This window comes from Brevibacillus sp. MS2.2, from assembly GCF_013284345.1.
Taxonomy (GTDB): domain Bacteria; phylum Bacillota; class Bacilli; order Brevibacillales; family Brevibacillaceae; genus Brevibacillus; species Brevibacillus brevis_C.
In genome coordinates, this window is record NZ_JABSUZ010000001.1 from 1 (window position 1) to 57671 (window position 57671).

At 41.7% G+C, this 57671-nt stretch carries 42 protein-coding genes (1 of these 42 running past the window's edge); 1 reads left to right on the forward strand and 41 read right to left on the reverse strand.

What is annotated here, in order from left to right:
- Window positions 1-183: 183 nt before the first annotated feature.
- The 23 genes from HP568_RS00005 to HP568_RS00115 form a co-directional block, all read right to left on the reverse strand.
- Window positions 184-1131 carry an accessory Sec system S-layer assembly protein gene (locus HP568_RS00005; RefSeq protein WP_056486985.1) on the reverse strand — a complete coding sequence of 316 codons (948 nt, stop codon included), beginning with the start codon at window positions 1129-1131 and terminating at the stop codon, window positions 184-186.
- Between the two features lie 448 nt (window positions 1132-1579).
- Entirely contained in the window at window positions 1580-2521 is a 942-nt protein-coding gene (locus HP568_RS00010; protein WP_254550984.1) for an SDR family oxidoreductase, read from the reverse strand.
- Window positions 2522-2541: 20 nt separating this feature from the next.
- Complete coding sequence (locus tag HP568_RS00015) at window positions 2542-3903, reverse strand: sugar transferase (protein WP_173628126.1); 1362 nt, start codon at window positions 3901-3903, stop codon at window positions 2542-2544.
- Between the two features lie 91 nt (window positions 3904-3994).
- A complete protein-coding gene (locus HP568_RS00020; protein ID WP_254550985.1) occupies window positions 3995-4768 on the reverse strand; it encodes an acyltransferase in 774 nt (257 codons plus the stop codon).
- A complete protein-coding gene (locus HP568_RS00025) occupies window positions 4758-6002 on the reverse strand; it encodes a glycosyltransferase family 4 protein (RefSeq protein ID WP_217366313.1) in 1245 nt (414 codons plus the stop codon). Before HP568_RS00025 ends, HP568_RS00020 begins: the two co-directional genes overlap by 11 nt.
- Complete coding sequence (locus HP568_RS00030; protein WP_173627976.1) at window positions 5980-7167, reverse strand: glycosyltransferase; 1188 nt, start codon at window positions 7165-7167, stop codon at window positions 5980-5982. Before HP568_RS00030 ends, HP568_RS00025 begins: the two co-directional genes overlap by 23 nt.
- The gene (gene asnB / locus HP568_RS00035; protein ID WP_173627977.1) at window positions 7164-9173 is read right to left on the reverse strand and encodes an asparagine synthase (glutamine-hydrolyzing); all 2010 of its coding nucleotides are present in this window, start codon (window positions 9171-9173) and stop codon (window positions 7164-7166) included. Before asnB (HP568_RS00035) ends, HP568_RS00030 begins: the two co-directional genes overlap by 4 nt.
- Window positions 9170-10282 (reverse strand): transglutaminase-like domain-containing protein, encoded by a 1113-nt coding sequence (locus tag HP568_RS00040; protein WP_173627978.1) that lies wholly within the window; start codon window positions 10280-10282, stop codon window positions 9170-9172. Before HP568_RS00040 ends, asnB (HP568_RS00035) begins: the two co-directional genes overlap by 4 nt.
- A gap of 149 nt (window positions 10283-10431) precedes the next feature.
- Window positions 10432-13647 carry a D-glucuronyl C5-epimerase family protein gene (locus tag HP568_RS00045; RefSeq protein WP_173627979.1) on the reverse strand — a complete coding sequence of 1072 codons (3216 nt, stop codon included), beginning with the start codon at window positions 13645-13647 and terminating at the stop codon, window positions 10432-10434.
- A gap of 57 nt (window positions 13648-13704) precedes the next feature.
- A complete protein-coding gene (asnB, locus tag HP568_RS00050) occupies window positions 13705-15591 on the reverse strand; it encodes an asparagine synthase (glutamine-hydrolyzing) (RefSeq protein ID WP_173627980.1) in 1887 nt (628 codons plus the stop codon).
- A gap of 14 nt (window positions 15592-15605) precedes the next feature.
- On the reverse strand, window positions 15606-17063 hold the full coding sequence (locus tag HP568_RS00055) for a glycosyltransferase (RefSeq protein ID WP_173627981.1): 1458 nt from the start codon (window positions 17061-17063) through the stop codon (window positions 15606-15608).
- A 34-nt stretch (window positions 17064-17097) separates the two neighbouring features.
- Entirely contained in the window at window positions 17098-19236 is a 2139-nt protein-coding gene (locus HP568_RS00060) for a class I SAM-dependent methyltransferase (protein WP_173627982.1), read from the reverse strand.
- Entirely contained in the window at window positions 19236-21047 is a 1812-nt protein-coding gene (locus tag HP568_RS00065; RefSeq protein WP_173627983.1) for an ABC transporter ATP-binding protein, read from the reverse strand. The genes HP568_RS00060 and HP568_RS00065 overlap by 1 nt, the downstream gene beginning before the upstream one ends.
- Entirely contained in the window at window positions 21040-21828 is a 789-nt protein-coding gene (locus HP568_RS00070) for an ABC transporter permease (protein ID WP_173627984.1), read from the reverse strand. The genes HP568_RS00065 and HP568_RS00070 overlap by 8 nt, the downstream gene beginning before the upstream one ends.
- 2 nt (window positions 21829-21830) lie before the next feature.
- Entirely contained in the window at window positions 21831-22940 is a 1110-nt protein-coding gene (gene wecB, locus HP568_RS00075; RefSeq protein WP_173627985.1) for a non-hydrolyzing UDP-N-acetylglucosamine 2-epimerase, read from the reverse strand.
- A 14-nt stretch (window positions 22941-22954) separates the two neighbouring features.
- Window positions 22955-24298 (reverse strand): nucleotide sugar dehydrogenase, encoded by a 1344-nt coding sequence (locus HP568_RS00080; RefSeq protein ID WP_173627986.1) that lies wholly within the window; start codon window positions 24296-24298, stop codon window positions 22955-22957.
- The gene (locus HP568_RS00085; RefSeq protein WP_173627987.1) at window positions 24295-25428 is read right to left on the reverse strand and encodes a DegT/DnrJ/EryC1/StrS family aminotransferase; all 1134 of its coding nucleotides are present in this window, start codon (window positions 25426-25428) and stop codon (window positions 24295-24297) included. Before HP568_RS00085 ends, HP568_RS00080 begins: the two co-directional genes overlap by 4 nt.
- Window positions 25409-26473 (reverse strand): Gfo/Idh/MocA family protein, encoded by a 1065-nt coding sequence (locus HP568_RS00090; protein ID WP_173627988.1) that lies wholly within the window; start codon window positions 26471-26473, stop codon window positions 25409-25411. The genes HP568_RS00085 and HP568_RS00090 overlap by 20 nt, the downstream gene beginning before the upstream one ends.
- Before the next feature lie 187 nt (window positions 26474-26660).
- Window positions 26661-28937: an O-antigen ligase family protein gene (locus HP568_RS00095; protein ID WP_173627989.1), complete on the reverse strand. Its 2277-nt coding sequence runs from the start codon at window positions 28935-28937 to the stop codon at window positions 26661-26663.
- A 25-nt stretch (window positions 28938-28962) separates the two neighbouring features.
- Window positions 28963-29646 carry a tetratricopeptide repeat protein gene (locus tag HP568_RS00100; RefSeq protein WP_173627990.1) on the reverse strand — a complete coding sequence of 228 codons (684 nt, stop codon included), beginning with the start codon at window positions 29644-29646 and terminating at the stop codon, window positions 28963-28965.
- A 127-nt stretch (window positions 29647-29773) separates the two neighbouring features.
- Entirely contained in the window at window positions 29774-32026 is a 2253-nt protein-coding gene (locus HP568_RS30120; protein ID WP_173627991.1) for a SwmB domain-containing protein, read from the reverse strand.
- Between the two features lie 120 nt (window positions 32027-32146).
- The gene (locus HP568_RS00110) at window positions 32147-35299 is read right to left on the reverse strand and encodes an S-layer homology domain-containing protein (protein ID WP_048035058.1); all 3153 of its coding nucleotides are present in this window, start codon (window positions 35297-35299) and stop codon (window positions 32147-32149) included.
- 447 nt (window positions 35300-35746) lie between these two features.
- Window positions 35747-36955 (reverse strand): TolC family protein, encoded by a 1209-nt coding sequence (locus HP568_RS00115; protein WP_048035059.1) that lies wholly within the window; start codon window positions 36953-36955, stop codon window positions 35747-35749.
- Between the two features lie 272 nt (window positions 36956-37227).
- Here HP568_RS00115 and HP568_RS00120 point away from each other — a divergent pair, with 272 nt between their 5' ends.
- Window positions 37228-37887, forward strand: coding sequence for a YigZ family protein (locus tag HP568_RS00120; protein ID WP_173627992.1), 660 nt, complete (start codon window positions 37228-37230; stop codon window positions 37885-37887).
- Between the two features lie 76 nt (window positions 37888-37963).
- Here the strand turns inward: HP568_RS00120 and HP568_RS00125 are convergent, their stop codons facing one another.
- The 18 genes from HP568_RS00125 to nuoL all read right to left on the reverse strand — a co-directional run.
- Window positions 37964-42484, reverse strand: coding sequence for an S-layer homology domain-containing protein (locus tag HP568_RS00125; RefSeq protein WP_173627993.1), 4521 nt, complete (start codon window positions 42482-42484; stop codon window positions 37964-37966).
- A gap of 177 nt (window positions 42485-42661) precedes the next feature.
- Window positions 42662-43762 carry a glycosyltransferase family 4 protein gene (locus HP568_RS00130; protein ID WP_048035062.1) on the reverse strand — a complete coding sequence of 367 codons (1101 nt, stop codon included), beginning with the start codon at window positions 43760-43762 and terminating at the stop codon, window positions 42662-42664.
- 27 nt (window positions 43763-43789) lie between these two features.
- Window positions 43790-44527, reverse strand: a complete 738-nt coding sequence (locus HP568_RS00135; protein ID WP_173627994.1) for a WecB/TagA/CpsF family glycosyltransferase — start codon at window positions 44525-44527, stop codon at window positions 43790-43792.
- A 125-nt stretch (window positions 44528-44652) separates the two neighbouring features.
- Complete coding sequence (fabZ, locus tag HP568_RS00140) at window positions 44653-45111, reverse strand: 3-hydroxyacyl-ACP dehydratase FabZ (RefSeq protein ID WP_173605649.1); 459 nt, start codon at window positions 45109-45111, stop codon at window positions 44653-44655.
- Between the two features lie 164 nt (window positions 45112-45275).
- Complete coding sequence (locus HP568_RS00145) at window positions 45276-45797, reverse strand: CDP-alcohol phosphatidyltransferase family protein (protein ID WP_048035064.1); 522 nt, start codon at window positions 45795-45797, stop codon at window positions 45276-45278.
- 130 nt (window positions 45798-45927) lie between these two features.
- On the reverse strand, window positions 45928-46182 hold the full coding sequence (locus HP568_RS00150; RefSeq protein WP_048035065.1) for a DNA-directed RNA polymerase subunit beta: 255 nt from the start codon (window positions 46180-46182) through the stop codon (window positions 45928-45930).
- 34 nt (window positions 46183-46216) lie between these two features.
- Complete coding sequence (locus tag HP568_RS00155) at window positions 46217-47050, reverse strand: flagellar hook-basal body protein (protein ID WP_173627995.1); 834 nt, start codon at window positions 47048-47050, stop codon at window positions 46217-46219.
- Between the two features lie 15 nt (window positions 47051-47065).
- Window positions 47066-48034 (reverse strand): flagellar hook-basal body protein, encoded by a 969-nt coding sequence (locus HP568_RS00160; RefSeq protein ID WP_048035067.1) that lies wholly within the window; start codon window positions 48032-48034, stop codon window positions 47066-47068.
- Between the two features lie 7 nt (window positions 48035-48041).
- Entirely contained in the window at window positions 48042-49058 is a 1017-nt protein-coding gene (gene mreB / locus HP568_RS00165) for a rod shape-determining protein (protein ID WP_015893600.1), read from the reverse strand.
- An 81-nt stretch (window positions 49059-49139) separates the two neighbouring features.
- Entirely contained in the window at window positions 49140-49424 is a 285-nt protein-coding gene (spoIIID, locus tag HP568_RS00170; RefSeq protein WP_003388385.1) for a sporulation transcriptional regulator SpoIIID, read from the reverse strand.
- A 180-nt stretch (window positions 49425-49604) separates the two neighbouring features.
- On the reverse strand, window positions 49605-50339 hold the full coding sequence (locus tag HP568_RS00175) for a M23 family metallopeptidase (protein ID WP_173627997.1): 735 nt from the start codon (window positions 50337-50339) through the stop codon (window positions 49605-49607).
- An 87-nt stretch (window positions 50340-50426) separates the two neighbouring features.
- Window positions 50427-51443, reverse strand: coding sequence for a stage II sporulation protein D (gene spoIID / locus HP568_RS00180; protein WP_173627998.1), 1017 nt, complete (start codon window positions 51441-51443; stop codon window positions 50427-50429).
- A 173-nt stretch (window positions 51444-51616) separates the two neighbouring features.
- Entirely contained in the window at window positions 51617-52942 is a 1326-nt protein-coding gene (gene murA / locus HP568_RS00185; protein ID WP_016740202.1) for a UDP-N-acetylglucosamine 1-carboxyvinyltransferase, read from the reverse strand.
- A gap of 18 nt (window positions 52943-52960) precedes the next feature.
- Window positions 52961-53704, reverse strand: a complete 744-nt coding sequence (locus tag HP568_RS00190) for a YwmB family TATA-box binding protein (protein WP_173627999.1) — start codon at window positions 53702-53704, stop codon at window positions 52961-52963.
- Window positions 53705-53801: 97 nt separating this feature from the next.
- A complete protein-coding gene (locus tag HP568_RS00195; protein ID WP_048035071.1) occupies window positions 53802-54032 on the reverse strand; it encodes a DUF1146 family protein in 231 nt (76 codons plus the stop codon).
- Between the two features lie 104 nt (window positions 54033-54136).
- Window positions 54137-55669 carry an NADH-quinone oxidoreductase subunit NuoN gene (gene nuoN, locus HP568_RS00200; protein WP_173628000.1) on the reverse strand — a complete coding sequence of 511 codons (1533 nt, stop codon included), beginning with the start codon at window positions 55667-55669 and terminating at the stop codon, window positions 54137-54139.
- A 3-nt stretch (window positions 55670-55672) separates the two neighbouring features.
- Entirely contained in the window at window positions 55673-57205 is a 1533-nt protein-coding gene (locus HP568_RS00205; RefSeq protein WP_048035073.1) for a complex I subunit 4 family protein, read from the reverse strand.
- Window positions 57198-57671: the 3' end of an NADH-quinone oxidoreductase subunit L gene (nuoL, locus tag HP568_RS00210; protein WP_173628001.1), read on the reverse strand. The gene runs 1440 nt beyond the window's last position; only the last 474 of its 1914 coding nucleotides appear in the window; its start codon lies off the right edge, out of view; its stop codon occupies window positions 57198-57200. Before nuoL ends, HP568_RS00205 begins: the two co-directional genes overlap by 8 nt.

Sequence of the window (57671 nt, forward strand, 5' to 3'; positions counted from 1 at the left end):
TGTCGACTCTTCTTGAATCTCTTTTTTCAGATCCTCGAGGGAGCGCTTCTGTTGATCTTTACCTAACAAATTCTTCATAAAGGAAAACATATGATACCTCCTCACACGTCCGGGCACGAACGAAGCTTCTCTTATCATCATAAACGTTTTAGACTAGCCCATGCAAATTCGCCTCTCGAAAAATCAAGCTCCTTGGGGTACACTCACTTTCCAACGAGACAAATCTGGCGCTTCCTTTTGGAAGCTTGCCGGCGGAAAAATAAACACCCACGGCTTACTGGTATTTGCGTGTACAATCAGGCCATCCAGTTCAAATAAGCCTTCCGCCACTTTATCTCCACTTGCATCAAACAGCGCCAACGGCAATTTTTCCAGGGACAGGGACTGCCCAGAGCCGTTGCGTATCAGAAGCATGACATGAAGATCGCCTTCTGACGAACGACCAAGCTGTACACTCTGGATATTGACCTCTCCCTCTTTTAATGCAGGAAGATTCTTGGCTAACTGAATCAAGTAAGTTTTCTGTTCTTCAGATAGCGCCTTAATCCAGGATTCCTCTAGCTCCAACTGATGTGGCAGAACCATTTTCTTTTCCGCCAATTCAAAAGCAATTTTCCAATTTGCCAAAAGAACATCCACTTTCAGGAAGTGTTCTCTATCAAATACAAACGACCACGGTCTAGCGGAACGTGGTGGAATTTCCCCGATCTCGCTCATATCGAACGTCTGGCGGGTAAACAACTCCTGATCACCGAACAGTACCACCAGTGTCGTCTCATTCAGCTGCACAGGTTCATCAGAACTGTTCCGGATGAACGCTGTCACTTCAATCCCTTCATCATGCGGAACAAGAGCAGTCCCTGCCAGAGAGATATTCCCCGCCTGCAATGGTGTCAGTTCTTGAGCCATAAAGGAGAGCGAATACTTCTCCTGTGGACTAAGCTTATCTTCCCATGATTTATGCAGGGAGAGCGTTGTGATGACGCCAGAAGATGCATCCTGTACCTGGTTTTCTTCTTGATGTGACTGTGCGGTATCAGAAGCGGACAAGATTGATTCCTCCTGAACCTGCTCTTGAACCTCTTTCGCCGTTGGTTTATTCCCCATTAAATTCTTCAAGAAGGATAACATATCGTCGCTCCCAACTTTTCTCTACATCTATATACAGTTTGCATTCGTCATCCACTATAGCATAGTGACATCCTTTTGCAACATAGAAAACTTGGCATTACAAACAGCAAATAAACGGTTATTGCAACCATAGAACAGAGCCATTCGTAATAGTAGTTATGTTAGGATACCCGTATGGAGCAGATGATGTCAAGGAATGGAAAGATATCCTTACTCCAAAAATTGACACCTATTAGATGTTAAAGTTTACAATATTATTCAATATTGCTAGAATATAAGTGTCTAAACAAATAACTTGGGGAAGCACCATTTGCCAACTGACCAGTTCAGTTGGTCTTTTTTCTATCATGGAGATAAATAACATAAGTACAAAAAATAAAGGACCTGCCTTTTACTGGCTGGACCTTCAGATTTAATTACCACTTTTACTAGTTACTTAAATAGAGGATTACATAATCGCTAATTGTAGTTTCCAATCCAATGTCTCTCGAATCCCATCTGTTAAACTTGTTTTAGGTACCCACCCTAATTTATCCATAATGTGAGAATTAGATAATACAGAATGATTAATGTCACCTAATCTTGAATCTACATAAACAGGTGCTCCCTGTCCATTTAATAAACGGTTAAACAGGTTGTACAGCTCATTTAAACTTGTGGAAATTCCTGTGGAAACATTAAAGATTTCTCCATCTCCTGCTTGCAGTGCAAGTACATTTGCTCTAGCGATATCCTTTACAAACACAAAGTCACGTGTAGTGCTCCCATCTCCATAAATAATTGGTGATTCTCCTCTACTGAATGAATCAGTGAAAATAGAGACTACACCGCTTTCTCCATTTGAAGACTGCCTTGGGCCATACACATTGGCATATCGTAAAATAGTAAAATCGATACCATACAGATCATGATACATCCTCAAATATTCTTCTGATGTCTTTTTAGTTAAACCATACGGAGAAACTGGCTTCAGCCGATGACTCTCTCTAATAGGCAATTCGATGGGCATTCCATATACAGCAGCTGTGGAAGCAAATATTACTTTTCTTACTTGATGCTTCCGAGCTGCTTCTAAAAGATTGAGTAGCCCTGTTAAATTAACCTGAAGATCCGTGATCGGGTCTCTTAAAGAATTTGGTACGCTAACTTGCCCAGCCTGATGTATGACAATGTCAAACTTTTCTCTAGAAAAGAGCGCATGCAAATCATCTCTAATATCTTGTTCAATAATCTGGACGTTCTTAGTGAGATTCCTTTTTTTTCCAACGGATAAATTATCCAACACGACAACATGATGTCCACTCTCAATTAATTCATCTACAATATGGGAACCTATAAAACCTGCCCCTCCAGTTACGAGTACTTTCATTAAAGTCTCCTCTTCACGCATTTGTGACGGCTTCTATCTTCTCAATAATTAACAGGAAACTTCCTGTCGCCTTTTTTCACCTTTGCAGGCTTTTCTCGTCCTTCTGCTTTGGTTTTATCAAGCAAGACAATGATCGTACGTAACATAATGATTATATCTAGCAGAAGAGAATAGTTTCTAATATAGTGCAAGTCATATCGCAGCTTATCCTCAACATCCGTCGTGTACTTCCCCATAACTTGGGCATATCCCGTAATTCCTGGTTTTACAACATGTCGGTATTCGTATGATTCGAACTGTTGGACAAACTGCTTTGTAAAATATTCTCTCTCTGGTCTTGGACCTACAATTGACATATCACCTATGAGTACATTGAACAATTGAGGCAGTTCATCTATTCTGGTTAGTCTCAAAAACCGTCCGATCCGCGTAATACGAGAATCGTTTTGCTTAGCGATGATTGGTCCCGTATGTACCTCTGCATCTTCTATCATTGAGCGGAATTTATAAATTTGAAACTCATTTCCATGTTGTCCGATTCTTTTTTGCTTGAAAATGATCCTTCCTTTTGGCTCCTCAAACTTGATCAGAAGACTCACGAAAAGAAAAATGGGAGATAAGAGCACCAAAAAAAGAAAAGAGAAAATCATATCAAAAACCCGCTTGATCAATCGCTGGTCAGCGGGAAGACCAAATGGCTTAACTGCTAGGACCATCGTGTCATCAAGTGATGTGATAATCGATTTAGAAAGCAGCAAATCATACAAGGATGGAACAACGTATACAATCTTATTCTGTTTCATAGCTTGGTAAATGATCTGGGCTTTTTTTTCTTCCAATAATTCTGGGGTTATTATGACGGAATCTACCTTATTCATTTGTGCAATGATTTCTTCTATGCTTTGATCAGGCTGAACATGTTTCCACTTTAAGTGACCAAGGAATGACATTCCGATCTTTGCAAATTCAATCTGTGAACCAATTAGTAATGTTGTACCTGATTTATAATCACGTTTACATTTCGAATAAATAAATTTCCATCCTGACAGTAATCCAATCATAAGAAAATACGAAATTAGCATGACAGATCTTGGAAGTGCGAATTCACGAAAAATAAAAGAAGCAGCCATTGTTAAGAATGTAATGAAAGTAGTCGCTACAAAAATACTTCTCACAACATCCCATATGCTTTTTCTATTCAATGTATAGAGCTCATAGACTGTTAGAAAAAACAAGCTAATCAAGAGAATCCAAGGTGCAAGCGCCAGAAACGACTCCCAGTTTCTAACTGTTATATTTTCATATCTCAAGAAAAAGGCCAGAACATATGTAAAGAAAATGATGAACAAGTCGACCGTTAACAAAATAAACTTGTCAATGCGTCTATCCAATATATTAAACATAAAAAAACCCCTAACAATATCAATTGCTAGAGGTATTTTAACATACTTACTGTTTTCCAAACATCACACATTCATATGTCTATGTCGATTCTTAGGATTTTTTAGGCTGATTTTTTAAGAGTTGGTCTTCTTCCACATCTCTAAACGGTTTTGCTGGATTACCGACAACAATCTTTCCGGAGACTACCTGTTTAGTTGCCACGCTTCCTGCCCCAACAACCCCATCTTCCTCCACAATCAATCCAGGTAACAGAGTGGCATTTGCTCCTACCCTGCCGCCTTTTCGAATTGTACACCCTTTAAAAGCAGAAAATCTTTTTTCCGTACGCCCAATATAGTTATCATTACTTGTTACAACACCAGGTGCAACAAACACATAGTCTTCAATAGTAGAAAAAGCAGTAATGTATGCATTTGTCTCAATCTTGCAATATGCCCCTACGCTGCATTCGTTTTCTACAGCCACTCCCCGACCGATAATCGTTTGGGTGCCTATTGTTACCTTTTCACGAATGGTAGCAAGATCAGCAACGAATACTTCATCTGCCAGTTGGGCATTCACGTAAACAATCGCACTGGTTCCAAGTGTACAACGATTTCCGATCACAGTTGGTGGATGATCTGTTTGTTCCTTTAAGATCGATCTTGCGGCACGCATAGGTTTTTTTCCAATTACAACATTGTCATGTATTTGGCATCCTTCGCCGATTTTCGTGCCTTTATAAATGATAACGTTATGACCGATAGATACGTTGTCACCAATCTCTACATCTTCTTCAATGATGCAGTTATTGCCGAATGTAACATGATTCCCTAATTTCGCTTGCGAGTTGATAAATGCACTCATTTGTTGGTCACCTTCCATTTTTGATTAACTCCTCCATCATCACTGCCAAGGTCTCTGCCTGATTCTCGCGCGAAAATTGTTTCGAGACGATATCTTTTCCTGAAATGTTAGACACCGGAAATCCCCCGTACGCAAGCTTACGTATTACCTCAGGTAGATAGTGCTCACCAGTTTCCTTGATATTCCCATATACACCTAGATTGAAACGTTCCAAAAAGTTAAGAAGTTCTCCTCGTACTGTAGTAATAATCAATTTTTCATGTAACAGATAGTCAAACAATTTGTTTGGAAGTGCCCCTTCAAATAATGGAACATCCTTTAAACAAATAAGAAAAGCGTCCGCACAATTTAAATACTTGTGAACGTTTGATTTTGAAACAGCTGAGAGGAATAGTACACTTTCTCCTAGTCCCTTTTCTTTCGTTATCTGTTGGAGTTTCGGCTTCTCAATTCCTTCACCCATTAGTACAATTTTGATCCTGTGTTCTTTTTTAAGCATTTCCATGGCATATATGATTTGAACCAAATCATTAGCGGGTCCATGCGCACCTGCATACATACAGACAAAATCCTCATTTGAGATCCCCAGCGACTCTCGTATTTTTTGTCTATCATAGGAGGGATCAGATGATAGCGTAACAGTTTCAATATCAATTCCGTTAGCCAGAAAAAAGAGTTTATCCCGCGATAGTCCCTTTTGTTGTATTCGATCACCAATACCTTCTGTAAGTACTATAATTTTATCCGCTTCCTTGTACAATACGTGTTCCATCCAGCGCAACAGTCTGATTAACAGTTTGTGTCTTCCTCCTGCGATATCAATCAATGAATCCGGCCATAAGTCCCTGACCTCCAAAATAAATACAGCTTTCTTAACCTTTGCTAACAACATGGCGGAGAAGGCAGTAAACAATGGAGGCGATGATCCTATCAAGACGTCGGGTCTTTCACGCTGGAACACTCCTGCGACAAAGAAACAAATAGCAAACAGAAACATGTTTATAAATCGAAGTACTCCGTTATCCTTATAAGATATCGCTCCTATCCATAGAAAACGAAAACCTTCTAGCACTTCATTTTTTATCAACGTCCATTTGGAAAAACGATACGTTTTGTTGTGATGAATAAAGTTACTTCCCCATAAAGTAACCGTATGTCGCTTTGCTAAGTATTTGGCTAATTCGTAATGACGTGTACTAGCTGGATATTCGGGTGTAACACTATACTGGTTAACGATCCAGACTTTTTTCATATCGTTCACCTAATAGATTGGTATAGAGAAAGATCAACTTTTCACTTTCTTCCTCCCAATTCCCTTCCATATCTGCCCATGTTTTTGCATTTTTCCTGCATTGACGCAAATATTCTTTTTTAGAAGACAATCGGATTATTGCCTCTGCAATACTCTTTGGATCATTAGGGTCAAACAGCTCCCCAAAATGCACCCTGTCATTCAATTTCCTGATTTCTGGGAGATTACTGGCACAGACCGCTAGACCAGCCATCATATACTCAGACAGTTTATTTGGAAGACTGAATAGGTTATTTAAACAAGTCGGTTTATATGGGATGATTCCGATATCAGCTTCGCTTGCTTCCTTAACCAAATTCATCATAGCTACTGGCTCACAAAATTCAATTTGACCGCTGACTATATATGGCGCAGCAAGAGTTCGGAGTTCTTCTTCCATAGGTCCCATCCCTCTTAAGCGGATCACAATATAAGAAGGGAGAGACTTCACAGACTTTATTAACTCTTCCAATCCTCTATCTTTCAGATACCCCCCGTGATACAGTACCACTATTTTTGAGTGATTATCATGAGTCTGAAGGTTTTTTTCATTTTGGATCATCGTAAAGTTGTGTAGAATGACAGGCAAGGAGATTAACCGGTAACGCTTTTGAAGTTCCCGAGCAATTGATTCATTGACCGTTATCGTTTTATTAGCCCGTCGGATAACATACCCTTCTATCAACATTACCATTTTTTTAAACCATTGGGGAAAATCAGCCCTCTGCTCGGCCCACAGTTCATGTGAGTCATACACAAGCAGCGCCCCTCTTAATTTGGCAACCACATAGGCAAATGGCAACATATCAAAATCATGAGCATGATAGACGTCTGCTTTTTGTGAAAATGCAATCTTACTCATCTCCAAAAAAGCAAATAACTTATTCATTGCCATCTTTAAAATCCCCAGCGTCGTCGTGCTCTTTTTTAAACGGTTATTTGTTAACCCATTTGCACGAAACACGGTGTAGTTTCCAATTTTCTCATGCTTTGGAACACTTGATGTTTTGCGTATCCCTACAATACTTACCCGGCAGATATTACTTAGTGAACTCGCTTCCTTCGTCACTCTAGGATCTGAGGTTACCTCGTTGCTTACAAGCATGCAAATGTGTTTCTTTTTCATGCGAGTTCAACCCTTTTTTGTATATATCCATTTGAATCTACAAATCGGGGATCTTCATCAATAAATATTTTAAACCAAAGCTCAACATTCAATAAGGACCATAGCTGCCAACTGAAATCAACGTTTGCTGATAGCATATTTGAAATCCCCGCTACATTAAATAAATCCCTTTGTCTTGCTGAATCATCTAGTAAGATTTTATTCACAAATTGGGGATCCTTTTTAAACCAAACGTTGATTGGCGTTGGAAACCCTTTTTTGTCTTTTCGGTTTAGGACTTCATCGGGTATCATTCCCTTTATAGCCTGCTTAAAAATGTATTTTGGTTCTAATCCCTTTACCTTTACAGAAGACGGAATTGTAGCAGCAAATTCCACAATCCGATAATCAAGCAGCGGTACTCTTGATTCTAACGATACCGCCATACTCGTGCGATCTTCGACTTGAAGCAGTCCTGGGAGATATGCTTTGATATCATGATATAGCATTAGGTCGAAAGGATCTTCACTCACATCTTTGCGGAGATACCTATTGAATGTATTATCCATATCGTAATTTGAAATGGTATCCTGCATCTTCAATCCAAATAAATTGGGGTTAAGTACCATCGATGTAGAATATTTTCGCCATATCTCCTCAAATGTTCCCGGTTGCGTTGGTGTTTCCTGTATTCGTTGTCCTATCTTTTTAATTGTTGTTTTGATTCCATGTTGCTTGGCATACCCGTAAATGAGCAGAGCCTTTCTTTTCAAGCTGTTTGAAAATGACTTCTGCATTGATACTACTGGGGATGACGGTTGCCCATTCAAAGGAAGGTCTTCATATGCAAGGAAATAACGTGTGTACCCCCCGAATATCTCATCCCCTCCCTGACCACCTAAAACTACTTTGACATTATCAGCCGCTAACTGACAAACAGAAAATTGCGGAATAATACCTGGTCCGACTGCTGGTTCATCCATATGCCATATTAGTTTAGCTAATGAATCTTGAAAAAAATTCATATCCGGAGCGATCTCGAGATATTCGGTGCCTGATGCTTTCGCAACTATTTTTGCATATTTTGTTTCATCATAAAAATCGCTTTCATTAAACTTTCCAGAAAACGTTTTTATTCGCTGCTGTAGATGTTTAGCCGATAAAGAGCTAACCGTACTTGAGTCAAGCCCACCACTTAAGTGACAACCCACTGGAACATCACTTCGTAGGTGTAATTTTACGGAGTCATTTATTAAAAACCTAAGCTCTTCAATCGTTTGAGATTCTGTTCTAGAAGCAGCTTCAAATGTAAGATCCCAGTACTCTTCAATGACCAAATCTTCTTTTTCGGACACTGTTGCACAATGACCTGGTAGCAATTTTTTAATGTTATTAAAAAACGTCTTATCATCTGGCACGTACATGAATGATAGATAGTCTACAATAGCTTGGTAATTGGGTTCCCTTTTAATTGTGCGATCGGCAATAATCGCTTTAATTTCTGAACCAAATACAAACCGTTCTCCATCAAAGTAATAGTAGAACGGTTTTATTCCTATTCGGTCTCGTGCTACAAATAACTCACGCTTTTGTTTATCCCACACAGCACAGGCAAACATTCCATTTATTTGTGATAAACCTTTTTTCCCTTCTTGGGCCAACAACTGTAGTAGAACCTCCGTGTCGGACTCAGTACGGAAGATCACCCCTCTTTGGACTAACAGCTTGCGTAATTCTAAATAATTATAAATCTCCCCATTAAACACAATGGTGTAGCGGCCATCAACCGTTGTCATTGGTTGATGGCCCGCTTCTAGATCAATAATACTGAGTCGACGAAAACCTAATCCGAGATTGTTGTCTAGGAATATCCCCTCACTATCAGGACCTCGGTGAGCGATAATATCACGCATCTTAACTAGCTTATCAGGGTTTACCGGTTTTTGCTCAAGATTAAAAACTCCTACGAAACCACACATACACCCTCCAAAATCAACTTGTTTATTCAAAGTAAAATATTCGATCAAGAAATGTTTTTAATACGAATTTCTTTTAGAAATATATATTTTAACTCTGGTCCAAAGTAAGGATGCTTAATAAGAATATTAACTACACTATCATCTGCCTTAAACCTAATGGTCCAAGGATTTAATTCTTTACTGGAAAACGTTTTATTTGCCTGACCAAGGAGCCGTCCTCCTGCTTTCATTTCAGCTGTTAGCTGAAAATCCGTCTCATTGTTTAGAAAATCTCCTCCAATCCAATCCGGAACAATCTCAAGTTCATATTCTTTGCCAGGTATTAATGAGGTCAACTTCCAATTATGATAGTTATTTATTCCTGCCGCTCCAATATACTGGGCGCCTTGATTTTTCGGACCGAAGTCATTATTTCGGATTTCAAATTTTTGATTGACATCTAACCACAATGGGTATATAAATGGATTTTCTGGACCAATCGGCCCAGCGGGATTTGCCTTTTCATAAATATCAGTTCCAACATAGTCTTTTGCTAGTAATGGAGATTTATTAAATCTTTGTTTCCCATTAAGAATTAGTGCAACATCTTTCCTATTTCCATCTCCTTTTCTGAGTTCCTCAAAAGATAAGACATTGGGATTCGTTGAATTATTTAAAGTATCAGTATAATAAGAAGCATAGGTTGGATCGTATACACTCCACTTGCCGTTAATCCATAGCTCTGCAACAGCATGTCCATCATCTGTTGGATAGTTACCTAAACTAATAATTCTACCATTAATTCCTTGAGTAGCAGCTAACGCTAATAGTAAATTTGTAAAAGTTCCACATGCACCTATCCGTTCATTAACTGTGGCTTCAGGACTAGAGTTACTAGCGATTCCTACCTCAAAATCAGCAATAAAATCCATGAATGCAACAACTTTTTGATGAGGAGATAGATTCCCCTTTTCAGCTAAAATACCGTTCGCAACATTTACAATTTCGTTGGTAATTGGCTGTTTAAATGGTCGTAACGGGTTATTTGGATCATCACCCCTAAGAAAAAAGTTTTCATTATTATTTACATTATTATTTGCAATAGAATGGGATGGAAAAAATAAACTATAAGAAGAAACAATCACAGCTAGTGTAAGTTTAGCAAATTTATATTTCATAGCTGTTACCTCCAGTGAATTAGAAATTCGATTCTTCCGTCTCTGTGTTTATCGTTAATCTTAGTACTAAAATCTTTGACATCTTTATGATTTGTGTCCTCCTTAAAAATAGGGCCAGATAGACTGGCCCTAAAATTATACCATGCAAATTATTTTTTTTCTTCAAGAGCCAACATTTTGATCCCTCGAATTAATATTCGAGGTTGCCCTACAGTTTTCCTCACCGTAACCTTTACTGAACTTGCTTTTACTCCGCCTACATTAATTTGCTGTACTTTTCCCTGTTGTTTTGTCCTGGTTATTTGCTTGAAACTTTTCCCTGTCCTGTCTAAGAAATCAATAATATACTCTTCTCCATAGTTTTTATCGCTTTCCCATGTCAGCTCAATGCTTTGAATAGGGACCTCTTTCTCTAATTGTAAAGTAAAAAATTGAGGTAACTCACCTTCAATGAATGCACCATAATCATCATTTGGATCATTATCTAGAGCATTTTCAACACCATGCTTTGGATAGGTTTTTGATGACGATGATACTTTTACATTTCCAGTAATGTCCACGAGTTGACTTTGCGAGTTTTCTTCTATTATTGAGCTCTTCCCGTTAAGCGTGTTATTAAGATAATACGACCATTTTTCAGCATATTGAATAAAGAACCAATCGTTTGTTTTCTTACCTAATTCCTGTAATTGTTGTACGTGAAACTTTTGATAATCAGCCCCCATAAACCAACCTAAATCTTGGGGGCGAATAGTTAGAACCGCTTCTTTCCACTTACCATCTCCAGTAGTCCTAATTATTCCATTTTGAATTGGTGTAAACTCAAGGTAATTCCCTTCATTAATGGATTGAATTTTTACAGCAAATTGACCTTTTGATTCATCTTTATACTTAATAATTATACGATGAACAGGAAGATCAAAGTAATTCTCAATAGGCTTCTCCGGAAGGGCACCTACAATAAAGACATTATGTCGATGTCCATTTTTAATCGCTTTTTTATTATAGAGATATCCATTGTTAAAGTAGCGAACTGTCTTCCCATCTACTTTCACAGCCTCAGACCAATCGGTGCCAGATATTCGAGGATGAGAGTTGAAATCATTATTACTTCCAACATTAATATGTGTTACTGCTTTTGTTTCAACGTTTTCGATATAAATTTCATCAATTGCTGGACTTTTATTTCCATCCACCCAATCAAGTTGCAATAGAAACTCTTTTTTCGGATTTTGATCATATTTTGACCAATAACCGTTATCAAAAAGCCACAATGTGTCTTTTAATGCCTTTATCCCTTTCTCAGATAAATCACCGCTACTATCTAACAATGTTACAGTAGAAAATAAATGTGCATTCAAAACATGCGTGCTATTTGGGACTTCCTCAAAAAACAGTGCGTCTTGACCAATTTGCGTTGAGAGGCCTCCATTTTTTACAGGTACATTGTAGGCATTTACAGCTTGTTGAAGTAACTCTTGATAATTTACTTCTGAATTAGGCTTGCCCTCCTTTACAGCTTTTTGTAGAGCCTCAATAATATAATTTTGTCCAAATGCCGATTGCCATGGATTTTTTGAGACCACATCATTATATGCGTTATCAAAACCGAATTCCCATATTTTCGCGTCTTTAGCAACTATTTTACCGTTGGTTTCTATCCATTTGTATGCCGCCTCAGAACTTACTAATTCAGGGTTCACTCCATAGGTTTTAATGATTTCTTCTTTAGTCCCTCTACTGTAGTCACTAAAAAACATATTCCCTTTGATAGCTTGTGTTGCAATAATAAATGGACTGTATACTGCTGGCCCTGGTCTCCCCTTTCCGTCCCAGCCTGTCGGAGTAAATTTATTCTCTTTACTTGCTTGATGCTGTCTTAAAACCCCATCCTGATCAAAAGAAAAAAGGGATAGCATTGGAGTTTGTTGTGGTAAAACTTGTGGTTCAGCCTTTACAACTTTCACTTCATTTTCATTAAACTGTTTTATTGAATTAACATATCCCCTATTTTTTCTTTCCCATTTTTCTAATGATGGAGAAAAGTTAGCTAGCTGAGATAAATAATCAGTATGCTTTTCAGCATATGAAATACCTGTCCACCAACCTAAATCCGTAGTTCTTACAGGTATTTTCCATTCTACCCATTTATTAGAGCCAGTTAGCAACAAATCACCGTCATGCAAATTACGGAAAGATGTCCCTGGGGAAATGGATCTTAATTGTGTCGATACATTCCCTGCTTTTTCATCTTTGTATACAATACTCAATTCAAACCAATCTTTTCGCAGATTATCCGTCCATTTCGAAGGTAACGTAAGGTAAAAATAAGTGCCTGGAGCATTCATTTGACCATCCGCATCTTCTTGGCTTGTAGCAGGATTAACTGGTTTTAGTCTTCTTATCGTTCGATTATCTAGAAATTCTGTTTGCCCCCAGTCGTTACCAGCAATACGTACATGTCCCTCAGCATCACCTTGGCTCCCGATGTCAATAGAGACTTCCTCACCGTTTTTAGGATCTCTGAGTGTAATCTTATCAATAGCTAAATTCAATAATTGATACCCATATGGGTTGTTAAAACGAAACAACAACTCATCTTTTTTCGGATTAAGATCATATCTTAACCAGTACCCATTATCGTACATAGGTAGCCATTTTTCCAAAGTTGCGATTCCTCTGTCGAACCAATCCTTATACTTTTGTTCTCCAGATGCATCAGCGAGTTGTTTTATTGCAATAAGAGTTCTCATATGCCCATTTAAAATATGCGAAGGATTTTCTACAGGAACTGCTACTTCCTCAAACCAAATGTCTTGACCTTTTTCAAAAAGCAGTCCCTTATTATTCAGAGGGATAAAAAGTATTTGCGCTGCTTTCTCTGCCAAATTGAGATATTTGGGGTCGTTAGTTTCATTATATGCCGATACAAATGCTTCAATACCGAGTGCTTGTCCAAAGGCACTATACCAAGGGGACTTGATTTGGAGATCATTATAGGTATTATCAAAATCATAGTACCAAATATAATTATTGTTATACTCGATTAAATTTTCTTCTAACCAATTTATACAAGCCCAATATTTTTTCATATCACCTTTATTTAAATACTCAAGCGCGTAAACACCTACTCCTGCTGGATTTATCTTCTTACCAACACCATCTATTTCAAGATAAGGTACACCATTCTGATCAAATAATTGTTTTGCTCTATCCACATCAGTCTGTTGTACATCATTCAAATCAATAATTCCTCCTTGGTTCATATTCATAGATTCTTCGTTTCCGCTTGCAAAGTATATTGAAGTAACCAAAGCAAAAATAAATAACCCGCAGGCAACTATCCACTTCGTTAGTCTTATCACAAAAGTATCCTCCCATGTTGATAATTATGTCCCCTGGGTTTATATTTCATTAGCGCCTTAATCAATGAATTCCCTAAACCACAGTTCCAAGCAAAGGAGTCCCCACATCACACGACTAAATTTTGTTTGCTTGCTCAAGATTTTTTCGATCTCAGTAACGTTGTAATATCCCCTATTAGCAGTACGAGGATCAAGAAGGATTTCCTTTATGAATCCATTCAGATCTTTTTGATACCATTCATTTAATGGTACGGGGAAGCCCATTTTGTCCTTCCGATTAATGATCTCGTCTGGTACGTGATTTTTAACAGCTTGTTTCAAAATATTTTTTGATTTACCGCTTTGGAATTTTATTACTGGTGGAATCGTAGCAACTAACTCCATTAGCCGGTAATCAAGTAGTGGTAATCTCGATTCCAAACCTACTGCCATACTGGTTCGATCCTCAACATGCAGTAATGCTGGCAATGATGCCTTTACGTCAAAATATAACATTTTGTCAAGATAAGAAGTTGCGTTTGAACGATTAAATATCTTTTGATAATCATCAAATACAGAATAGCTGCTGCTCTCCGTAAACAAATCGGAGTCTAATACATCTTTCATTCCTTCACTTCTATCAATTAAACGGAAATATCTCTGATCTTGTGGACCGAAAAGCCCCTCTTTAAAGAAATGCTGAAGCATTGGTTTATAGTTGCTCAATAGGTTAAGATTTGGGATGATGGAACTTAATGTGGTTACAAATTCTCCACGATTCGCCGTATCTTCAATTGCACCTTTCAAGCTTTCTTCTAGGTAAGCAACCATGTATCGTGCATATCCCGCAAATATCTCGTCGCCACCTTGTCCACCTAGAACTACCTTTACATGCTGACTGGCAAGCTTCGAAACCATGTATTGTGGAAATACACCTGGGCCTGCTCCTGGTTCATCCAAATAATATATGATATCTTGGATACTATCTGCAAAATCACTAGCAGTTGGAAAAATCTCATAGTAATCTGCCTTTGAATGCTTTGCAACTAATTTCGCGTAGTATGTTTCGTCATACTCTTTACTGTCTGAAAAGCCTCCAGTAAACGTCTTTATATTCATTCCCTCGAGAAGAGAAGCTGCAAATGAAACAACTGAGCTTGAATCCAATCCGCCACTAAGATGCGCCCCTACCGGAACATCACTTCTTAAGCGGATTTTCACAGCATCTTCCAACAAAAACCTCACTTTGTCGACGAAGTAATCCTCTGTATGATACAAGTCATAATTAAAATTAAAATCCCAATACTGCTCGATATTTGCTCGGAAACCATCGCTTATTTTTATAGTTAAATGGTATCCTGGCTCCAGCTTTTTAACCCCTTCAAAAAGTGTTTTATCTGCTAATGTATACTGAAAAACATAATAATCTTTTAAACCCTTCATATTTACTTTACGCAGTGCTGGATTATGGGAAAGGAGCGCTTTAATCTCAGACGCAAAAATAAATTCACCATCTTGCATGGAATAGTAAAATGGTTTAACCCCGAATCGATCTCTAGCAGCAAATATCTCTTGCTTGTTTTGGTCCCATATCACAAATGAAAACATACCATTGAAACGACTTACACAGTCTTTTCCATATTCCTCATAGGCATGAATGATGATCTCTGTATCACAATAGGTTTTAATATTGTGCCCTTTTTGTACTAATTCTTGCCGTAACTCTAAGTAGTTATATACTGCCCCATTAAAGACAATCCAGACTGTTCCGTCCTCATTTGTCATTGGTTGTTTCCCGTTTGTTACGTCAATGATACTTAAACGCTTATGGCCCAAACCAATATTGTCATGCAAAAAAATTCCTTCATCATCACGGCCGCGGTGCTTGAGTTTTTCTCCCATGATTCTTAATTCATTTTCATATACTCGCTTCTCTGAACGAACAATTCCATATATGCCACACACGACGCAAGTCCTCCTTAAACAAATACCTTCTCAAGTACTTTTTCAGTTTTACTCATCGTTAAATACTCACTAGTTAACTTTTGTTCCTCTACTTCCCAATTGATTCTTCTCGCTGCATCATTTAACTTTTCTTTAAAATGCTGCAACTTACTCTCATCCTCAAAGAACAAATCTATTGCATTTGCAATGAATTTGGGATTAGAAAAATCTTGAACAATACCAATCTGTTCTCCAATGATTACTTTTCGTAAAAAAGGTAAATCGTTGGCTAAAATCGGTAAACGCGCTTGTATAAATTCATATAATTTGTTTGGGGAACAGTAGTATGTGTTTTTATCTACTGCTGGGTACGGGATAATCCCTACATCCGCCGAACAAGTGTACTTCAGTAGTTCATCTTGAGATACAGCTTCCATAAAATAGACTTTACTCTCGACATTTAACTTTCTTGCAATGTTTTTTAGAACTTCGACATAAGTCCCGAACCCGAGCATAACTAAAACAACATTCTCATTTTTTACGTATTTCATTGCCTTCACAAGGTTTTCAAGGTTTCTCTTACCTAAAAAGCCACCTTGAAACAATAAAATCTTCTTCTCCCGCCCAATTCCCAACTTTTCTCTAAATAAATCAGAATGCTGGTAGTTAAGATACTCTTCCCAATGTTTCACAGCATTTTGAATAACCAATGGTTCTTTTACTGTCACATTATACTTCTGCTGGCACTTCTCTATAATTTGTTCACCTAGTAATTCATTTGGCACTATCCAGAAATCAACTTCAGGTAAGATTTGCGCTTCTATTTCTTCCAATAACAAAGCATATTTTTTTGGAAGCGTGCATTGTTCCGTATAATTTTCATGTGCATCATAAATTAAAGGGACGTTTCTTTCTTTTGCAAGCATGTATCCTGCCTTTAATGCTGGTAAGTCGTTAGCCACAACTAGATCAAACTGTTCTTGAATACCCGCATTATAGAAGGCCTTATCAAATAACGGAAAAAAGTTAATGTTAAATGTACGAAAAAACTTTAAAACCACGTTATAAAAAACATTTACCATTTTTTGTACCAGTGCTATACATTTCGTCGTTATCCAATTTAACAACTTAGTATTAATAGAAACCATCTTATTTTTAGATTTTCGAACAAGTTTATAGGAAGTGTTCTTTTCAATGGCTACCATGTTTTTATTTGCATATTGGTTAATAAAATCGTTTCTTTTATAAGCAAAACTCATAATTTTTTTATGAATACCCCTGTAAAATTTTACGATTTTTGAGTGGTATTCAATGTTTTGAAGATCAATTCTTTTAATCGCAATATTAGGGTCAATCGTGCCCGATAAGAAATTGTCACCAGAGAAAGGCACACCTATAATGGTTACTTTAAACCCATGTTTCAACAGGGAGTTCGCTTGCAATGTAATTCTTCGATCAATATCTGTATCAGGAGTTAAAACTAATATATTCAAGATGACCCCTCCGAAACGGTACTGTAGCGTAATGTTATTTTTTTCTTAAAAAGAATTGCACAACATTCATCTTCTCTAATTTTTCCAATTTTGTGCTTAGGTCTTGCAACGCCTCTATTTTATTGTCAACTTCACGCAAGAGCTGTCTATTTTCTCCTAAAATACCCTCGTATTTCTCATTTAGCTGTTCTAGTTCCCTTACGTATCGATGTTTCTCTATTTCAAGCTCAGCCACTCGACTCTGAAACCTTGCGATTTTTTCGTAGTCAATTGTTAGGTTCTCATATTTTTCGGTTAAATCCTTGTAGTCATTTTGAAAGCCCTCATTTAGAAGTTCAAGTTCGGCTGTCCGGTTCTGAAACCAAACGATTTGTCTTTCATTCTCGATTTTAATATTTCTATGTATTTCCAGCTCTGCTTCTACATTTTGAAGATTTACTAGCAATCTGTCATGCTTTTCATGTAGATTTTTCATCTCACATTGAAGTGCATTCAATTCGGAATGTATTTGTTCAGAGGAAATTTCTTTCTCCTTTTGTTCAGTCATTACTTCCAACAGATCATTAATTGGAATTTCTGTCGTACTCACTGAAGTCTTCTCGAATAGATTTATCAATTCAGATGGTACTTCAATAACATAAGAACCATTCATCAGGGCAGATCTCAAATCAATCCGTGTAGCCCCTACTTGAAGAGACGCCTTAAACTGCTCTGATCTATTGCTATCTGCATCACAGATAAAGTAACAGTTTGATTCAATCAATGTCTCTATCCATTCACTGAGGTCTATGGATACATTTAGCTCTTTAGGAATTATGGAATAGATTGGGTTATTTCGAGAATCATCGTTAACATAAATGTATTTAATCGGATGTAATTCTTCTATCTTGTCACTCGACGTCATTTCGAATATGAAACCTTCTGCTGGACAATTGATTCCAGATGGTACGATAATTCTTTGTTTCTTCCATTCCCCATCTGCTTTATTTTCTAACTGACCAATTGGTATATAAGAGCGTTCTCGGTCAAATACATTCACGAATAGAGGCTCATTGGTGATATCCTGATATTCAATGAATAAGCAAAACTCTTCATCTGTAAATTTCGGAATGATAAAAATCGCATGATTGGAACCATTTTCCTTTGGCCCAACTAATCGATAGCTGTGTGAGTCCTCCGTTATGATGTTCGAAATATTTAAGCTATCGCCTACTACTATATATGGCTTGTAACCGAAATATACGGTATGAGATCTTTGAAAGAAAGGATTCGTAAAATCTAAGTTCCATTTATCATCACTAATAAGCTTCACACTTTTCAATCGAACGTCACTTTCGATTAATAATGTTTTGTTTGTTGATTCGGTACTGGAACCAGAATCTTTTTCTAACAGGAAGAGCGCTTCGTTATGAAGAAACTCCTCTAAGCGTAACTGATCCATCACTTTATGTACGGAGTCTGCAATTGCATCGTAAAACTTAGGATTAGTGATTATCTTTCGATTGGAACCACTAGGGTTATTTTGTTTTACACCACACTGCGGACATACGGCATTATCCCAATTATTGGAGTAGTGATATAAGCTCTTTAATTGCTTTGCATATAATGGAATATGACTCCATTCATCTCCGCCAAAACTCATTTGCTTTATGATAAATTTCGCTCCAAATCCATGCACAATCGTTTCTTTGTTAATAGAATGAATATGCAGATTCACATGAAATTGGCACAAGCAACTATTGCAGGTCATCATTCCAAACTCTAGCTTTTCTTGAAACGGAGTGACTATTAAAATATATCTTTTAGTAACCCTTTGTAATTCTTGAATACCTTTTTCGAAGACTTCTGTTGGCAAATGTTCAAGCACATCAGAAATTAGTATGAGATCAAATTCCTCATCCTTGAATGGCAGCTTATCTATTGACCCTACTATTTTTTCTGTTTGCACATATTTAAGTGCTTCTTCACTTATATCCACTGCGCAAACTCTGTCATATTTCTTTGCCAGACGATTTGTAACAATTCCGTTGCCACAACCTATGTCCAAAATTGACTTCACACCATTTGGAATTTTTGACAGGATTAGCTCAGTGATCTCAACTTGGTGTTGAGTTGGATCTTGTTCCCAAATATCCGGGGAATTGTAATATTTCATAATGTTACTGTTTTCCATTAAATAGCCCCCTTCTCATTCCCTCCCCATCTGACAGGGTGATTAATTAATCCTAAAGACACATTAACCCCAAAAGGCTGCTCCACTTTAATTTCATACATCTTATCGTGAAGATCGTAAGCAGGCGGTTCAACATTATCTAACAAATTTAATTCTTTAAAGATTGCTACCGATACGAGATAAGTACCTTTCCCTAAAAGTAAAGGATTAAAGAATACATTTACAAAACCTTCGCCAAATGCCTCTTTTACTTCATATCCATCTTTATTCGATAATACTTGCATAGCACAAGTTCCATCCAACAAGTAATAAGCAAGCACAAAAATTGGGTTTCTCACTTTTTCTTTCGCAAAATAATTGATTCTTACTTTTTTATACCCGAGGTTTTGGAAGACATGCGATACTTCATTATTATCATTTAAAAAATCTACAGAAGTAATAACCATTTCACCTGAACCATATATTCGACTATTACTTTCCCTTTGTTCGAGTAGTTCCTGATAATTTATCGTTTTAACTGTCTCATTATCCATACTTTCATCACGAATAACCTCTTTCAGACTATATATACTTGATTTCCACTCGGAATCATCATTTGCCTCAAGATGACCAATCGCAACATAGTTTTCGCCATCAAAAAACTCTATTTTCACTTTCTCAGTCGATATATCCTGATAAACGATTTCTAGTTCATAGTTTCTCAATTCAGCTAAATTTTGTACTTTAAATACAAATAAAGCGTGCTGGTATTCTCCACCTACGTCTTCAAATGCTCGATATCTTTTTCCATTTTGCTCAACAGGCGAAGACCAGTTAATTGTTTCTTTATCCGCAATTAAAAACAAATCACTCCCATTATTTGTATCACCGGCGTCGCCAATCTGCAGAGACTCAATAACCTTATTTTTACAATAAAACTTCACCTCTGATATAGGATGCTTTTCCAATGGCGCCCCATTCTCTGTGATGAAGTGAAAGTAAACAAGTGAATCTTCAATGCCCTCCTCTAAGGTTTTAAAATTATTATGTTTTAATCGTACATTTCTAGCCTTTAGTCTTCTCTCTTCCTGTTTCCGAATTGATGCTAGGTATTCTGCAGTAACATCTAAAATATTTCCTTCCATCACTACTTTTCCCTTATCAATCCATACAGCCTCATTGCACATTTTTTGAACAGAGGATATGTCATGTGATACAAAGAGAACCGTTGTACCACCCTCCGTTAATTTTTTCATTCGCTCGATCGATTTATTGATGAAGTATGCGTCTCCAGCCCCTAGTATTTCATCTACAATAAGGATCTCAGGAATGACAACAGTTGATGTAGCAAAAGCTAGCCGTGCATACATACCAGCTGAGTAAGTCTTAACAGGTTTATCAATAAACTCTTCTAATTCTGAGAAGTCCACGATTTCTTCAAATTTCTCTTTTGCTTCTTTACCAACGATACCGGAATAAGACAATGAGGCGAAAATGTTCTCACGCCCAGAAAACTCTGGATGAAAGCCTGTACCCAGCTCCATTAGCGCAGAGACCTTCCCATTTATTTTTATGTCTCCATCAGTTGGTCTCAAACTACCGGCAATTATTTTGAGCAAAGTACTTTTTCCAGCACCATTCCTACCGACTAAAGCTATCTTACTGCCTTTTTTAATGTTAAGATTTATATCTTTTAACGCCCAAAATTCTTCGTATCTATTTTTTGTAAGAAAGCCAAATCCAAGGACGTCAAGTATACGATCTCTTGGATGCTTGTAAGATTTAAATAATTTATTTACGTTATTAATTTGAACAGCGTATTCATCATACATAATCTGCAAACACCACTTTCAATCGGGTAAATACGTAATGTCCTAAAAAAAACAGTCCTAAGGACAATGCGACAAAAATCACAGTTATATCCCAACTTGGTAAGGAGTTGTAGATTATAATCTCTCTATACAAACTAATCATATAGTACATCGGATTGAATTGCATGAAATACACCAGTTCGCTGGTCAACATATCAGTTGTATAGGCAATTGGTGAAACCATCATAAGTAAGATCAAAATCACTGTTATGATCTGTGATAAATCGCGAAAGAAAACATTGATACTTGCCAGAATCCACACTAAACCCGTTGTAAATAATATTTGCAATATCAATACAAAAGGAAGAAGTAGAACATAGAATCCTAGTTGCCCGTTGAATCCTACTACAATTAGCAACATGATTAAACCAATCAACTGTGAAACCATACTAGCCAAAACTACTTTTACAGGAATCAGTTCAATGGGGAAGATCGTATTTTTGATCAATGAACTATTGCTTGTCACCGTATTAACACCTAGTCCGATCGACTCAGAAAACCCAAACCACGGTATTAGACCTGAAAAAATAATCAAGACGTAGTCAAAAGTAGAAATACCAGTTAGTTTGATTTTAAAAATGGTTATGTATACCAAAAAATATGCTGAAAGAAAGAGGAGTGGATTTAATAAAATCCACGTCCCTCCCATGATTGAACCCGCATATTTTTTCTTAATATCGTCTACCGTTATATTAAAGAGAATCTTTCTATAGCTGATTAGTTGAGAGAAAGGGTTATTCATAATTAACTCCTTTCGGAATGATTAAAAGCACATAAGAGATTAACAATTTTATTGGAAGCAGTTCCGTCTCCATAAATTCCCTCTCTGACAGTCCTGTCCATCCCTGAATGTATATCATTAAAAGATGCGAGAATTTTTTCCTTAGACTGCCCAGCTAACACATTCATTCCTACTTCAATTGTTTCGACCCATTCTGTTTCATTACGTAACGTAATGCACGGTTTACCAACAAAGTACGCTTCTTTTTGAACCCCACCACTGTCTGTCAAAATGGTTTTAGCGTTTACTTCTAAAGTTACCATTTGTAAATACGATAGGGGATCTAAAAGTGATACTTTATCACTAACTTCAATACCATATTGGTGTAGATACTTTTTTGTTCGTGGATGTAATGCAACCAAAACCGGAATTTCATCTGCAATTTCATTAAAGGAACCAAAGATTTCACTTAGATATTGAGGGTTATCCGTATTTTCTGCACGATGCACAGTCGCCAATGCATACTGTCCTGGCTTAACATTGAAACCATCCAACACGACTGTATCGTTACCTACCTTGTTCATGTAATAAAGCATGCAATCATACATAACGTCCCCAACTGAGTATACTCGGTTGGCAATTCCTTCTTTTTCCAGATTATTGACAGAGTGGTTGGTTGGACAAAACAGAATAGAAGACAAATGATCAGTCACTACTCGGTTGATTTCCTCTGGCATTGCTCGATTATAACTTCTAAGTCCTGCCTCGACGTGGGCAATGGGAATATGGAGTTTTGATGCCGCCAAAGCCCCTGCTAATGTTGAGTTTGTATCACCGTATACCAACATGCAGTCTGGCTTCTCCTTTAATAATACTGCCTCAATCGCAGTTAACATTTCCCCGGTTTGTTGACCATGATTAGAAGAGCCGATTCCTAAGTGATACTGAGGATGAGGAATGTCAAGTTCTTCAAAGAAAATATCGCTCATATTCCGATCATAGTGTTGACCAGTATGGACGATAACCTCATTCACCAAATGGTTACTCGTCCGATTATATTCCCGGATGGCTCTGGAAACCGCTGCCGCTTTAATAAACTGTGGACGGGCACCAATTACTGTTATTATTTTCATAATTTACTCCGTTCTTACAGTCTGAAATATTTCCCTTTAACATTTGTTTTCTTTTTTATTCCGTCTCTGGTATCAAAAATAACGCGAGCAGAGGAACAGATCAGGTCGTAATCGAATTGTGAATGATTGGTTGTCAATAAAACCAAGTCTGCTTTTTCTAAAGCTTCAGCAGTCAATGGGATTGTCTCGACCATATTCCCATTAAACTTAAAGGTAGGAATGTGGGGATCAACTACCTGATACTCAGCCCCTTCTTTATCGAGGATAGAGAGTATTTCAAGAACAGGAGATTCCCGGTAATCATCAATGTCATTCTTGTAAGCTACACCTAATACGAGTATTTTTGAACCATTTAACGACTTTCTATCCTGATTTAAAATCTGCATCATTCTAGTAACTACAAAATCAGGCATACTGCTATTGATCTCACCTGCTAATTCTATTAAGCGAGTATGATAGTTAAATTCTCTTGCTTTCCATGTAAGGTAGAAGGGATCGATTGGGATGCAATGCCCTCCTAGACCCGGGCCAGGATAGAACGCCATGAAGCCATACGGTTTTGTCTTTGCCGCGTCAATCATTTCCCACACATCTATACCCATCTTGTTGCAAAGAACCGCCATTTCATTTGCAAGTGCGATGTTAATATGGCGAAATGTATTTTCATATATTTTTTCCAATTCCGCGACTGCTGGACTTGATACTACATGTATTTCACCCTCGAGCACAGCTTGATACATAGTCGCAGCTACCCTTGTACAATCGGGAGTAATACCCCCAACGACTTTTGGGGTATTTTTTGTATTGAAATGCTTGTTCCCCGGATCTACCCGTTCTGGTGAATAGGCTAAAAAGAAATCAACCCCACATTTTAAACCGGATTCCTCCAAAATCGGCTTAACCAGTTCCTCTGTTGTCCCAGGATATGTAGTACTTTCTAGTACCACGAGCATTCCTGGTTTTAGATGATTAGCGATTTCTCGTGCCGAAGAGCTCACATAGCTCGTGTCGGGCTGATGATACTTATCCAAAGGAGTAGGGACACAAATCGCTACTGCATCTACATCGTTGATAAAAGAATAATCAGCAGTAGCCTTCAATTTATTCGCTTTCACAGTAGACTGAAGATCTTCATTCAATACATCGCCAATATAATTGATCCCTTGGTTTACCATCTCTACTTTGTCAGATTGCACGTCAAATCCAATTACCTGAAACCCTGCTTTCGCTTTCTCTACTGCTAAAGGCAACCCAACATAACCTAATCCTACTACACCAATGACAGCAGTTCTTTCTTCAAGTTTCCGAATCAATTTTTCGGCTAAAAGAGGTATTTCCTGTTCTAGCAAGTTACTCATGAAGTTGCTCCTCTCATCTCGAAAAATTCTCTCACAACAGAAATTACATACTGTTGCTCTTCCTCAGTCATTTCTGGATAAAGCGGCAAAGCCATAGTACCCTTCGCGGCTTTTTCAGACTCAATCAGGCTTTCTCTATCGTAGCCCAAATCTTTATATACTTCTTGCAAATGCAGTGGGACAGGATAGTAAACACCAGAAGAAATGCCTTTCTCTTGCAAGAAGGTCATTAGTTCATCACGAAGGTCTGTTTGAATAATGTACAAATGATAAACTGCATAGCGGTCCTCTTTTTCGAAAGGGACTTGTATCGGCAAATCTTTCAGTGCCTCGTTATAAACAGCTGCTTTTTGTCTACGAGCTGCATTCCACTGATCAATATAAGCAAGCTTTACGTTCAGCATTGCAGCTTGCAGACTATCCAATCGACTGTTGTAACCAATCATGGAGTGATAGTATTTGGGATTGCTACCATGTGCGCGTAAAATTTTTATTTTTTTGGCAAGTTCTTCATCATTTGTTACGATCATACCGCCGTCTCCATATCCCCCCAGATTTTTCGTTGGAAAGAATGAAAAACAACCGGCGACACCTAATGAACCAATTTTTTGCTCCTTGTATTTTGACCCAATTGCTTGACACGCATCTTCGACAACGTATAAATTGTATTTTTTAGCCAGTGCCAATACTTCGTCCATATCTACAGGTTGTCCAAAAATATGTACCGGAATGATTGCCTTTGTATTTGGCGTTATTGCTGCCTCCAGCTTGCTAACATCAAAATTATATGTTTTGGGATCAATATCAATAAATACCGGTTTAGCACCTAGTTGAGAAACCACTTCCGCAGATGCAAAGAAAGTGAATGGTGTAGTAATAACCTCGTCACCTGGCCCTATTCCAAGTGCATCAAGTACGAGAAGCAATGCATCTGTACCATTTGCAACTCCGATAGCGCACTTTACGTTACAGTAATCTGCCATCTTTTGCTCAAAGTCAGCAACATGCTTACCCATAATATAATTACCACTCGATAATACATCATCAACAGCTGCTTTTATCTCAGCTTCGATGTTTTTGTATTGCTTTACCAAATCAAGCAATGGTACCTTATGAGTGGTTGTATTCATATTGACGATTCTCCTCTTCTACTATTTCATTTAATTTAACTGGCTTTCCTAATTCTGCTGATTTATAGATTGCTAATACAAGCTTTAAAGCTTCTAGCCCATCAACTCCACTTACAACCGGGTCCCGGTCACTTCGTATTGCATCAACCATGTCTCTAATGATTTCTTCCTGCCCAGGGGTACCGTATGGATCTTTTTCAACCTCTTGAATGAGCGCTTCTGCATGTTGCTGTGGAAGAGACTCAAATTCCCAATGTTTGATCCAGTTAGCTGTAGTTCCAGATACAACAGCTGTTCCGCTCTCACCAAAAATACTAAGGGACTCTTCGAAGTTCTTGGGAAATATGGTAGCAGCAGCCTCGATGATCCCTAATGCCCCATTCTGGAATCGAACTGTTGCGGCTGCAACATCTTCAGCTTCTATATTTCTAAGACGTGTTGCAGAGTATCCTTGTACTTCTTCCACCGGCCCCATTAACCACAATAGTAAATCTAAATTATGTATAGCTTGGTTCATTAAAACTCCGCCGTCCATTTCCTTCGTTCCACGCCACGCTGCTTGATCGTAATAGGCTTGATTACGATTCCACCGTAACGTTGCATTAGCGTGACTTATCTTTCCAAATTGGCCAGTTGTCATTGCTTTCTTAAGAGCCATAATGGCAGGTCTAAATCGATTTGGGTGCACGACAGATAGTTTTACGCCGTTGTCCTTACATGCTTGTACAATCGCCTCCGCAGCCTGAACAGTCAATGCGATTGGTTTCTCTACGATCAGATGCTTTCTAGCATTAGCCGCTTGAATTGCCAATTTTGCATGCAGCCCACTTGGTACACAGATGCATACAACATCTATTTCTGGCTGATTATCCAGCATTTCATCTAAATCTTTGTACCCATCAACTTGATATTTTTCACAAGTCTCCTGCAATCTCTCAACCGACGTATCACAAACTGCGACAAGTTTCGCGTTTTCGACATTTTCGATCGCCTCAATGTGTTTCTTCGAAATGTGGCCGCAGCCTACTATGGCGAAATGTATCATGATTCTATCTCCATTCTTTTCTTCTTGTATTACTATACCATGAATGAAACAAAAATATATTTGTAGAATAACATCATATTACAGCAAATATAAGTTTCATTATTATACAGAAGTCGACAATAACATAGTTTCCATTACGCTAAAAAGGATGTTGATATGATTTCAACATCCTTTTATCCTTGCCCATCTATTTTATTAACATTGCCCGATACTCATCCAAAACCTGCTTATAATTCGGGGACTGTGCTTGTAATTTCTGAGTCAATTCGAATGCAACACTATTTTGCCCCAACTTCTCATATGCAATGATCATTAGAGCCTGCACTTCGAGTGTAATACTCGGATCAGTAACCAATTTAAGTTGTTCGAGACTATCTGCGTAATTCCCTAAAATAATATTCGCTTGCCCAAGATAAAAATACGTATAGGCATTCAAATCTAATGGACGCTTGTCAGGGATTGCCTCTGTCTTGAAAGGTTCTATCCGACTTACGTAATCCTTGTATTTATCTAAAGCCTTCCCAGCAAGTATTGTCGCTTGATCTTTTTGATTTTGTTTTGCCAATTGAGATGCAACCTGAGCATTTACCTGAATGCTTGCATCGTAGAAGTGAACATTAAAATGATCTTGCTCCCAAGCCTTTTGGAAATATTGATCGGCTTTTACCCAATCATTCATGAAGAGATATACGTTGCCGATCTTATATAAAACCTCTGATGCCTTGGGTTCGAGTTGCTCCATACGATTTAACGTTGCCTCTGCTTTAGATTTCCACTCGCTCTGCTGTGACTGAGTATACTTCGTCGCATACACTTTAGCCAGGTTCACCGCATATTCCGTATGATAAGGGTTTAGCTTAACTGCTTTCTCCAATATCGGTTGTGCAGCTTCTACATTTACTTCACTTGCTAATGCAGAAATAGTGTTTTGGGCAAAGAGAATCCTTCCCGAATATACACCGACAATTCCTACACAAACAGCGATAAAAGCGATGAGGAACCGCGAGTATTGGAAGCCTGGTTTCATATCTTTTGATTGTACTGGTACTGCAATTGCTATCAGCCAGAAAACAATAAACCATACCGTACCAAAAGAGAAATCAAAATCTATAAAAGCATGCATCAATATAATGGACAAGGATACTAGAGAGGCAACTGCGATAGTCGAATCGCTATCCTCCTCTTGTTCTTTCTTGATGCGAATGAGTATCTTCCCTACCAGAAAGCATACCACGCCAATGAAAACAATGAGCCCCAACCATCCTGTATTCAGCAATATCTCCAAATAACCGTTATGGACCTCATTACTATAGTAAGGGAGCTCTTGATGAGCAGGATATACGACTCTCCATCCTTCGCCACCAAAACCGAACACAGGGGCCTCCTTACTCAATGCAAAAGCATCCATATACATATTGGTTCTACCCAATACACTAGAAGTCCCCAAATTAATATCAGTAATTCGCTGCTGCAATGACTCAGGCATAGCCTGATAAAGTAATCCCTGGTTTTTGAAATCCAGCAAAGTTAATAACCCAACTAATAAAATAAAACCTGGCAATACTAAGCGAATCAGAGGTTTCTTCGTTTCTTTCATAAAACTACTATTTTTAACTAACCTTTGTGTAAGCAGCACCAGTACCATTACGATAATACTTGCCGCAATAAATCCGAGCAAACCTGCATCATCTATGTTTTCAGACCCAGCTATAGTCATTTTTTGAAACACTAGGAGTGAAGCGACTAGAGAGAAGACAGTAAATGCAAGGTATTGAATTTGTTCCTTTCCCTTGAGAAGGAGTACTCCGATGAACCACGCCACAGGAAAAACGACCATTGCACCACGCGAGTATGATAAGAAAAAACAAACGCCATATGCTACCAACGGCAAGCTGAAGAAAAGTGTAGTCAAGACTTTGATTTCTTTTTTTGCCAAATAGACAAGAGCATACAGCCAAAATGCACAGATAATCGTAGCAAATGTATTGGGATATTGGAGTGGCCCTGCCAGCCTTCCCGAAAGGACTATATCCTTAAATACAACCCAATTCCAAAAACCAGCAAGCGAAAAAAAACTAATCCATACGCCCGTTGCGTTAAAAACGATTGGCAGCAGCTTTTCCACTTTATCATTGTGGTCGATCTGTCGTAACCAAATTAACATGATAAAAAGAATCACGTAGGTCAACCAACGAAATAAGTTGTCCAAAGCTCCCATGGGAGTTTCTGCACCGAGTAGTGATAACACATGAGTTAGTGGAATAAAAAATACAATCAAATAGATTAATTGCCCAGATTGTTGAGATTTCCTGATCATCCATAGGGATGCGATCAGAAATAGTAGAATTAGACTTACTTCGACTAAATAAAAATCAGTATCAAAAAATAATCCTCGAAGATATGGCGTGCATAAAAATAGGAGGGCTAAAACTGCAAATAGCCCCCATTTCACTAATTGTCGCATTTTAGACCTCCGGCTTGCTTCTTTCCTATTTAGATTCAAGTTCTTTTACTAGGTTAGCGACCTCAACCTTAGTATTCGTTCCCTCAGGAGCAAGTTCCAAGTATTTTTTCATATTGGTTACCGCTTCTTGTTTTTTGTTCAATTGCATATACCCGAATCCGATAAAACGGTAAGCTTCAAAATACTTAGGGTCATTCGTAATTTCCGACAAGACTTTTACCGACTCTTCAAATTTATTCTGAACAAAGTAGATTTGTCCGAGCTTAAATTTAAGATCGGCAAAATCAGGCTTTACTTGAAGGCCTTTGTTAGCCGTGAGAAGAGCATTATCGAAATCTTGATTTAACATTTGAATTGCTACAATATTGTTGTAGCCTTCGATCATGTCTGGTGACTTTGTAACTGCATTTTGATAATAACTCAGTGCTTTACTGAGGTCATTTTGTTTCCGAGAGATATTACCCAGGTAGTACTCATAGATACCATTTGAAGCGTCAAGCTTTACACATTCCTCAAATGCTGACTTTGCTTCATCCATTTTTTCAGAATTGTAAAGAGCTAATGCAGCATCAAACTTTTCCTTAACAGGATTTGAAGTTTCAGACTTCTTTTCTTGAGCTATAGGTGCAGGTGCTTCGGTTTCCTTTGCACATCCAGTAATAACTGCTAAAGACAACAGGAATACACCCACTAAATGTACGTACTTCATGAACGTTAGGTCCTCCATATTCTAGAAAATACAATACTCAGATACCATTCTATATTAGCACATTCCTATTAATTAGTTGCTGAAAACAAAAAAAAAGAGCCTATTACTAGGCTCTTTTTAATGCTCATTAGTTAGCAGTGATTGGAGTTGTGTTAACTTTGAGCGTGTTGCCTGCCTCATCCTTAGTGTTCAGATCGGACTTGTAAGTAGCTACAGTTACTGTTTGAGCAGTATTGTAATCAGGCAGAGTCAAAGTTACAGTTTTCTTGTCAGTGCCACCTGCAATAGCTTCCGGTGTAACAATAGTTCCGTTAACTTTTACAACAAAGTCATCAATATAGTCAGCAGTAGTACCAACTTCAACATTTTCACTGAAAGTCAGAACCAATGCTTTAGAAGACTCTTTCTTAGCGGAAACGAGTGTTGGGTCTACGTTATCAGTAAAGCCATCAACAACGATGTTTTTGCTAGCTGCACTCAGCTTGCTGCCATCTACAGCAACTACGCTATCAGCGATAGTCAGCAACGCACCGCCCTTAGAAGCGATTGTCTCGTCTTGCAGTTCGATTTTAACAGTTGTCTTGTTGCCATTGAAGTAGATCGCATTAGCCTTGATCGCTTCACCGTTGAGTTTGTAGTTAGAAGCAATAGCTGCAGCTGGAACCATGTCTTTACCAAAGTTGATGGTAATTACATTTTTATCTACTGAAATAGCAGAAGCCAAATCGATTTCGCCTTGAGCAGAACCGGACTTAACAATGCTTACAGAAGCAGCAACGTTAGGATTTTGACCAAGGTCTTTCACAGCCCCTGCTCCGAAATCGATAGTGTAAGTACCAGCGTCGATAACACCATCTTTTTCAACGGAATCAGCATCTACTTCAACGATGGTATTTTTGCCGTTAGAATCTTTTACTACGGCTACGCCAGCGGAATTAATCTCCTTTTTCACGCCGTCTTTGTCTTTCAAGACAATCTTAGAAGCGTCTACAGTTGTGCTCAATTCTTCGGAGAACTGAACTTGGAACACTTCATTATTTCCAGTCGTTGACTTGTTAACTACTTTGCTGAAGCGGTTAACGATTGTAGGAGCTGCACCATCTTTAGACAGAGTTACTGTAGAAGTGAACTCGTTACCAAACATGTTGTTGTTCAGCGCTTTAAATCCGTTAACTGTTACAGTCAAATTAGTAGTGGTTTCAGTATCACCATATACTTTTACTTGACCGTTGTCTTCTACAGTTACATAGTACTCATCATCTGTGCCTTCACCGTCTACAGGTGTGAGTTTAGAAATCAAAGCATAGCCGTTCTTCTTAACAGAAACAGCATTCGGTACAGATACTTCTTTATCGAATACTACTTTGAATCTGTACTCACCAGCAGCTTCTACTTTCGTTACAGTAGGAGCAGCTGCATCGACAGTAACATCAAATGTTTTTGTCAGGTAAGATGCAGTATTGGCAGCCTCTTGAATATCCTTCACATTAGCCAAAGCGATCGTGTGTTGACCTGCAACCAAGCCTTTAGCAGCATTTGGGAGCGTGATTTCTTTTTTCAGCGGAGTCAACGTTGGAATATCCACATTCTTGTTATCGATTGTGATCAATCCAATAGCACTTACATACTCATCAAAGGAAACCACTACATCGTTACCTTTAACTTGTACACCCTTAATAGCTGGTGCAGTTGTATCAACGAAGGAGAATGCTTTCGTATCATCTTGCTCCAAGCCACTCAGGTTTTTGTTCAGTACTGTCTTTTTAACAGTCAGGGAAACATAGTCACCTGTCTTGATTATACCATCCAAAGTAATTACTGCTTTGGTTTTATCAGTGCTATCAACAGTTACGTTGAAAGCAGTTACTGGAGAGTTACTGATTTTCAGTTCGTAGTTGGACTTGTCTTCAGCAGTTACAGTATCCAACTCGTCATCAAAATCAACAACGATTTCTTTAGCGTTGAGTGCAGTTACGGACTCAACTTTCAGTTCGCCCACAGCACCATCGATTGCATCGTTACGAGGATCGTAAGTTGCACCGTTAGAACCATCGAGGTTAGCTTTCGTATAAACGCCTTCGAAATCGGATTTTTTCAGGTCTCTCTTAACTTTGCTGAACTCACCGTTCATGATTTCGCGGAGGCTTGCACCTTTACCGTCGAAGTCAACGTAGATCAGTTTGTCGAAAGAAGTTACTCCCATGTCAGCTGCAAATTTTGTTTTACCTGCATCTGTCAGGTTGAACAGGTCACGCAATTCATAATATCTGTCTACATCTCCACCCAGGTAAACACCAGATTTTGGTGCTGCAAAAGCGGAAGAAGCCATGCTAGCAACTACTGTAGCAGAAAGGATGGAAAGAGCTACTTTTTTATTCACGTACTACCCCTCCGTAAGTTTGATAGGAAGTCTATTTTTGTGAGTGAGTATGTAATGAACAGCGGAGAGAGGTAACTCCCTCCGCTGTTCGACTCACGTAAAAGGTTTTAACTTACAAAATTATTTTTTGAAAGTTACGTTTGCTTTGTCAGTTTCGCCTTTTTCACTTGTTACAGTGATTACACCGGAAGTAGCATCTGTTTTGTCAGTAGAGAATTCGAATACGATTTCTCCGTTGCTTACTTTACCAGTGAAGGTTTCGCCACCAACTTTGATAACTGCTTTATCAATCTCGGATTCTTTACCGGATTTGATTTCTACAGTTACAGAGTAAGAGTTTACTGGACCGATAGCGAACTGTTTACCAGTTGCGTTGTCAGCAATAGCATCCCATTTACCTGGGATTTCGCCACCATCGCCAGGTGTTTGTCTCAGGAACGCTTCTGCTTCATCTTCCCAACCTTGTTTATCTACTTCATCTTCGTCGGAGATGATCAATACGTAGTCGTATTTGTTACCGGAAACGTCGGAGCTATCGATAGCAACGATGTAGTCGCCTTTGCTTACGCCGTCAACGCCTTCCAGATCATCGAAGATCTCCAGGAATGCAGTGGAAGATTTAGTGTTGATAGTGGATTTTTTGTCATCAGCATCTTTAACAGTGATGGTGTTGCCATCTACGTTGGATACCAGACCCACTTTGATTTTGTCGATGCTAGCATCTTTCCACTCGTCTTCGTCAGCGATCTTAGCGAGCATTTTCTCGTCGGAATCTTCGAGGTTGTTGTTAACTACTTCAACAACATCGTCCACAACTACTTCATCGTTAGTATCCAATTGGAATGCGATGAAGTCGCCGCGTTTGATACCACGATCGTCTTTCAGATCTTCGGAATCTTTGTCCAATGGGTAAGTTTTCAGTTCTACTTTGTCACCGGTTTTAGTGAGAACTTGGATAGTGTCATCTCCACCGGATCTTCCGTAATCCCAAACCATACCGTATTGGGCATCGCCACCCAAACCGTCGCCTTCAACTACGAAGATTGCTTCAACTTCATCTTTATCTTGGTCAACTGTGTAGTATACAGTCAGATCGTCTTCGTCTGCAATGTCTTTGAACTTCGCAGCTTTAGCGTTTTTCAGTTCAGGACGTTTGTTAGCGTCTTTGATCTCACCAGTCATGTTGAAGATAGCAGTATCATCAGTTACTTCGTAGTCGTCAACCATTTCGTCGTCTTCGTCAGCAATTTTGTCCCACTCTGCTCCAGAAGAACGAATCAGATCGGTTTTCAGGATACGAACTTTTTCTGCTTTACCTTCTTTGTCAAGTTCAACTTCCAGCAGAACGTTGCTGTCGTCTTTCTTAGGTTGGAGAAGGTCTTCCAGTTCGCTCTCGTTACCGTTTTTGTCGAAGTTTTTGCCGTTTACATCATAGATGTCTTCAGCTTCCAACTCAACATTCACTTTTTTGCCTTTTTGAGTCAATACAGTGAATTGCCATTTGTCTTTACCATAGTCCAGGTAAGCTGCACGAGTAACGATTGCTTTTTGTTTGCGATCGTCGATTGGATCCTTAGTAGTTACGTGACGAACACGACCAGAAGCATCCAGGTACAGTTTTACTGTTTCGCCGTCAAGATCTTTGATCAGATCCCAGTTGGATCCATCAGTATCTTCAACGTCTTTGTTTCCGTTATCGGAGTAAGTAGCACCTTTGTAGATACGGTATGTTTTGTCTCCAACAGTCAGACGGTAGTCGTTGCTGTTACGCATAACAACTTTGTCTACTTTACCTTCTACAATTGTGTCAGTAGCGAAGATCAGGAACTTGTCTTCGTCACCTTCTGGATAGTAAACGCTATAAACCATGTTTTCTTTCAGATCGCTGAATTTAGCTGGTTTACCATTGAGGAACACGAGGAAGTCTTTACCTTCGTCTTTGTTTTCCAGCTCATTGAACTTGTCGTTGTCAATGTTCGTGATCTTTTTCTTTTCAACATCGACTTTGCTGATCACTTCAGAACCATATTTACGACCTTCGTCAGTTTGGTTCATAGTTTGATCGTCGATTACGTGCATGTAAGCAATTTCGTTGTTGTCATCCAGAACAACTTTCACACCAAAAGTGAAGCCATCGCCATCTTTGATGATTTCTTTCAAGCCGTCAACTGCATCAGAGTAACGTTTGAAGTTGTAAGTAACAACAGTGTCTTTGTTCAGACGGTAGGATTTCTCGCTAGCATCCAGAACCAGTTTCAGATCTTTCAGATCGGAGCTGCTCAGATCTTTAGCATCTGTGAAAGATTTGCCTTTCAGTTCCCATTCGCTCACACGGTCCATGATAACTTCTTCGTCTGTGGAACCTTCCATCCAAACGATTACGTCTTCACGGTCGTCTTTGATCCACACTTGTACGTGTTGACCAGCGAATTCGTTAGAGTTGATACCGTCAGCTACTTTGTAAGTAGTGTTGCCGATACCAGCGTCTTTACCATTCAAAGTAACTTCGTTAGCTTTGATTTTGCCCAGACCGATAGCAGGTACGTTTGTTACCAATGGCAAGTCATCGCCATCGCGACCAGCTTCTTGAGCCCACTCCATGTCACGAACAGTAACTTTCAGGTATTTAGTCAGGAGGTTTTCATTCGTGATTTCATAACGAACGTCAGTCCCGAATTCTTTTTGCTCCATCAGGTCTACACGAAGAGCGTTGTCGAGCATTTTGAAGATGTCGCCACGAGTTGCTGCATTGTTAGGAGTAGTGATGCTCTTAGCAATGTTCAGCTCAGAAGCTTTGGAGATCATGCTGTTAGGCCATACACCCTTAACGGATGGCTCATAACCCAGTGCACGAACGATCATAGTAACCGCTTCTGCATAAGTAACTTGGTTTTGTGGTTTGAAAGATTTGTCCGGGAAACCTTTTACGATTTCTTCGTTGGAAGCTACGTTTACGAAACCAGCAAACCAATCAGTAGATCTAACATCAGTATAAGTATTGCTGAATTGTGCCAATTTCGCACCTTGCTCCAGTCCGCGAGCGCGAACGATCAGAGTAGCGAACTCTGCACGAGTGATAGTTTTGTCTACACCGTAATCGCCGTTGCCATAACCTGCTACCAGGCCAAGAGCTTCCAGACGTTTTACGGTTTTTTCCATTTCAGCGTCCATTTTAGGAGCTGTAGTTGTTGCTGCTTCTTCTGCTGCGAAAGCCATTGGAGCAACAGTAAGTGCGAGTGCACTAGCCAATACACTGTTAACGACCTTTTTCATAACCTTGTGTTCTCCTCCTCTAGTATAAACAAATTGTTCTTGGGGAATATTTGTTGTTAATCTATCTTTCTTTTTAAAGCCCGAATCCTGCAAGCGCGTGTCACCTCCTTTCGCAGGAAAGCCTCGCTTTTTGTGTTAAAAATCTCTAGTATATTCAGTATTGTGTAAAATGCAACAATCACTAGTGTAACACAACTGCTAGAATTCGTGAATCTTTTTTACACAATTCCCCGTTTTTCGTGTGACATCCTATTAAACGCCTGAGCGAATCAAAAGTTGCGGCGCCTTCGAAAAAAAATTAAAGTTTTTTTCGTGGTTCGTTATTCACCTGTCAGTTATGTACGAAGTGACATCCGCCACAATCCGTATTATAGGGGACATATGGCAGGCTGTCACGACTGAACCTTTTTCCAATTTGATTCAAAAGCTTGCAAATCTTGTTTCCAGTTAGTTACCCAGTGCTGTTTCAAAAGCTACAACAGCCAGATTGTATGTCAAAACAGCTTTTTGGTACTCGTTCTCACTGGTAGACAATGCTTCTTCGGACTGGATAACCTCCAAAGTAGTTGCGAGGCCATTTTCAAAGCGCAGATTTTTCAGGCGATAGCTCTCCGCAGCAGAGTCCTTTGCAGACTTGCGGAACTCAATCGCTTCTCTTGCCGCATTCAGGTTGAGATATGCTTCTGTTACATCTTTAGTAACAACACGCTTTTGTTCATCGATGGAAAGCTTAGCTTTTTCCACATTGTTGCGTGCCTGCTGACCTTGAAGAGTAGATACAGCCAAATACTCATCGATCAGCTTCACGTTCAGTTCAGCCAGCTTGAGCTCTTCTTCTGCTCTCGTAATTTCTACCCGGTTGGTGAGTGCCTGTTGCTTGGCTTGTTCGAGCGTCAGCTTAATAGGAGCCGTTTGCTTATTCGATGTGACGAGCTTCCATTCTTTATTTAAATCTACTCCGAGGAAGTCATTCAGATTCATGAGGGCAATTTCTACAGCGTTTTCCGCAGACTTCAATTGTGCTTTTGCCGCTGCTACTCCCATCTCTGCTTCCAAGACATCTGTTTTTGCATTCGTTCCCACATCGAATGCAGCCTTTGCTACCTTCAGCTGTGCTTCTGAACGCGCCAAGCTTTGTTTCTTCAAGTTTAAATCATCTTGAGCAAAAATCAGCTTGTAATAGACATCTTGTGCCCCTAGCTTTGTTTTTGCTTCAGCTGATTTTACGTACAGTGCATTTAGCTTTTTGTTCACTTTCCCATTCTCGTTTGTCACAAATTTGCGTTGTGCATCTTCTAGCGTCTCAATTGTACTACTTGGCATTTCAGAGTTACTCACATAAGTAAGTGACTGATTAATGTCTGCATTTTTGGCATCCAAACGTGTCTCATTCAGCTTAGCATTTGTCTTCAGAGACTGTTCAACAGCTTTTTCCAAAGTCAGCTCATCACTTGTAGCTGCCTCAGGAGTAGACTGGCTTTCTGTACCGGTTTGTGCTGCTGTTTTATCATTTGATGCTTGTACAGTTGTAGGTGCCTTTGTTTGATCGGAGCCTGTATTCGCAGATGCCGTCAAGCTTCCTGCGCCAAGTGCTGTTGTTAATACTGCCGCCAAACTGATGGACATCCATTTCTTTTTCGAATATGGAAAATTCACTGAATTCCACTCCTTTATTTTATGTTAAGTATAAAATTATTAACCACATTAAATATGTGGTTTGTCCCAAGATCACTATATCACAGAGTTATACTTCTCACACGCAAAATTATGCCATACCAGCATTTTCATAAGGGAATCATCGATAGCTCCTCCCTTTCCTTTTTTATTCCACAAGCACTACATAGAGTACTACGATTATGTGTCAAAAACATTTCAGTGTTCGCCAACATTTCTTTTGCATGCTATCCTTTTCTTGAGGTGATTGTACGATGCTTACCCAATACAAAACGATCGCTGGCTACGGTGAGGACTATATCATTATTGAACGCTCCCGTTTTATCGGATATGCCCAGCGGGTTACAACGGAGGAAGAAGCGACAGCGTTTATCGCGATGATTAAAAAGAAGCACTGGGACGCTACCCATAACTGTTCCGCTTTTGTCATTGGCGAAAACGATCAGATTCAGCGCTCAAGTGATGACGGGGAGCCCAGTGGTACAGCTGGCAAACCGATTCTCGAGTGTATCAAGAAAAACGGTGTGAAAGATACGGTCGTCGTCGTCACCCGCTATTTCGGCGGAATCAAGCTAGGGGCAGGTGGACTCGTTCGGGCTTATACAGCGGGAACGGTCACTGCACTAAAGGCTGCGAAGATCGTGGTGCATACCTTGCATCAAACCATTTCTGTCAGCGTCGACTACACGTGGTGGGGCAAGGTGGAAAACGAGCTGCGTCTGGGCGATCATCGCGTAAGTAGTACGGATTTCACAGACAAGGTTACGGCGCATGTGTTGATTCCTGAGGGTGAACAGGATGAGTTCGTCGCGCGAATGGTTGATTTGACGAATGGACAAGCTCAGATCGTGCTCGGGGAAAAGGAATATGTCGAGGTTCCGGTGGACGCGGTTGGAGATGTGGAAGAAGAGTAATTTCTCAACAAAAAAGCTGAAGAGGCAGATGACCTCTTCAGCTTTTCTTCTATTATATATAGCGAAATATATTCGCTTACTGCTTAGGCAGTTTTTTGAGTTGGACCATCACACGTACTGTGATAACAGCCATCTCTGCACGAGTCAAATTATGAGTTGGCTTGAAGCTGTAGGTTGGCTTTTTCACGGATGGGTCATCGACTTCACCGTTCATCAGCTTGCCTTTGCTGACAGCCAGTACAGATGGAGCTGCATAGTAGCTTACATCTTTCGCATCTGTAAACATTTTATTCAAGGCCACTTTGGATGCATCGAGTGTAGCCAATTTCATGTTGAGTGCACGCGCAATCATGATTGCTGCTTCTTCACGCGTCAGAGAGTCGTCTGGACGGAAGTAGCCTGGCTGTTTTCCACGAATAATCCCAGCGCGAGCAGCCGTCTCGATGTACTTGTACTCATAATCCCACGTATTGCGATTAGGACGGACATCCGTGAAGGTTGGTTCTAACGGATCACGCTCATTGCTATCCTTATATGGACCAGCGTTAATTGGCAGTGCCAACGCTTTTACCAGCATTGTTGCAAATTCACCGCGTGTCATGTCACGGTTTGCACCAAAACTGCTTCCGCTGTATGCTGGCATGATTCCTTTTGCATACAAGGTCTCAATCGCATCGCGCGCAAAATCATGGGTAATGACATCATCGTAGGATTCTCTTGTTTTCATGACCATGTAGTAACCAAATCCAGCAAACGGTACCTGTACGGTTTTCGCGCCAGTATTCACTACACCACCAATGTTTCTCCACTCGTCACCATTGTGATAGTAAATGGTCAAGATGTTGTTCGCAGCATTTACGATCGATGGATCATATTTGATGGTAAGTGTTCCACGGAGGCTTGGAACAAGATTGTCCTGCCAACGGCTCTTAAAGTCCTGAGCATCGCCTTCATCGTAGTATGGATCACGTCCACCCGGAGCCTCTGTGTCACCTGCATCGACATAGTACAACGGACTTGCGTAGTTAAAGTTGGATTCGAGTACCAGCCTGTCCTCCAAATTGTCTTCTTCAATGGTTACTTGTCCTGTTGTTCGGTCTGCCATACCAAAATAGAGAGGCACATCGACAAAAATGTCTCCGTTTGGATTCTTCACTTCTTGGCCAGCACGGCTGTCATCTGGTGACAGCAATACGGTTCCTTTCGGGAACTTCAGATCAAATTGCTTATCAAATACGCTAAACGCTACTTTCTTCCCTAATACATCACGATATTCAGCACCATTTACATTCGAGCTCGCATTGTAAATCTTGATTTCGTCTTTATAGGTGCTATCGCCTACTACAACCGAGAATTTCACTGTGTTTAAACCTTTTTTAAGTGGAACTGTAGATGTAAACACGTAGTAGGTTTCTGGAATTGTTTTTCCTTGGTCATCGTCGTAATAGAAGTCAGGGTTTGTTGTATTCGTTACTTTCGCTTCTGTTTTGCCGAACAATACTTTATCCGCATTTTCCGCAAACACTTTTACAACTGCACTGTTGCTATTAACGATGATGTACGGATCGTTTTCTTTTGCTTTTACTGGGGACAGAACTTCCCAGCTGGAATATTTCTGATCGATGTTGATGTCATAGCGAATGACAGTACCATTGTCATCTTCTGCTACGATTGTGTAGACCGTTGTTCCACCCTTTTTCAGAGTCAGAGGGAAGAGGCCCAATTTTTGTTCCTGTTCTTTCGCATCAGTTACAGCATCTTGCACTTCTTCAACAAGATCGCCATATTTCTTCGTGCTCATTTTCCCTCCAAATCGGGAACGAGACTGTGAATCAATGTTGTGCTCATCAAACAGGTCTTCCAAATCGTTATTCAAAGCTGCTTCCAGACGAGTCTTTACGTATTCCTGATTCGTTGTGTCTTGATCCCAATCCCCACTCTTGTAGCGGAAATCATTGATCCGTTTTCCGTTCTTTTCGATATATACATGTGTCGCATCATTTACGGTAAAGCTCAGGCTGCTCAAGAAGTTGGCACCCGTCTTATAGGATGAGTCTCCAGCTTTTTTCATCAGCTCTTCGGTTTTACCATTAGAGATGATCTCCAGCTTCACATCCTCTACAGATGGCGTCTTGGATGTGTTATACGAAACATTGTAGGTAAAAACGGTTTTTGGATCGTCTTTTAACGTGATTTTCAGGACGTTGTTGCCCTTTTTAAAACCGGATTGGGGATTTTGAAGTTGGTCTTTTTTAATCAGGAATGTGCCCTTGTTGGTATCGATATCGTCAATGTTGATAGTTGCTCCGTTCAACGTCGCCTCAATATTACCCGACTTCAATACGTAATTGTACACTTTCCCGTCAAGATTTCGGATATCGTTCTCACTCTTCACTTGATATCCGTCTTCGAAGCTGCGAACCTGTCCAGTTGCATCTACATAGGTGATTTGCGCATATGGAGTAATACGAATATCCAACGTATAGGCAGCAGATGTCGATGCTGTACCGCCATTATATCCAATTACCAATTTACCCTGACCCTGTGGCAGCTTTCTCAGCGTAAGTGTAAATCCATCGGACCCTGCCTGGATAACATAGTCAGTCCCTGCCGCCAGTGTTTGTCCGTTGTAGGTAATGTTTACAGTAGAGTTTGGATTCGAGATATTTTGTGTGACGACCTTCAATTCCAGCGGCGAAGTAACTATCGTATTTGCAGCCGTTGGAGACAACTCTTGTGCATTCGCCAAATTAACCACTTTTGTAATATTCGGCTTCGTGCTGTCCAAGTACTTGAACTCGTATTCGTAGTTCGCAACATTAATAAAGCCAGATGGAGAAGTTACGGTATTGTTCGATGCTTTTGTCAAGTACTGGTAGCTCAACGATACTTTGTACGTTTTTCCATCCTGGAAGACTCCTGCTGGTACCCCTACAGTTACCGCATATTCGGTAAAGCCGCTTTGCGGATTGCCGATCGGTGTAAAGGTTAATCCACTTCCACTCTTGTATTCACTCTTACTTCCACCTTCGGAAATCGTGACCTTGAATTCCTGGAACTGCTGCTCACCAGCAATATCTACAAATTTCAAAAGTGCCGCACCATTCAGTGTCATGGCTGGAGAATACGTTGCACCTGTTACCGTAGATAGTTGGTTCGGCTGTAGTGATACTCCACCCAGCATTACTTTGTAAAACTGATCAGAGCTTCCGGATGATGTAGTGGTAACCAACAGCTTGCGGATGAATGTCCCTACTTCTTTATTTTGGTTAAACACTCGGATTTCCAAGGTATTTTCACCAAGCTGCGATGGTACACTCAATCCAAAAGATCCGGTGCGGTTCACCTGTGTTTTGACTACGTCACCTGTACGCAGGTTTTTCACTTCAACTGTATCTGCATTGAGTGCTTTCCCGTCCATGTTCAAATTCAGACGGTTGGTCGAAGGAACTGTGATATAAGTCGGACTCGAAGTGACATTCGGATCGTTCAGTGGTGTATCATTCACTTTCAAATCACTAACGAGTGGTGTGTTGTTGTATTGAACATAGAACTGGTAGTGCTCTTTTGTTACATTTCCCACCTTTTCATAGAAGGCGACTTGATTCAGACCTGGTTTCAGGCTGATATTGCTAAATGTAAAAGTGCTTCCGTTAATCGATGGAGCAGTATTCGATAAATCCTGGACGGTCTGACCGTTGTTCGTAATCAGCTTGATTCGCAAGCTGCTTCCGGTTACACCACTGCCATACGTACCAATCAGTGTGATTGTGGAATCGCCATAAACCACTGGGTTATAGGCTGTCGTTCCACCCGAAAAGTTTGTAATCGAAATCGGGCTATTCTGCGAGTTGTACTCGTAATAAATAACATCACGCTCACCTGTATTCGGTGCAAAAAGCTGAACAGCATTCAGACCAGGAGATAAATCAATATCTGGCAATACGCCTCCTGCTCCATTTACAGTTCGAACGGTCACTCCGTTTACTTGGACTTCGACAGCCTGTGTTTTATCCACTGCGGCTGAGATGCTATAGGTGTATGGCAAGCCCGTTACTGTTCGGCTTGTTACCTTTTTTGGATCGCTTTGATGCTCACCTTGCCCAGAATTCGTGAACTTTAGCGGGCCTGTTCCCGAGGGGAAAGGGGTTGGTGTGTACTGGAAGTAGATCTCTGTTGTATCATTTGTTGGATCTAGCGTTACTTTTGGTCTTACCGTAACTTTAGTCACTGCCCCACTGCTGTTCAGTTGAAAATCCGGCAGTGTAATTTTGTCGTTTGCGAATAGTTGGTTATTCACAAGGGGAACCCCATCAATTGCTACATCAACGCCTTGACCATTTTTCGAGGTATCCTTGTATAAAAGCTCGACACCATATATTAATTTCGATTTGGTCTTGATTGGGGTACTGTAGGCATAACCGTTACCGCTACCAGTCGCAAGATAGTCTGTTGGCGTCTTGATACCAGCCCCAGTATTCCAGTTGGAACCAAGTGCCGCAAAAGCAGGTACGGCAGGCAAAACACCTGTAACAATTATCATCATCGTCAGGCACATCGCCAGCCAGCGACGGAATTGTTGATAGGACTTGTTCATTTTTTCACCTCTCCATATTATTCTGAATTGCTTATTTGTCCCGCTCCAAAAAAGATCGGGCAGTATACTTCTCCCCTATCTTTATCGGACAATTCTCTTCTTTACTTAAGTGTTTCCCCCTAAATTTTGGTGAAAAAAAGCCCCAGCATCAAAATGATGCCAGGGCTTTTCGTATTTTTAATTCGTCCGACGCTGTTGTTCGGCTTGCTTAATTTTGATCCTTCTATACGTATTAATCAGCGGGCGATGGCGACGGCTAACGAGTCCAACGATCTCGGTTCCAAGGTGGATAACGATCAACAACGCAACCATGACGATAATCGTGGTCCACTTCGTCGTCTTCGTCAGCAGGATTGCCATCATCCCGAAGAAAATGCTGATCGAGTAAATCATGAGTACAGTCGAACGATGGGACAGACCCATGTTCAGCAAACAGTGATGCAAATGCCCTTTGTCTGGGCTCGAAATCGGCTTTTTGTTCACGATGCGGCGCACAATGGCGAAGAACGTATCCCAGAGCGGTACACCCAGCACTACGATTGGAATGATAAAGGAAACGAACAACGCTTCTTTAAAGCCCATGATCGACAGAGCAGCCAAGTTGAAGCCCAAGAAAAGCGAACCGGTATCGCCCATGAACAGACGAGCCGGATGAAAGTTAAAGTAGAGAAAGCCCAGGATCGCTCCGAGGAGCACGAAACAGTAGGTCGCTACCTTGTAATCATCCATCAACAAGGCCATGACACCCATTGTCCCTGCAGCAATTGCTGATACACCGGCCGACAGCCCATCGAGACCGTCAATCAAGTTCACCGCGTTCGTTACACCGACAATCCAAAACATCGTGATCGGAATCGCGAGCCAGAAGAGCCAGCCACTGCTGAAATCAATGCTTCCGCTATACGGCAGATTCACGACGCCGATCTTCAAGCCAAAAGGAATGACGACAATCGCTGTTGCGACTAGCTGTCCGAGCAGCTTCCACTTCGGTGAGAGCTGGTATTTGTCATCGAGCATGCCGACGACCATCACGATCGTGCTTCCGATAAAAATTCCCAGCATTTCCGATATGCTTGTATACGGGACGAATAGGAAGAACGCAACCAGATAACCGATATAAATAGCCAAGCCACCCATACGTGGCATGATTCGCGTGTGTACCTTGCGCTGGTTCGGGGCATCCACTGCTCCTACTTTTACAGCCAGGTTTTTTACATACGGTGTTGCAATAAACGATATGATCAGCGAAGTCAGAAATCCGAGGATTAGTGTAGACATCGACTGTTCTCCTCTCTACGGATGCATCTAGGAACGGCTACTCCATTTTTCTTTCAGTACGGTTAGAACAAACCGGGGAATAGCCAGTTGACGCTTCCAGCGGGAAGGCTCGGAAGCAAGTCGGTAAAACCATTCCAAATGCAATTTTTGCCAGATCTCGGGAGCGCGATTCACTTTCCCGGAAATGACATCAAAGCTTCCGCCTACCCCCATCATCAGGGAGGCATTTAACTGATCGCGATACTTCGCCATCCATTCATCTTGTCTGGGTGCCCCCAGTGCGACGAACAGGAGCTGCGGTTTCGCTTCGGCAATTTCTTGTACAATTTGCGTTTCGTCTTCTGGGCGAAAATAGCCATCCCGACATCCGACGATTCGGGCGTTCGGATAACGAGCACTCAGTTTGTCTTTTGCCAAATGAATAACATCCGGCTTGGCGCCGAGTAAATACACGCCCCACTGATGTTGATCGGCTTTCGCCATGAGCGCTTCCAGAAGCTCCACACCCGTAACGCGCTCATAAATTGGCTGATTCGTCCATTTAGCAGCGTACACGATTCCAATTCCATCTGGAACGACATAGGCTTGTTCTACAATAGAACGGAAAGCGCGATTCTCTCTCGCTACCATGACGATTTCCGGATTGGCGGTCACCACGTGGGTCTTTTGACCGCTTTGTATGCGCTCTGTTATATGATCGACAGTCTCACGGAAACCGCGAGTCGTAAATGGCACATCTAATATGGTTGCGACCTGTTTGGTCATTTCTTCACCTTCAAGTGCTTGTTATTAAATCAATGTTTAAAAAGACGACTTTTTAAACTACCTTATTCATGCATAGAGATGCCCATTAGCCATTCTACCCGAAAAGAAAGGCACATTCAAGATGATCATGAATGTGCCTTATTTCCTGCCGTTAGGGCAAACATCAATCCGCCCTCTGCTACTACTTTCCCATTTACCAGTGCTCTGCCATGACCTTTTCCGACGGTACCACGCACACGAGTAAGCTCAACCTCAAGTACCAGCGTGTCTCCCGGCTTCACCTGATCTTTGAAACGGAATTCATCAATACCTGCGAACAGTCCGATTTTTCCTTGATGTTCCTCCATGCTAAGCATCGCTACTGCCCCAACCTGTGCCAGTGCTTCCACAATAAGGACACCAGGCATAACTGGATAACCTGGAAAATGGCCTTGGAAAAACGGTTCATTTACCGTGACATTTTTAATTCCAACTGCTCTTTTTCCTAACTCCAGCTCTTCGATTTTGTCTATCAGCAAAAACGGGTAACGATGCGGGATGATTTCCTGAATTTGCATAATATCCAAAGGCGCTTTGATTTCCATTATGTATCGCTCCATTTCCATACTTAACTAGACTTGTCTATGCATGAATACCCTTTGACCAAAGAAACAATATACCTAACTCTCGCCCCAGTTGAACGGACAAGCGGGGTTAAGATAAAAGGGGCACTTCCTCCCCAAAGAGTGGGAAGTGCTCTTTTTCAACCTTACACGCGGTTCAATAGTCGCGCCTTTGCCAGATAAATCGCGCTCACAATAAAGGAGAACGCTATAACCGACCAAAGTATCTCTTCACTGTACTCATAGCGATACATTACCAGTGGGATGACAACATATAACAGAACAGTTGTCAGCTTGCCATAGGCGTTTGCCGGGACGGTTTTTTTCCCGCGGAAATGGTACACAGCTCCTGTTACTATCATTGCCAGATCGCGCACAAAGAAAAACAGAGCGGCCCATATACTGATTCGATCCGTCAAAAATAATGAGGCGATGACCGCCAACATCATTAATTTATCTGCCAGAGGATCTAACATCATTCCGATGGTGGTCACAAGCTTATGCTTCCGCGCGATGTACCCGTCCGCAATATCGGTCACTCCCGCCAAAATTAAAATGCCTAAAGCGATTTCAACATGATACGGAAACTCCGAAAAAAAGACATACAGGTACAAAGGGATGAGCACGATGCGAAAGATCGTAAGCAAATTAGGAAGATTCACGGACATCCCTCCGTATTCAAATCGTCACTTCCTTTTTCAACCACTCGATCTATTATACTCTGTGGACAAACACCACAACAAGTCCTCGAAAAAATAAGAGCCCCAACCATAGGTTCGGGCTTGTCCAGCTAAGTTTCTACGTATCTTCAAACATTAAATCCCACATATGTGTGTAGGTTCCCAGATTGAATACATCAGACATTGGCTTCTTGCCAACTCCACCGTATCCGATCATCAGACCAATGACCAGCGAGAAAAACAGCAGGAGTGGGACCAGCACCATCTTGGCAACTCTCAGCCGCCAATTCTTGCCGCTCCGTTCCCGCTCTTTTCCTTTTGACTTAACTTCTTCGGTTTGACGCGGGAAACGTTTGCTCTTCCCTTGTTCCATGCTCCTCTCCTCCGTCATGTTGAAATGATATGGGTTATCTGCTTCTCAGTTGGTTGGCAATGCCCATCATTTGATCACTGATGCCGACTGCGCGTGAGTTCAATTGATATGCACGCTGAATGTTCACCAGTTGGGACATTTCCTCTGTCATGCTTACATTGGAGCTTTCCAATGCTCCTTGTCGCAGTGTAGCATCGCCTGTAATGAGGGCATTGGTGTATTTAGTAGTTGGATTTGCACCGGAATCTAAATCAGCATCAAACAGATTCTGACCGACCTGCTGCAACTGATCAGGATTGTCTACTTTCCAAAGACCGATATTGCCGTAAGACACTCCATTGGCAATAAGCGCTCCCTCGGCAGTAATTTGAATATTGGTGACTGGCTCTGGCAATACAATATTTACGCCGTTTTCGTCAGTCAAGATGTGACCAGAGGTAGTGTGCAATACATAACCTTGTTCATCATCATCGAATGAGACCTTGAAAGAGCCGTCGCGTGTCAATCGATTTTCCTCTTGAATGACAGCACCAGTAGCGTCCTTGATCTTGTGAGTGACTAGAAAATACCCGTCTCCCTCAACCAACACATCTGTTGGCACATCCGTAACTTTCACACTACCTTGTCCAAGATCCAGCTTGGTCATGCCAAGACGGGCACCGCTTCCGATCCGAATCCCTACTGGCGTATTCCGATTTTGATTGTCTGCTGCCGGCTGTTCATTCATCGAATCGGAGAGAAGCTCGGAAAACGATGCGACCCGGCGCTTGTACCCGATTGTATCAATATTCGCCAGGTTGTTGGCTGTATTGTCCAACGCTTGCTGAATACCGCGCATAGCTGATGTGGAAATATTAAGCGACTGCATCTTTCCTACCTCCTATTATCCGTTAACACGACCGATTTCATTAGCAGCCTTATCCAACGTACCATCAATCGTTGTAATGACCCGTTGGTTCGCTTCATAAGCGCGAAGAACACTCATCATGTTCGTCATGGTTTGACCAGGGTCTACATTGGAGCGTTCACGCCAGCCTTGTTGCATACCGTATCGACCTGCAATCGTAGGCGTAGCGTAGGTACCTGCCGCCAGAGCTGCTTGATCGTTCGCTTCAGCAACATCAATCGCTTCGACGTTTATGTCGCCTTCCCAGCGGAAAACGTTGGTTCCCTCACGAACCAGCATCAAGGGATTGGTTACTACAGCCAGTCCCAACCGAGGATGGGCTGCCAGAGATTGATATTCATTCGTGTTCGGGTCTTTGTACAACAATTCACCAGCTTCGTTGATCTTCAAATCTTGTCCAGCATTAATTCCACTAACTGGATCATTGACTCGAATCGCCTGATTTTGATTGTCCAGAACATAGTACCCATCAGCCGTTACCAAGTAACCGTCCGCATTCACGCTCCAGTTGCCGTTTCGCGTGTAACGAATATCCTCTTCTTGAGCTGGCTGCGTCACATCCTCAATCCGCGCCACACTGTAAAACAACCGTCGCTCATTTCCATCCTGATCTGGCTGAATATTGTCCATCAACGCAAGATCATACGGATTGCGTGTCTCTTCAATATCCCCCTGCGCAAAATTCGGCAGCGCCTCCGACATGTATACCCCTGTGTGCAAACGCCCGATAATGGCAGGTTGTCCAGGCATAGTAGGGACACCCGGAACATCCAGTCCTTCCTGATCATTCATGCGTGAGAGCAATTGCTCCGGAAATGCACGCATGACACCCACGTCCTGTTTGAACCCGGGTGTATTGATATTTGCTAAGTTGTTCGCCAGCGATTCCTGCCTGTTCTGCAAAGCCAGCATGCCAGATGCAGACGTATACAAGCCTCTGATCACTTAAATCTTACCCCCTGAATAATCGCTTATTCGAGTGAGCCGGCATCTTGTCCAAATAGTCCAGCATCATTCCTGTTCCTTTTGCAACGCACATCATTGGCTCGTCCGCTACCAGCACAGGAACCTTCAGCTCCTCTGCCAGAATCTCGTCAATACCGTGCAATAATGCGCCACCACCGGTCAGGAAAACACCCTTATCAATTATATCGGCAGAAAGCTCCGGAGGTGTTCGTTCTAAAACAGATTTTGAGGCTTGTACAATCGCACTCACCGACTCAGCCAGGGCTTCCTGGACTTCATTGGAGCGAATGGTAATCGTTTGCGGCAAGCCGCTTACCATGTCTCGACCCCGAATGTCCATTTCGTCCTGGCGTCCGCCGGATACGGTTCCAATCTGAACCTTGATATCTTCAGCCGTACGCTCTCCAATCAGCAATTTGTATTTATTTTTTATGTAACGCATGATAGCCACATCGAATGTATCGCCTGCTATTTTAATGGAGGAAGACGTGACAATATCGCCCATCGACAATACCGCTACATCGGTCGTTCCCCCACCGATATCCACTACCATATTACCGGACGGCTGAAAAATGTCCATACCTGCCCCAACTGCGGCGACTTTCGGTTCTTCTTCGATAAAAACTTCTCTTGCTCCACCGCTGCGCTCAGCTGCTTCACGAATTGCTTTTTGCTCAACAGACGTGATGTTGGTCGGGCAGCAAATCAAAATACGCGGACGGGCAAACATGCTCTTTCCACCAATTTTGTTCAAGAAGTGCTTTAACATGGCCTCTGTGATTTCAAAATCCGCGATAACCCCTTCTCGCAAAGGTCGGATCGCTACGATGTTTCCTGGGGTGCGGCCTACCATGCGATAGGCTTCATTTCCTACGGCCAAAACTTTTCTGGTTTTACTATCTATTGCCACGACAGATGGTTCGTCTAGGACAATTCCCTTGCCTTTTACAAAAACCAAGACATTGGCCGTGCCCAAGTCGATTCCGATATCTTTGCCAAACATGAAAGGTCCTCCCTGATTACCAGTTACATTTCTACCTAATATCATAGGCTCTTCTACGTGAGAGGACAAGGAAATTCTTTCTTACACACTCTCCTCCTGTTCTACTCGTACTTTTTTACTACGCCGTTTGTACTTGATTTTGGTCGCTTCGCCCCCCCGAAGATGTCTGATGGCTTTGTGATATTCCAAAATTTCCTTAACCTGGTTCGCCAACTCTGGATTTATCTCAGGCAGCCGCTCAGTCAAGTCCTTGTGCACAGTACTTTTCGAAACACCGAACTCTTTAGCGATCATCCGAACCGTATTTCTCGTCTCTACAATATATCGGCCGATTTTGATGGTCCGCTCTTTGATGTAGTCGTGCACATTACTCGCCTCCTTGTATCTACATTGTCTGATACAATATATGGGTGCGTAGGGACACATATTCTACGTTTCCAAGCCTGACAAGCCAGCACGGCCGCATCTTTTTTCAACAGTTTGTACCACACGCAAAAAAACACCCGCAATTGTTGTATTTTGCAGGTGTTTTTCTAAATTCAATGGTTATTGATTTTTTACTTCCGTTTCAGCCTGAATCAAGTATTGCTCTGGATTGACAGGCTTGTTATCGATGCGAACTTCAAAGTGAAGATGTGCGCCAGCGTCTTTTTCAAAGGTGTTGCGTCCAGCAGACCCGATTACTTGACCTTGTGTCACTTCATCGCCTGGTTTGACTGTTACGCTTTCCAGACTTTGATATACCGTAATCATTTTGTCTGCGTGCTCAATCTCAATCTCGTTGCCGACAAGTGGATCGTTCACCACTTTTACTACTTTACCCGCAAGAGCTGCGATGACATCAAAGCTCTTGCCATCCGTGGATACGAGGTCAATACCTGTGTGCGGATAGAAGGTGCTGTCGAAGCTCACCAATGCTTTTTGCTGAATGTCCTTGGAAGCTTTCTCATCGTAGTAGTTCATGCCCACATTGTACTGCACGCCTTTTCCTACTGGCCATGCGAGTGGTTGTACGCCACTTGTAGCAGGTACCGCTTCTTCGTTTTGCGGTGTAGTTGTCTCAGGAGCTGCAGGAGTTGTCACTGCCACGCCATCTGTGCCATTCGTCATTTTGGATACCGTGTCCATGACATTGCCCTGATACCACATCACAAAAGCGAGAATGATTGCTGCGGTGCCGATGTAGATTGCAGGAAACGCCCATTTCTTGCCCAAAACTTTTTTCCAAGAACTTACCTTCTTGAATGGAATCGGTTGATTTTGATTTTTTTGATCTTCCATTTTATTCATCACCTCATCCCTCAGTATCGCCAGAATTTTGGCGTATAAACCTGAGAGAGTAGGGAAAAGTAAAAATTTGCTTTTCTTTTAAGCTGGGATCACTCTTTTATACTCTTGCAGACTAATTCCTTGGTAGAAGTGCTTGACGATTTGCTCCGCGCTTTTGCCGCTTTTGGCCATTCCATTTGCTCCCCACTGGCTCATCCCGACACCATGTCCGTACCCTTTAGTCGTAATGAAAACCTGATTACCGCGCAAGTCCAGCGTAAAGGAGGAAGAATTCAAATTGAGCTTTTCACGAAACTCTCTTCCCGTAAATTCCTTGCCGCCAATACTGATGGTTCCTACGCGATTTCCGGTTGTACGTGATTCGATCCGATACCAGGAACCATTGGTAGAAGCCTCCTGCGTGAGCTTGACGCCCAAATTCTTTTCTAGCTCCACGGTGGACATGACAACCGTTTCCTCATAGCGAGGAGATTGAATATCCCAAGGACTCGCAACGCTCTTCAAATAAGGAATGGGCTTTTCCCAATATTCATCCGAGTTCTCTGTAAAGCCATTACTGGTGGAAAAAAACGTCGCGTCAATGGGCTCGTTCTGGTAGGTCAGGATAACCCCTGCCGTCGCCATAACTGCTTGTTGGATGCGTTTGTTTTTCCATTCGTATTGGTCTCCCCAACGCTCACGCCGCTGCTGTTCATCCATATAGACTTGATGCTGCACCGTATCCAAGACCTGCCCTCCTGATGGCACATCATCAAACTTGCCCTCTTTTAACCGTCGCACGATATAGGTCCTGGCCGCCAACGCCTGTGCTTTTAAAGCCTCCAGCTCGAACTCAGCAGGCATTTCCGCCGCTACGACTCCGGTAATATACATTTCTAGCGGCAATGTTTCCACGGCCTTTTTTTCTGTGCGGTACACCTTTACCGGCAGAGAGGCAGCGGATTCCTTCGTCGCTGGTATGGCAGGTTCCGAGACGGCCACAGTTGGCTGACTGACAGGACCTTTTTCTGGTGAAAACCAAAAGACCAGAGCAGCAGGCATCAGGACGAGCAAGATCGGCAAAGCGATAAACCACATGAGTAGATAGCGTTTCATGCAAGAGATCCTCCCCGTTACGTACTAGACACGAAAAGTCTGAATAACCTACTAAAAGTCTATGTTCTGCAACAGAGCGGTAGAACGAGAGAATGAGAGAGTCGAGAGAACGAAAAAAAGACCCCCTGCATCCGCAGAGAATCTTTCGTTTTGCCATATGGTTGACGCATTTATCAAGCAAAATTAGGAGAGAAGCTTACTTTGATGGTTTCGGAAACTGCTTTTTCACGAGCCTTTTCTTCTGGAACCACGCGTTCTACATCTGCTCCTAAAGCCAATAGCTTTTCCGTAAAGTTTACGTAGCCACGGTCAATATGGTGCAGGGCAGAAACCTCAGTCTCTCCCTCAGATACAAGCCCAGCCAGTACAAGTGCTGCACCCGCACGCAAGTCAGTTGCTGCTACCTTGCTGCCTGTCAGCTTGGAACCACCTTCGACGATGGCACTTCGGCCTTCGATCTTGATGTTCGCATTCATGCGACGGAACTCTTCCACGTGCATGAAGCGGTTCTCAAATACTGTTTCGGTCACGATGCTCGTTCCTTCTGAAACAAGCAAAAGCGCCATCATTTGCGACTGCATATCCGTCGGGAAGCCAGGGTATGGCAGCGTCTTGAGGTCAACTGCTTTCAGTGGGCCTGTGCGGCGTACACGAATGCCGTTTTCTTGCTCCTCAATGTCCACGCCCATTTCACGAAGCTTGGCAGTCACGGATTTGAGATGATCGCAAATCGCACCTTCCACAAAGACATCGCCGCCAGTAATCGCTGCAGCCACCATGAAAGTTCCTGCTTCAATGCGGTCAGGAATGACACAATGTGTGCAGCCCTTCATCTTTTCCACGCCTTCGATGCGAATCGAACCTGTACCCGCTCCGCGGATTTTTGCACCCATCCTGTTCAGGAAGTTCGCCAAATCAACGATCTCTGGCTCTTCTGCCGCATTTTCGATCAATGTGGTTCCCTCTGCCAAAGCAGCGGCCATCATGATATTTTCTGTTGCACCGACGCTAGCAATATCCAGGTAGATTTTCGCACCCTTCAATCGTCCTTCTACCGTCGCTTCAATAAACCCTTGTCCGATTTCGATTTTGGCTCCCATAGCCTCAAACCCTTTTAGGTGCTGGTCGATCGGGCGCGTACCAATGGCACATCCACCCGGAAGAGCGACACGAGCTTGTCCTTTTCTGGCTAAAAGCGGCCCCATCACGAGGAAAGATGCGCGCATTTTGCGGACCAGTTCATAGGACGCTTCTACACTCGTAAGCTTGGAAGCATCGATCGTCAGCACTTCATGATCATATGTAAGGGAGATTCCCATCGATTTCAAGAGGTCGCATATCGTCCGGACATCGTCAAGACCTGGTACGTCTGAGATGACGCAAGTCCCTTCTTCTGCCAAGATAGATGCTGCAATAATAGGGAGTACGGCATTTTTGGCGCCAGATACTTTTACATTTCCAGCCAATGCCTTACCACCACGGACAATAATTTTATCCAATGTGTACCCCTCCGCGTGCTAATATTCCACAGTGATGATTGGTGTACCTACCGTAATCCATGTTCCAGAATGGCTGTCACGATGCGTAGCCACCTGTAGATTCATCTTTTGACCGTTTAACGCGATGAATGATTCCCACATAGGGGTATACCCTGAAATGCTGACAACCGTATCATCTTGCAAACGTTCTAATTCTGTCGCCTGGAGAGTACCAAAAATCGACAATATTTTACCCTCCTGTTGGTCAACACCCATCTTAACATTGTACAATCCGCGAATACAAGTGCTAATTTGCGGAATAAAGTCGGCGCTTTGCAGGGCATTCGTGAAGGTTTCCTGTACTTGTCCAATATATAGTAGGGAATCACGGTTTCCAGATAACTGAAGTACTAGATATACAGAAAATGCTCCATTTTTAGGAACTCCTGTCACCTCGTAGCTCAGATCCACGCCGTTTTGTGTGTATGTAGTCCTATATGCGAGTATGTTGTGTTTACGCGATTGTTCGCTTGGGGAAAACGGAATCTCAAGTTGTTGTGCCCATTTCGTCGCCAACTCTTTTACTTGTTCAGGACGAAGGCCTTCTCCCATCGCCGTACGCATACGTACCTGAACCGATACACCCGTTGCGCCCGTTTCTTCTAGTACTTTCATCATTTTTGTCACAACCGGCTTTTCTTCCTTTGCTTGTGCAGGCATCCAATACACGGCCCCCATCACGAGCAATAGAGCCAGCACGCACCAACCAAACCATTTCCCCATTGATATCCTCTCCCTTTGCTTACATGTATCTCTTTGTACTTCTCATTTTGTACATGTAGCTGGGTGGATATACCAGCGAATCGTCGTCTTTGGGTATTTAGTTGAACAAATTCCCGAATGTCAGGGACCAGCCCAAGTAATCAAGGAAAAAGCGGGACAGTTCATATCCAATCACAATGGAAAGAAAAATTTGCAACAGCTTCGCCTGAGCACCATTTGGTTTTTTCAAAATCTTATCAAAGCGAAAGGATTGCAACGCCCACCAAGCGAGCCCAATAAACGCAATCGATAAAATGATACTCAACAAGCCGTATACTTCTTGTGGCATGCTCGTTACCTCCTCATTACCCTTCCGAGAATCATAGAAAAAGGGACGGCCCGATCACGAGCCATCCCTTCTATTGTACCTGAAGTGCTATTCAGTTACGAGTATCACTGAGAGCTGGGAGACAGCATGTTCCCAAAATCAAACGACGGATTGAAATGAATCTGGATATAGTCGGTGACCAGACCCGGAAAAGCACCGAAGAACACGGTAGCGATTGCCATGATGAGAATAAACGTCCAAATGCCTTTTGGCACAACCATAGGTGCTTCGGTTGTCCCAGGACGCATGTACATCTGACGAATAATCCCAAAGTAGTAGTAGTAGGAAATAACGCTGGTGATGATCATAATCGCCGCCAGCCAGTAGTTTTCTACCACTAATGTACCCATGAACAGATAGAACTTCCCGAAGAAGCCAACCGTAATCGGGATACCTGCCAAGGACAAGAGGAAGATGCTCATCGCGATTGCCATCACTGGTGAGCGATGATACAATCCGGCAAATCCTTTCAAATCCTCTGTCTCCTGCTCACGAGATACAACCATAATCACAGCGAAAGCACCAAAGCTAACGATCAAGTAACCGAACAGATAGAAGATTACTTCGCTGAAAAAGAGAGAGGTCGGCGGTACAAACGGCACAAGCAAATAGCCAGCTTGCGCAATACCAGAGTAAGCCATCATACGCTTGACGTTTGTCTGCCTGAGCGCCATCGTATTCCCGATAATCATTGAGGCCGCTGCCATCAGCCCCAGATAGAGACTTCCCTCTTCGAAAAAGAACCGTCCTGATCCCGTTCCATCGGAAACGTTGAAAAACGAGATCATCATCACTCGAAAGATCAGCGCAAATCCTGCTGCTTTTGACACAACTGCCAGGAAAGCAGTGACCGGGGTAGGAGCACCTTGATAAACATCTGGCGCCCACATGTGGTTAGGCGCTGCAGATATTTTGAATGCAAGACCTACTGCGAGAAACGCAAACGCTGTATAGACGAGGAACTGATAGCCCGCCATTCCCGCTTCTGCCAATCGGAATGAAATTTCATAAATATGTGTGGTTCCCGTAAGTCCGTACACGTACGACATCCCAAACAGGAGTACAGCCGTGGCAATACTTCCCGAAACGACGTATTTGAACGCCGACTCGTTGGAAAGCCGCGATTTTTTTCGCAATCCGACCAGTACATAGGACGAGAGAGACAATAGCTCCAGTCCCACAAACAAGGTAATCAAGTCAGCCGACGAAGCCATGACCATAGCCCCGAGCAGTCCGGTCAGCAGCAAATAGTAATACTCGCCTCTGTGCTGGATTTCCCCTGATTTCAGATAGGACAGCGAGATGAGAATGGCAAAAGCTGTCCCTGCCAGGAAAATCAGCTTGAACGCATTGCCGTAATCATCGATTCGGATCATGTCGATCATGTAGCTGTATGGCTTATCGAGAGCATTCATATTGATGATCACAAAGATCGCCGCTATGACCGTTGCCAGAAAGGATAGCCAACCGATGACCTGCTTGCCAAGGCGTTTGCCCGCAAAAAGATCCAGCAGAGATAAAAAGGTAGCAAAGCCAAGAATGATAAACTCGGGCAGAAGGTAGCTCCAGTCATATGAGAAAATATCTTTAACCTCCATGGATTACCCTCCTATTCCCGTTACGATAGGTACGATCGTTTTCAGCGCCTGCTGCATCGGGTTCCCCAGAACTGCCGGATAAACCCCGATGAGGATAATACATCCCAATAGGACTACTATCGGAATGACTTCCATCGGCTGTGCATCAGCAAGTCCTGTACATCTACCCGGAGTAGGGCCAAAAGTCGTTTTCAAGATCGCTCTGAGTAAATAAACCGCGGTGAGGACAATCCCGATCGCTCCCACTGCTGCCATTACTGGCAAACGACCAAACAGACCGAGGAAGGCAAAGAACTCACTGATGAATCCGGACATGCCCGGAAGTCCGAGTGAAGCCATCCCGCCTGCCAACAACACGCCGCTGACAAACGGCATGGACTTGGCTAAACCGCCCAAATCGTCGAGCATCGATGTCTGCGTCCGATCCCAAATGACACCGATCAAGAAGAAGAGCAGTGCTGAGATAAAGCCGTGGGATACCACCTGGAACATCGCTCCCTGAAACCCGATCGTGTTCATCGAAGCGAAACCAAGCAAGACGATACCCATATGGCTGATACTGGAGTAAGCCAGCACCATTTTTAAATCCTTTTGTACGAAGGCCAGTACAGCTCCATACAAAATGTTGATAATCCCCAGAACTGCCATCCACGTAGAGAAATCATAGGCCTGCTCTGGGAAGAAGCCGATTCCCATCCGCAAAAGACCGTACGCCCCCATCTTCAGCAAAATACCGGAGTGAATCATAACGATAGAAGGTGGAGCCTGTACGTGAACGCGTAGCATCCACGTGTGGAACGGAAATACCGGCAGCTTGATCGCAAAAGCGATAAATAGCGCTAGGAAGATGCCAAAACGCATTTCCGGTGTAAGGATTTCGGTAATCGGATGCCCTGGTGTCGTCAGGATCGCCGTTATTTCATCCATATTGAGCGTCCGCATGATGACAAAGATCACGATGAAAGCCAGCAGCATGATCCCTGAACCGATTCCGTTATACAAAAGGAATTTGTTCGCAGCCTGTTCGCGCTCCCCATATCCCCAAATCCCGATGAGGAAGTACATCGGTACGAGTGTCAGCTCGAAGAAAATGAAGAACAGAAACAGATTGTCTGCTGCAAAGACTCCCAACATACCGATCAACAGCAGGTGAAACAGGATAAAATACTCCTTCTGCCTCTTCTTGATCTGCCACGAAGCAATTGCTGCGAGGGTCCCGATAATCGCCGTCAGCAAAATCAATGGCATCGAAATACCATCCACACCGAGCTCATAGTTGATCTCAAAAGCAAAGACGGTGCCTGCCTGAGCCATTCCAATCGGAATCGAAATCCAATTGTGCTTTTCTACGAACTGGAGATTGGCTGTCTCGTAATCAAACATGCCGAACATCCAACCTGCCAAGATAAGTGCCGGCAACGTTCCAAAAATCCCGACCTGCTTGATCACACCTGCATGTCGACTAGGGATAAAAGCCATGACGAGAATCGCCAGCAGCGGAGAGAACACCAGTGATGACAAAAGGATATTACCCAAAGAGTCCACCTCCCTTGGCCGTCAAACTGATGGCGATGATCAAGAGTAACAGACCGAATATGACCATTGCCCCGTAGGACTGAATCTGCCCGCTTTGTACTCTTGCGTGCAAAGATCCGATTCCTTGGGTGATTTTTGCTGTCAAGCCAACCAAACCATCCACAATATACTTATCAAATACATCCAGGACAAATCCAAGCCAGCCTAATGGACGAACAATGACGTTGTGATACAGCTCATCGATGTAGTATTTCTTGTATGAAAGCTGATAGAGCCACGGCATTGCTTTGGGAATCGTGTCCGAGGAGATAGATTTCTTGCCGTACATCAGGTAAGCCAGCACGACTCCGAGAATCGAGATCAACAGAGCCACAATCTGCAACCAGGCTGCCGCGTGCTCACTGCCTTCCCCAAAAATGCTCGTGATTGCCGTCCCTGTGTTCGTTGACAACAACCAATCAGAGAG

What these genes read in the sequence shown, in the direction of transcription:
- HP568_RS00005 (WP_056486985.1), bottom strand. Translation starts at nt 1,131, where the DNA reads ATGTTATCCTTCTTGAAGAATTTAATGGGGAATAAACCAACGGCGAAA.
- HP568_RS00010 (WP_254550984.1), bottom strand. Translation starts at nt 2,521, where the DNA reads ATGCGTGAAGAGGAGACTTTAATGAAAGTACTCGTAACTGGAGGGGCA.
- HP568_RS00015 (WP_173628126.1), bottom strand. Translation starts at nt 3,903, where the DNA reads ATGTTTAATATATTGGATAGACGCATTGACAAGTTTATTTTGTTAACG.
- HP568_RS00020 (WP_254550985.1), bottom strand. Translation starts at nt 4,768, where the DNA reads ATGGAAGGTGACCAACAAATGAGTGCATTTATCAACTCGCAAGCGAAA.
- HP568_RS00025 (WP_217366313.1), bottom strand. Translation starts at nt 6,002, where the DNA reads ATGAAAAAAGTCTGGATCGTTAACCAGTATAGTGTTACACCCGAATAT.
- HP568_RS00030 (WP_173627976.1), bottom strand. Translation starts at nt 7,167, where the DNA reads ATGAAAAAGAAACACATTTGCATGCTTGTAAGCAACGAGGTAACCTCA.
- HP568_RS00040 (WP_173627978.1), bottom strand. Translation starts at nt 10,282, where the DNA reads ATGAAATATAAATTTGCTAAACTTACACTAGCTGTGATTGTTTCTTCT.
- HP568_RS00060 (WP_173627982.1), bottom strand. Translation starts at nt 19,236, where the DNA reads ATGGAAAACAGTAACATTATGAAATATTACAATTCCCCGGATATTTGG.
- HP568_RS00065 (WP_173627983.1), bottom strand. Translation starts at nt 21,047, where the DNA reads ATGTATGATGAATACGCTGTTCAAATTAATAACGTAAATAAATTATTT.
- HP568_RS00070 (WP_173627984.1), bottom strand. Translation starts at nt 21,828, where the DNA reads ATGAATAACCCTTTCTCTCAACTAATCAGCTATAGAAAGATTCTCTTT.
- wecB (WP_173627985.1), bottom strand. Translation starts at nt 22,940, where the DNA reads ATGAAAATAATAACAGTAATTGGTGCCCGTCCACAGTTTATTAAAGCG.
- HP568_RS00080 (WP_173627986.1), bottom strand. Translation starts at nt 24,298, where the DNA reads ATGAGTAACTTGCTAGAACAGGAAATACCTCTTTTAGCCGAAAAATTG.
- HP568_RS00085 (WP_173627987.1), bottom strand. Translation starts at nt 25,428, where the DNA reads ATGAATACAACCACTCATAAGGTACCATTGCTTGATTTGGTAAAGCAA.
- HP568_RS00090 (WP_173627988.1), bottom strand. Translation starts at nt 26,473, where the DNA reads ATGATACATTTCGCCATAGTAGGCTGCGGCCACATTTCGAAGAAACAC.
- HP568_RS00095 (WP_173627989.1), bottom strand. Translation starts at nt 28,937, where the DNA reads ATGCGACAATTAGTGAAATGGGGGCTATTTGCAGTTTTAGCCCTCCTA.
- HP568_RS00100 (WP_173627990.1), bottom strand. Translation starts at nt 29,646, where the DNA reads ATGAAGTACGTACATTTAGTGGGTGTATTCCTGTTGTCTTTAGCAGTT.
- HP568_RS00110 (WP_048035058.1), bottom strand. Translation starts at nt 35,299, where the DNA reads ATGAAAAAGGTCGTTAACAGTGTATTGGCTAGTGCACTCGCACTTACT.
- HP568_RS00120 (WP_173627992.1), top strand. Translation starts at nt 37,228, where the DNA reads ATGCTTACCCAATACAAAACGATCGCTGGCTACGGTGAGGACTATATC.
- HP568_RS00125 (WP_173627993.1), bottom strand. Translation starts at nt 42,484, where the DNA reads ATGAACAAGTCCTATCAACAATTCCGTCGCTGGCTGGCGATGTGCCTG.
- HP568_RS00130 (WP_048035062.1), bottom strand. Translation starts at nt 43,762, where the DNA reads ATGTCTACACTAATCCTCGGATTTCTGACTTCGCTGATCATATCGTTT.
- HP568_RS00135 (WP_173627994.1), bottom strand. Translation starts at nt 44,527, where the DNA reads ATGACCAAACAGGTCGCAACCATATTAGATGTGCCATTTACGACTCGC.
- fabZ (WP_173605649.1), bottom strand. Translation starts at nt 45,111, where the DNA reads ATGGAAATCAAAGCGCCTTTGGATATTATGCAAATTCAGGAAATCATC.
- HP568_RS00145 (WP_048035064.1), bottom strand. Translation starts at nt 45,797, where the DNA reads ATGTCCGTGAATCTTCCTAATTTGCTTACGATCTTTCGCATCGTGCTC.
- HP568_RS00150 (WP_048035065.1), bottom strand. Translation starts at nt 46,182, where the DNA reads ATGGAACAAGGGAAGAGCAAACGTTTCCCGCGTCAAACCGAAGAAGTT.
- HP568_RS00155 (WP_173627995.1), bottom strand. Translation starts at nt 47,050, where the DNA reads ATGCAGTCGCTTAATATTTCCACATCAGCTATGCGCGGTATTCAGCAA.
- mreB (WP_015893600.1), bottom strand. Translation starts at nt 49,058, where the DNA reads ATGTTTGGCAAAGATATCGGAATCGACTTGGGCACGGCCAATGTCTTG.
- HP568_RS00175 (WP_173627997.1), bottom strand. Translation starts at nt 50,339, where the DNA reads ATGGAAGATCAAAAAAATCAAAATCAACCGATTCCATTCAAGAAGGTA.
- spoIID (WP_173627998.1), bottom strand. Translation starts at nt 51,443, where the DNA reads ATGAAACGCTATCTACTCATGTGGTTTATCGCTTTGCCGATCTTGCTC.
- HP568_RS00190 (WP_173627999.1), bottom strand. Translation starts at nt 53,704, where the DNA reads ATGGGGAAATGGTTTGGTTGGTGCGTGCTGGCTCTATTGCTCGTGATG.
- HP568_RS00195 (WP_048035071.1), bottom strand. Translation starts at nt 54,032, where the DNA reads ATGCCACAAGAAGTATACGGCTTGTTGAGTATCATTTTATCGATTGCG.
- nuoN (WP_173628000.1), bottom strand. Translation starts at nt 55,669, where the DNA reads ATGGAGGTTAAAGATATTTTCTCATATGACTGGAGCTACCTTCTGCCC.